The organism is Thermosulfuriphilus sp., from assembly GCF_054026695.1.
This window is the reverse complement of record NZ_JBPMLP010000001.1, coordinates 1-56,784: the sequence shown is the minus strand read 5'-3', so window position 1 is coordinate 56,784 and position 56,784 is coordinate 1. Positions and strand designations below refer to the sequence as shown.

The 56,784-nt window shown below is 52.3% G+C and carries 50 protein-coding genes and 3 tRNA genes (1 of these 53 only partly in view); 35 read left to right on the top strand and 18 right to left on the bottom strand.

The genetic code is table 11. From position 1 onward, the window contains the following. Together ACXJJX_RS00265 and ACXJJX_RS00260 are read right to left on the bottom strand one after the other, a co-directional pair. Nucleotides 1-1,223, bottom strand: partial view of a competence/damage-inducible protein A gene (locus ACXJJX_RS00265; RefSeq protein WP_456430749.1) — the 5' portion only. Its footprint begins 55 nt before the window's first position; 1,223 of the gene's 1,278 nt are visible here — the first part of the coding sequence; its start codon is at nt 1,221-1,223; its stop codon lies off the left edge, out of view. Between the two features lie 47 nt (nt 1,224-1,270). Continuing rightward, nucleotides 1,271-2,032 carry an ATP-binding protein gene (locus tag ACXJJX_RS00260; protein ID WP_456430748.1) on the bottom strand — a complete coding sequence of 254 codons (762 nt, stop codon included), beginning with the start codon at nt 2,030-2,032 and terminating at the stop codon, nt 1,271-1,273. Between the two features lie 192 nt (nt 2,033-2,224). Here ACXJJX_RS00260 and gatB point away from each other — a divergent pair, with 192 nt between their 5' ends. Genes gatB through ACXJJX_RS00230 form a run of 6 tightly spaced genes read left to right on the top strand, consistent with a single transcriptional unit; the run spans nt 2,225 to nt 7,892 of the window. Then, a complete protein-coding gene (gene gatB, locus ACXJJX_RS00255; RefSeq protein WP_456430791.1) occupies nt 2,225-3,703 on the top strand; it encodes an Asp-tRNA(Asn)/Glu-tRNA(Gln) amidotransferase subunit GatB in 1,479 nt (492 codons plus the stop codon). Further along, nucleotides 3,700-4,764, top strand: a complete 1,065-nt coding sequence (gene mtnA, locus ACXJJX_RS00250; RefSeq protein ID WP_456430747.1) for an S-methyl-5-thioribose-1-phosphate isomerase — start codon at nt 3,700-3,702, stop codon at nt 4,762-4,764. The genes gatB and mtnA overlap by 4 nt, the downstream gene beginning before the upstream one ends. Continuing rightward, nucleotides 4,765-5,769: a rod shape-determining protein gene (locus ACXJJX_RS00245; RefSeq protein ID WP_456430746.1), complete on the top strand. Its 1,005-nt coding sequence runs from the start codon at nt 4,765-4,767 to the stop codon at nt 5,767-5,769. It abuts the gene before it with no gap. A gap of 8 nt (nt 5,770-5,777) precedes the next feature. Further along, nucleotides 5,778-6,551, top strand: coding sequence for an inositol monophosphatase family protein (locus ACXJJX_RS00240; protein WP_456430745.1), 774 nt, complete (start codon nt 5,778-5,780; stop codon nt 6,549-6,551). Continuing rightward, the gene (locus ACXJJX_RS00235; RefSeq protein ID WP_456430744.1) at nt 6,548-7,039 is read left to right on the top strand and encodes an NUDIX domain-containing protein; all 492 of its coding nucleotides are present in this window, start codon (nt 6,548-6,550) and stop codon (nt 7,037-7,039) included. Before ACXJJX_RS00240 ends, ACXJJX_RS00235 begins: the two co-directional genes overlap by 4 nt. Further along, nucleotides 6,972-7,892 carry a GGDEF domain-containing response regulator gene (locus tag ACXJJX_RS00230; RefSeq protein WP_456430743.1) on the top strand — a complete coding sequence of 307 codons (921 nt, stop codon included), beginning with the start codon at nt 6,972-6,974 and terminating at the stop codon, nt 7,890-7,892. Before ACXJJX_RS00235 ends, ACXJJX_RS00230 begins: the two co-directional genes overlap by 68 nt. On the opposite strand, the gene ACXJJX_RS00225 is transcribed toward ACXJJX_RS00230, so the two are convergent. From ACXJJX_RS00225 to hisB, 4 genes are read right to left on the bottom strand one after another with little or no spacing between them, the layout of a single operon-like run. Next, on the bottom strand, nt 7,870-9,873 hold the full coding sequence (locus tag ACXJJX_RS00225) for a ribonuclease catalytic domain-containing protein (RefSeq protein WP_456430742.1): 2,004 nt from the start codon (nt 9,871-9,873) through the stop codon (nt 7,870-7,872). The two genes, ACXJJX_RS00230 and ACXJJX_RS00225, sit on opposite strands and share 23 nt — an antisense overlap. A gap of 9 nt (nt 9,874-9,882) precedes the next feature. Further along, nucleotides 9,883-10,617 carry a 1-(5-phosphoribosyl)-5-[(5-phosphoribosylamino)methylideneamino]imidazole-4-carboxamide isomerase gene (hisA, locus tag ACXJJX_RS00220; RefSeq protein WP_456430741.1) on the bottom strand — a complete coding sequence of 245 codons (735 nt, stop codon included), beginning with the start codon at nt 10,615-10,617 and terminating at the stop codon, nt 9,883-9,885. Between the two features lie 12 nt (nt 10,618-10,629). Continuing rightward, complete coding sequence (locus ACXJJX_RS00215) at nt 10,630-11,304, bottom strand: hypothetical protein (RefSeq protein ID WP_456430740.1); 675 nt, start codon at nt 11,302-11,304, stop codon at nt 10,630-10,632. After that, complete coding sequence (gene hisB, locus ACXJJX_RS00210) at nt 11,304-11,879, bottom strand: imidazoleglycerol-phosphate dehydratase HisB (RefSeq protein ID WP_456430739.1); 576 nt, start codon at nt 11,877-11,879, stop codon at nt 11,304-11,306. The genes ACXJJX_RS00215 and hisB overlap by 1 nt, the downstream gene beginning before the upstream one ends. A 97-nt stretch (nt 11,880-11,976) precedes the next feature. Between hisB and ACXJJX_RS00205 the strand changes: the two genes are divergently transcribed. Then, nucleotides 11,977-12,318 carry a hypothetical protein gene (locus ACXJJX_RS00205; protein ID WP_456430738.1) on the top strand — a complete coding sequence of 114 codons (342 nt, stop codon included), beginning with the start codon at nt 11,977-11,979 and terminating at the stop codon, nt 12,316-12,318. Between the two features lie 91 nt (nt 12,319-12,409). Continuing rightward, nucleotides 12,410-14,176, top strand: coding sequence for a TIGR03790 family protein (locus tag ACXJJX_RS00200; protein WP_456430737.1), 1,767 nt, complete (start codon nt 12,410-12,412; stop codon nt 14,174-14,176). Here ACXJJX_RS00200 and ACXJJX_RS00195 read toward each other — a convergent pair. Further along, nucleotides 14,173-14,778, bottom strand: a complete 606-nt coding sequence (locus ACXJJX_RS00195; RefSeq protein WP_456430736.1) for a TetR/AcrR family transcriptional regulator — start codon at nt 14,776-14,778, stop codon at nt 14,173-14,175. The genes ACXJJX_RS00200 and ACXJJX_RS00195 overlap by 4 nt on opposite strands. A 168-nt stretch (nt 14,779-14,946) precedes the next feature. Here ACXJJX_RS00195 and purD point away from each other — a divergent pair, with 168 nt between their 5' ends. The 5 genes from purD to ACXJJX_RS00170 all read left to right on the top strand — a co-directional run bounded on the left by purD (nt 14,947) and on the right by ACXJJX_RS00170 (nt 20,214). Next, nucleotides 14,947-16,677: a phosphoribosylamine--glycine ligase gene (gene purD / locus ACXJJX_RS00190; protein ID WP_456430735.1), complete on the top strand. Its 1,731-nt coding sequence runs from the start codon at nt 14,947-14,949 to the stop codon at nt 16,675-16,677. Beyond that, nucleotides 16,677-17,330, top strand: a complete 654-nt coding sequence (locus tag ACXJJX_RS00185) for an L-threonylcarbamoyladenylate synthase (protein WP_456430734.1) — start codon at nt 16,677-16,679, stop codon at nt 17,328-17,330. The genes purD and ACXJJX_RS00185 overlap by 1 nt, the downstream gene beginning before the upstream one ends. A gap of 112 nt (nt 17,331-17,442) precedes the next feature. Further along, nucleotides 17,443-19,539 carry an anaerobic ribonucleoside-triphosphate reductase gene (gene nrdD / locus ACXJJX_RS00180; RefSeq protein ID WP_456430733.1) on the top strand — a complete coding sequence of 699 codons (2,097 nt, stop codon included), beginning with the start codon at nt 17,443-17,445 and terminating at the stop codon, nt 19,537-19,539. Between the two features lie 89 nt (nt 19,540-19,628). After that, a complete protein-coding gene (locus ACXJJX_RS00175; RefSeq protein ID WP_456430732.1) occupies nt 19,629-19,928 on the top strand; it encodes a thioredoxin domain-containing protein in 300 nt (99 codons plus the stop codon). A 64-nt stretch (nt 19,929-19,992) separates the two neighbouring features. Further along, nucleotides 19,993-20,214 (top strand): NifU family protein, encoded by a 222-nt coding sequence (locus ACXJJX_RS00170; RefSeq protein ID WP_456430731.1) that lies wholly within the window; start codon nt 19,993-19,995, stop codon nt 20,212-20,214. A gap of 5 nt (nt 20,215-20,219) precedes the next feature. Here ACXJJX_RS00170 and ACXJJX_RS00165 read toward each other — a convergent pair whose 3' ends face one another. Beyond that, nucleotides 20,220-20,696, bottom strand: coding sequence for a 23S rRNA (pseudouridine(1915)-N(3))-methyltransferase RlmH (locus ACXJJX_RS00165; protein WP_456430730.1), 477 nt, complete (start codon nt 20,694-20,696; stop codon nt 20,220-20,222). An 81-nt stretch (nt 20,697-20,777) separates the two neighbouring features. On the opposite strand from ACXJJX_RS00165, the gene selA reads away from it, so the two are divergent. Next, on the top strand, nt 20,778-22,184 hold the full coding sequence (selA, locus tag ACXJJX_RS00160) for an L-seryl-tRNA(Sec) selenium transferase (RefSeq protein WP_456430729.1): 1,407 nt from the start codon (nt 20,778-20,780) through the stop codon (nt 22,182-22,184). Continuing rightward, on the top strand, nt 22,144-23,781 hold the full coding sequence (locus tag ACXJJX_RS00155; protein WP_456430728.1) for a tetratricopeptide repeat protein: 1,638 nt from the start codon (nt 22,144-22,146) through the stop codon (nt 23,779-23,781). The genes selA and ACXJJX_RS00155 overlap by 41 nt, the downstream gene beginning before the upstream one ends. Here ACXJJX_RS00155 and ACXJJX_RS00150 read toward each other — a convergent pair. Then, nucleotides 23,690-25,195: a two-component system sensor histidine kinase NtrB gene (locus tag ACXJJX_RS00150; RefSeq protein ID WP_456430727.1), complete on the bottom strand. Its 1,506-nt coding sequence runs from the start codon at nt 25,193-25,195 to the stop codon at nt 23,690-23,692. The two genes, ACXJJX_RS00155 and ACXJJX_RS00150, sit on opposite strands and share 92 nt — an antisense overlap. A 237-nt stretch (nt 25,196-25,432) precedes the next feature. Between ACXJJX_RS00150 and ACXJJX_RS00145 the strand changes: the two genes are divergently transcribed. From ACXJJX_RS00145 to aroB, 4 genes are all read left to right on the top strand, one after another. Further along, nucleotides 25,433-26,197: an MBL fold metallo-hydrolase gene (locus ACXJJX_RS00145; protein ID WP_456430726.1), complete on the top strand. Its 765-nt coding sequence runs from the start codon at nt 25,433-25,435 to the stop codon at nt 26,195-26,197. 300 nt (nt 26,198-26,497) lie between these two features. Next, complete coding sequence (trpB, locus tag ACXJJX_RS00140; RefSeq protein WP_456430725.1) at nt 26,498-27,694, top strand: tryptophan synthase subunit beta; 1,197 nt, start codon at nt 26,498-26,500, stop codon at nt 27,692-27,694. Next, nucleotides 27,691-28,497, top strand: a complete 807-nt coding sequence (trpA, locus tag ACXJJX_RS00135; protein ID WP_456430724.1) for a tryptophan synthase subunit alpha — start codon at nt 27,691-27,693, stop codon at nt 28,495-28,497. Before trpB ends, trpA begins: the two co-directional genes overlap by 4 nt. Continuing rightward, entirely contained in the window at nt 28,494-29,579 is a 1,086-nt protein-coding gene (gene aroB / locus ACXJJX_RS00130) for a 3-dehydroquinate synthase (RefSeq protein WP_456430723.1), read from the top strand. The genes trpA and aroB overlap by 4 nt, the downstream gene beginning before the upstream one ends. 3 nt (nt 29,580-29,582) lie before the next feature. Here aroB and ACXJJX_RS00125 read toward each other — a convergent pair whose 3' ends face one another. From ACXJJX_RS00125 to metK, 3 genes are all read right to left on the bottom strand, one after another. Beyond that, nucleotides 29,583-30,575, bottom strand: a complete 993-nt coding sequence (locus ACXJJX_RS00125; protein ID WP_456430722.1) for a CDP-alcohol phosphatidyltransferase family protein — start codon at nt 30,573-30,575, stop codon at nt 29,583-29,585. 99 nt (nt 30,576-30,674) lie between these two features. Further along, a complete protein-coding gene (ahcY, locus tag ACXJJX_RS00120; RefSeq protein WP_456430721.1) occupies nt 30,675-31,931 on the bottom strand; it encodes an adenosylhomocysteinase in 1,257 nt (418 codons plus the stop codon). 26 nt (nt 31,932-31,957) lie between these two features. Next, nucleotides 31,958-33,118 (bottom strand): methionine adenosyltransferase, encoded by a 1,161-nt coding sequence (gene metK, locus ACXJJX_RS00115; protein WP_456430720.1) that lies wholly within the window; start codon nt 33,116-33,118, stop codon nt 31,958-31,960. A gap of 258 nt (nt 33,119-33,376) precedes the next feature. Here metK and lon (ACXJJX_RS00110) point away from each other — a divergent pair, with 258 nt between their 5' ends. From lon (ACXJJX_RS00110) to ACXJJX_RS00100, 3 genes are read left to right on the top strand one after another with little or no spacing between them, the layout of a single operon-like run. Beyond that, nucleotides 33,377-35,788, top strand: a complete 2,412-nt coding sequence (gene lon / locus ACXJJX_RS00110) for an endopeptidase La (protein WP_456430719.1) — start codon at nt 33,377-33,379, stop codon at nt 35,786-35,788. Between the two features lie 43 nt (nt 35,789-35,831). After that, the gene (locus ACXJJX_RS00105; protein WP_456430718.1) at nt 35,832-37,109 is read left to right on the top strand and encodes a hemolysin family protein; all 1,278 of its coding nucleotides are present in this window, start codon (nt 35,832-35,834) and stop codon (nt 37,107-37,109) included. Further along, a complete protein-coding gene (locus ACXJJX_RS00100; protein ID WP_456430717.1) occupies nt 37,090-38,325 on the top strand; it encodes a hemolysin family protein in 1,236 nt (411 codons plus the stop codon). Before ACXJJX_RS00105 ends, ACXJJX_RS00100 begins: the two co-directional genes overlap by 20 nt. On the opposite strand, the gene trmFO is transcribed toward ACXJJX_RS00100, so the two are convergent. Both trmFO and ndk read right to left on the bottom strand, forming a co-directional pair. Next, the gene (trmFO, locus tag ACXJJX_RS00095; protein ID WP_456430789.1) at nt 38,322-39,641 is read right to left on the bottom strand and encodes a methylenetetrahydrofolate--tRNA-(uracil(54)-C(5))-methyltransferase (FADH(2)-oxidizing) TrmFO; all 1,320 of its coding nucleotides are present in this window, start codon (nt 39,639-39,641) and stop codon (nt 38,322-38,324) included. The genes ACXJJX_RS00100 and trmFO overlap by 4 nt on opposite strands. Next, entirely contained in the window at nt 39,634-40,056 is a 423-nt protein-coding gene (gene ndk / locus ACXJJX_RS00090; RefSeq protein ID WP_456430716.1) for a nucleoside-diphosphate kinase, read from the bottom strand. The genes trmFO and ndk overlap by 8 nt, the downstream gene beginning before the upstream one ends. Nucleotides 40,057-40,192: 136 nt before the next feature. On the opposite strand from ndk, the gene ACXJJX_RS00085 reads away from it, so the two are divergent. The 9 genes from ACXJJX_RS00085 to ACXJJX_RS00045 all read left to right on the top strand — a co-directional run bounded on the left by ACXJJX_RS00085 (nt 40,193) and on the right by ACXJJX_RS00045 (nt 47,557). Further along, nucleotides 40,193-40,624: an Hsp20/alpha crystallin family protein gene (locus ACXJJX_RS00085; RefSeq protein ID WP_456430715.1), complete on the top strand. Its 432-nt coding sequence runs from the start codon at nt 40,193-40,195 to the stop codon at nt 40,622-40,624. A gap of 100 nt (nt 40,625-40,724) precedes the next feature. Beyond that, nucleotides 40,725-40,811 (top strand) — tRNA-Leu (locus tag ACXJJX_RS00080). A gap of 29 nt (nt 40,812-40,840) precedes the next feature. Further along, nucleotides 40,841-42,160, top strand: coding sequence for a trigger factor (gene tig / locus ACXJJX_RS00075; RefSeq protein ID WP_456430714.1), 1,320 nt, complete (start codon nt 40,841-40,843; stop codon nt 42,158-42,160). Nucleotides 42,161-42,170: 10 nt separating this feature from the next. Further along, nucleotides 42,171-42,779, top strand: coding sequence for an ATP-dependent Clp endopeptidase proteolytic subunit ClpP (clpP, locus tag ACXJJX_RS00070; RefSeq protein ID WP_456430713.1), 609 nt, complete (start codon nt 42,171-42,173; stop codon nt 42,777-42,779). Then, nucleotides 42,766-44,016, top strand: coding sequence for an ATP-dependent Clp protease ATP-binding subunit ClpX (gene clpX / locus ACXJJX_RS00065; RefSeq protein ID WP_456430712.1), 1,251 nt, complete (start codon nt 42,766-42,768; stop codon nt 44,014-44,016). The genes clpP and clpX overlap by 14 nt, the downstream gene beginning before the upstream one ends. A 7-nt stretch (nt 44,017-44,023) precedes the next feature. Continuing rightward, nucleotides 44,024-46,444 carry an endopeptidase La gene (lon, locus tag ACXJJX_RS00060; protein WP_456430711.1) on the top strand — a complete coding sequence of 807 codons (2,421 nt, stop codon included), beginning with the start codon at nt 44,024-44,026 and terminating at the stop codon, nt 46,442-46,444. 46 nt (nt 46,445-46,490) lie between these two features. Then, nucleotides 46,491-46,565 (top strand) — tRNA-Val (locus tag ACXJJX_RS00055). A gap of 16 nt (nt 46,566-46,581) precedes the next feature. Further along, nucleotides 46,582-46,659, top strand: a tRNA-Asp gene (locus ACXJJX_RS00050). An 88-nt stretch (nt 46,660-46,747) separates the two neighbouring features. Then, complete coding sequence (locus tag ACXJJX_RS00045) at nt 46,748-47,557, top strand: YdcF family protein (protein WP_456430710.1); 810 nt, start codon at nt 46,748-46,750, stop codon at nt 47,555-47,557. Nucleotides 47,558-47,559: 2 nt separating this feature from the next. Here ACXJJX_RS00045 and nadA read toward each other — a convergent pair whose 3' ends face one another. Genes nadA through ACXJJX_RS00030 form a run of 3 tightly spaced genes read right to left on the bottom strand, consistent with a single transcriptional unit; the run spans nt 47,560 to nt 51,204 of the window. After that, nucleotides 47,560-48,471 carry a quinolinate synthase NadA gene (gene nadA, locus ACXJJX_RS00040; protein ID WP_456430787.1) on the bottom strand — a complete coding sequence of 304 codons (912 nt, stop codon included), beginning with the start codon at nt 48,469-48,471 and terminating at the stop codon, nt 47,560-47,562. Nucleotides 48,472-48,479: 8 nt separating this feature from the next. Further along, nucleotides 48,480-49,142 carry an outer membrane lipoprotein periplasmic chaperone LolA gene (lolA, locus tag ACXJJX_RS00035; RefSeq protein WP_456430709.1) on the bottom strand — a complete coding sequence of 221 codons (663 nt, stop codon included), beginning with the start codon at nt 49,140-49,142 and terminating at the stop codon, nt 48,480-48,482. Continuing rightward, nucleotides 49,087-51,204, bottom strand: a complete 2,118-nt coding sequence (locus tag ACXJJX_RS00030; protein ID WP_456430708.1) for a DNA translocase FtsK — start codon at nt 51,202-51,204, stop codon at nt 49,087-49,089. The genes lolA and ACXJJX_RS00030 overlap by 56 nt, the downstream gene beginning before the upstream one ends. Before the next feature lie 91 nt (nt 51,205-51,295). Between ACXJJX_RS00030 and ACXJJX_RS00025 the strand changes: the two genes are divergently transcribed. The 4 genes from ACXJJX_RS00025 (at nt 51,296) to thiD (ending at nt 55,560) form a co-directional block, all read left to right on the top strand. Next, a complete protein-coding gene (locus tag ACXJJX_RS00025) occupies nt 51,296-52,048 on the top strand; it encodes an ATP-binding protein (RefSeq protein WP_456430707.1) in 753 nt (250 codons plus the stop codon). Continuing rightward, nucleotides 52,032-52,841 (top strand): GTP cyclohydrolase FolE2, encoded by an 810-nt coding sequence (gene folE2, locus ACXJJX_RS00020; protein ID WP_456430706.1) that lies wholly within the window; start codon nt 52,032-52,034, stop codon nt 52,839-52,841. The genes ACXJJX_RS00025 and folE2 overlap by 17 nt, the downstream gene beginning before the upstream one ends. Nucleotides 52,842-52,913: 72 nt before the next feature. Continuing rightward, nucleotides 52,914-54,218, top strand: a complete 1,305-nt coding sequence (thiC, locus tag ACXJJX_RS00015; protein ID WP_456430785.1) for a phosphomethylpyrimidine synthase ThiC — start codon at nt 52,914-52,916, stop codon at nt 54,216-54,218. 1 nt (nt 54,219) lies between these two features. Further along, nucleotides 54,220-55,560, top strand: coding sequence for a bifunctional hydroxymethylpyrimidine kinase/phosphomethylpyrimidine kinase (thiD, locus tag ACXJJX_RS00010; protein ID WP_456430705.1), 1,341 nt, complete (start codon nt 54,220-54,222; stop codon nt 55,558-55,560). Here thiD and ACXJJX_RS00005 read toward each other — a convergent pair. Further along, nucleotides 55,547-56,784 (bottom strand): methyl-accepting chemotaxis protein (locus ACXJJX_RS00005; protein ID WP_456430704.1); only part of this gene is annotated, 1,238 nt, incomplete at its 5' end. The two genes, thiD and ACXJJX_RS00005, sit on opposite strands and share 14 nt — an antisense overlap.

Genomic DNA, 56,784 nt, shown 5'->3' with positions numbered 1-56,784 from the left:
CGCCTCAACCAGTCAAGGGCTGTCTCCGAGGTAATAAGCTGGATCATATGCCTAGTGCCGGAAAACTGGAAACGTTGGACTTTGACTCTCTCCCTTTGGGCCAAGGCGATAAAGACCGTTCCTACCGGCTTCTGAGGGCTTCCGCCACTTGGGCCGGCAATGCCGGTCACTGAAAGGGCATAATCTACTCCGGAGATGGCCAGCATCCCTCGGGCCATAGCCGCAGCCGTCTCTCGGGAAACCGCACCCCTGGAGTCGATGATCTCCTTGGGAACCTTAAGAATCTCCACCTTGGCCTCGTTGCTATAGGTTACCACTCCTCGATCAAACCAAGCCGAAGAACCTGGAACCCGGGTAAAACGAGAGGCAATAAGGCCTCCAGTACAGGATTCAGCCACCGCTACCCGGGCAGACCGATGCCGAAGAAGCCTTCCGACTACTGATTCCAAAGTCTCCTGTCCCTCACCAAAGACAAAAGGCCCCAGGGCCTCCCTAACTTTAATGGTAGCTTCCTCAAGTAGATCCCCGGCAGAGACCTCATCTCTGGCCAGACTGGTAAGGGTAATGTGGACTTCCGGAAAGACGGGATAGTAGCCGACCTTAAGACCTTGTAGCCCCCGAGCAATTTCTTCAAGCCTTAGATTGACTTCAGTCTCCTGGAGGCCAAAGACCTTGAGAACCCTCTGACGGATAGAAACCCTCTGGGGAATAAAACGTCTCAGTCGAGGAATGACCTCCCTTTCAAAAAGATCCTCTAACTGGCGGGGGACACCCGGGAGGAAAAAGACAGGCTTTTCTCCTTCTACAAGAAGGTAGCCAGCAGCCCAACCCTCTCGATCAAGAACCTCGGCCCCTTCCGGTAAAAGGGCCAGTTTTTTATGGCTGGGCAAGACCTGCCGACCAAGCTCCTCAAGCCTGGCCTCCACCCGAGACATAATCTCCGGGAAGAAATGAAGCCGTCTTGAAAGAGCCTCGGCCACGGCCTCATTGGTGATATCGTCGGTCGTCGGCCCCAACCCTCCAGAGACAATAACAAAACTGGCTCGAGAAAGGGCCTTCTTTAAGGCCTCCTTGATCTCCTGGGGGCTGTCTCCAATGGTCAGGATCCGAACTACCGGATAGCCAAGGTCAAAAAGACGCCGGGCCAGATAAAAACTGGTGGTATTGGTCACCCGCCCTGAGATGAGCTCGTCTCCAATGGCGATTATCTCCCCTTGGACCATGTTTCCTTTTTAGCCCAGATGGGTTCCGGCGTCAAAAGGATTGGAGGCTAAGTCTTGAGCAGGAAGTCAAAAAGGCGATAGGCCTCTTTGAGAATCTTGCTTTTTTGAGGAAGCTCAAACACAGGCCGTCTTTCTACCTCGAATTGGAACACCTCTTGGCTTTCGGGAAGGTAACCAGCAAACTCAAGCCCTGTCTCCTGGGCTGTCTTTTCTATCTGTTCAATCAGGCCCCGGGGCACCGACTCCGGGGCCCGGTTGACGATGAGGACCTTTCGACCCACCTCAAGCCCCAAAGGTCCGGTCAGTTTAGCGATCCGGCCGGCGGTCATTACCCCTCGAGACGAGGGGTCAGAGACTACCAAGAGATAGTCAACCCGGCGCATGTTAAGACGGGAGAGATGCTCCATACCGGCCTCATTATCCACTACCAAATAACGATAGTTCTTGGCCACTCCCTCCATAACCTGGGCCAAAAAGGCATTAGCCGCGCAATAACACCCCGGGCCCTCCGGTTGCCCCATTACCAGAAGATCAAAACCCGAGGCCTCGATAAGGGCCTCGTGGACCTTGAGCTCCATAAACTGATCCTTGGTCATCCCTGTGGGCACCGAAGTTTTCATCTCATCTTTTATCTCTCCCAGGGTGATCTGGACCTCAAGGCCCAGAAGTTCATTCAGGTTGGCATTGGCATCGGCATCTACGGCCAGAATCGGCCTAGAACCCTTTTCTAAAAGATATCTGATAGCCAAGGCAGCCACCGTAGTCTTACCAGTCCCTCCTTTTCCGGCCAGAGCAATTGTCTTTGCCACCAGCAGTTCCTCCTTAGGAAGAAATACTTTCCAACCCTCAAAAGACCAAAGTAGGATTGGCTTCGAAGAATAGCTCTAATTCTAAATAGAATTAAAATTTTTTCATCTCCTCAGCAGGACTTGTCCCATAAGGCTTTGCTCTGCTAGAGAGATTTATGGAGGATTGGTTGACTTGCCCGAGGGAGGAGAATAATATCGGGCTCTTGGCTTAAGCCAACATGTCTTTTCAAGGAGCATTTTATGGAATTTGAACCGGTAATCGGCCTTGAAGTCCACGCCCAGTTGACCACTGCCAGCAAGATCTTCTGCTCCTGTTCGACCACCTTTGGCGCCCCTGCCAACAGCCATGTCTGCCCGGTGTGTCTAGGAATGCCTGGGGTTTTACCGGTTTTAAACAAAAAGGTGGTCGAGTTTGCCATGAGGTTGGCCTTAGCCACTAACGCAAAAATTGCCCCTCTGTCTGTCTTTGCCCGAAAGAACTACTTCTATCCTGACCTCCCCAAGGGTTACCAGATCTCCCAATACGAACTTCCTTTGGCCGAAAAAGGCTATCTAGAGATCGAGGTCGACGGAGTCCGAAAGCAGATCGGGATCACCCGTATCCATATGGAAGAAGATGCCGGCAAGCTCATCCATGACGAGACTAGACCGAAAAGCTATGTCGATTTCAACCGCACCGGGGTACCCCTACTAGAGATTGTCTCCGAGCCGGATATCCGAAGCCCGGAAGAGGCCGTGGCCTATCTCAAGAAACTCCGCGAGCTTGTCCGGTATCTTGAGATCTGCGACGGCAATATGGAAGAAGGAAGCCTCCGATGTGATGCCAATATCTCCTTAAGACCAAAAGGGTCCCAAGAGTTCGGTGTCAAGACCGAACTCAAAAATATGAACTCCTTTCGCCATGTCCAGAAGGCCCTGGAGTACGAAATCCGACGTCAGACAGCCCTTCTTCTCGATGGACAACCCATCGTCCAGGAAACCAGACTATTTGATCCGGCCAAGGGGATCACCGTTTCCATGCGGGGTAAGGAAGAGGCCCATGATTATCGCTATTTTCCGGATCCGGATCTGGTTCCGGTGGTTATTGAGGACTCTTGGATCGAAGAGGTCCGGAAAACCCTTCCGGAGCTTCCAGACGCCAAAAGAGAGCGTTTTGTTACCCAATATAGCCTTCGACCTTATGATGCCGAAGTCCTTACCAGTACCAAGGAATTGGCTGATTACTTTGAGTCGGTTTGTAAACTTTTCCCCAAGCCAAAGACAGTTTCCAACTGGATGATGACTGAATTTTTAAGGGAGCTTAATCGTGACGAACGTCAGATAGATGATTGCTTGGTAACTCCGGAGATGCTGGCCGAGCTCCTTAAGCTCATTGACGATGGGACCATCAGCCAGAAAATAGCCAAAGAGGTCTTTCTGGAGATGTACCAGACCGGCCAGTCAGCAGGGAAGATCGTCAAAGAGAAGGGACTTGTCCAGGTTACTGATGAGGCCGCTATTGAGGCCTTCTGTCGAGAAGTAATTGAGGCCTGCCCCAAGGAGGTCGCCAAGTATAAGGCTGGTAAAAAGAATGTCATCGGATTCTTGATTGGCCAGGTCATGCGCAAAAGCAAGGGCAAGGCCAATCCCAAAATGGTCAATCAAATCCTGACCCGTCTGTTAGAAGGATGAACCATCAGGGACTCTCTCTAGATATCATCACCCCTATTTCCTGGAAGGGCGACTATCTCCTGATGCTTGATCAGCGTCTCCTGCCAGCCAAGGAACGCTGGCTCAAGCTTCGGGCCCTCCGGGACGTCCACCGGGCCATAAAGGATATGGTCATTCGGGGAGCACCCGCCATAGGGATCGCCGCCGCTTTCGGAATGGTCTTGGCTGCTAAGGCCGCCGCCAAAAGACCAAAGGCCTTTTTCGATCATCTAGAAGAGGCCGCCTCCTTTCTGGCCACGGCCCGGCCTACAGCGGTAAACCTCTTCTGGGCCATCTCCAGAATGATGACCCTGGCTGCCAGTCACAAAGAGGCCCCAGTGGAAGAGGTCATAAGACAGCTTGAGGCCGAAGCCTTAGCCATTTGGCGTGAAGATGTCGCCGCTAATCGAGCTATGGGGCGGGCCGGAGCCGAGCTTATCGCCGATGAGGCCACCATCCTTACCCACTGTAACGCCGGGGCCTTGGCCACTGGTGGATATGGAACAGCCATTGGTGTCATCCGGGCAGCGGCAGAGGCGGGGAAAAAGATTCGCGTCTTTGCCGATGAGACCAGACCCTATCTTCAGGGAGCCCGGCTTACAGCCTGGGAGCTTAAGAAGGTAGGCCTTCCAGTGAGCGTGATTACTGACTCTACTGCTGGATACCTGATGGCCTTGGGGAAGATCAACGCTGTCGTTGTTGGGGCCGACCGTGTTGCTGCCAATGGAGACGTGGCCAACAAGATTGGTACCTATACCCTGGCTGTCTTGGCCCAAAGACACAGGATTCCCTTCTATGTGGCTGCTCCTCGTTCAACCATCGACCTTGAGACCCCCAACGGCCAGGCAATCCCGATCGAAAGACGAGGCCCGGAGGAGGTTCACTACTGCGGCCGACGCCGGATGACCCCCGAGGGGGTGGAAGCCCTCAATCTAGCCTTTGACGTCACCCCGGCCGAGCTTATTACGGCTATCATCACCGAGGTTGGAGTCCTGTGGCCCCCTTATGGCCCGGCCATCAGGGCGGCAATTGAAGGGGAATAGATGTTTGGCTTTTTTCGCAAAGGTATCGCTCTCGACCTGGGGACGGTCAACACCGCCGTCTGGGATACCAAAGAGGGCCTTATTCTGAGGGAGCCAAGCCTGGTAGCCCGGCATCGTGACACGGGTGAGATCCTGGCTGTAGGCCGCAAGGCCCGAAAATTCTGGGGCAAGACTCCCCCGGATATTGAGGTTATCAAGCCCCTTAAAGAGGGAGCCGTGGCCGATTATGAGGCCTGTCGGGCGATGATCAAGGAATTTTTAGAAACGGCTCGAGAGGCCGGGGCCAGCCTGCGCAAGGTACTGGTGGTGGCCTCACGATGCCTACGTCCGGTAGAGAAGAAGGCCCTCTGTCAGGTAATAGAGGAGGCCGGGGCCGGCCGATCCTTCGTGGTCGAAGAACCGGTTGCCGCCGCTGTAGGAGCGGGCCTGGATATCTTTGCCCGACGCTCCCAGATGGTTCTCTGTCTAGGAGGGGGGACTAGCCAGTTAGCTGTCTTTAGCGCTGGGGAGACCGTCTTTGAAGACTGCGTTCGTGTGGCCGGCAACAGTCTTACAGAGAGCATTATCACCCACCTCTGGCGCAAATACCGGCTCATGGTTGGGGAACCTACGGCCGAAGAGCTCAAGATCCGTTTAGCCTCTGCCTGGCCCCAAAACGAACCCCTCCTGGAGACGATCTCTGGAAAGGACTCAAGCGGCATTCCCAAGACCGCTGAGATCACCGAGGAAGACATCCGAGAGGCCATCAGAGGGGCCCTGGAAGATATCGCTCTTACGGTAGAGAATGCCTTCTCGGAGATGCCGGCCGGCTTCGCTCGAGAGGCAAAGGAGACCGGACTGCTCCTTGCTGGCGGCGGAGCCCTTATTCGGGGAATCAAGGATTTCTTCCAGAATCGACTGGGACTTGCAGTTACAGTGGCCCCTGATCCTCTGGAAGCCCCGGCCCGGGGAGGGGCCCTTATTCTTGAGAAAACCAAGGTCTATCGGGACTTTATCTACAAATGAAGGCTGTCTTGAAGCTTCTCCAAAAAGTTGCCCTTGAGGCTGGAGAGACCATCAGGAATCTCTACGAAAGACCCCACCAGGTAACCCACAAGGGAGAGATAGATCTGGTAACCGAGGCCGATCTCCGCTCAGAGGAGATCATCGTCAAGGGCCTAAAAGGCCATCTTCCCCACATCCCTATCTTGGCCGAAGAAAAGGTCAAAGAGGAGCCTGGGGAGGAATATCTTCTGGTAGATCCCCTGGATGGGACGACCAATTTTGCCCACGGTTTCCCCTGGTTTGCTGTCTCTTTAGCCTTTATGCGGGCCGGAAGTCCGGAGATAGGCGTTATCTACCACCCAATGATGGATGAGCTTTTCTGGGCCCAACGGGGCCAGGGAGCCTATCTCAATGGCCGCCGGATCAAGGTCTCCCGGATTAAAGAGCTTTCAGGGGCCCTCCTGGCTACCGGGTTTCCCTATGATGTCCACCAGAGACCAGAGGTGGTTATCGGAGCTTTCTCGGCCTTCATCATCAAGGCCCAGGGGATCCGACGGGCCGGAGCCGCAGCCCTGGATCTGGCCTATGTGGCCTGCGGGCGCTTTGACGGCTTCTGGGAGATTAAACTCAAGCCTTGGGATACAGCCGCAGGGATCCTCCTGGTGGAAGAAGCCGGAGGCCGGGTCTCCGACTTTCGTGGCCACTCCTATAGCCCCTACTGCCGAACTATCGTGGCCTCAAATAGTCTTATCCACCACCAGATGATAGACATAACCCGAAACTTTATCCCTGATGAGCCATGAGTCGCCAGAAGATGATTTGCCCTAAGTGTGGAGAAACCATAATCACCTACCGAAACCCCCTACCCACGGTGGACATCATCATAGAGCTCGGGGGTGGAGTTGTCCTTATAGAGAGGAAAAATCCCCCTTTTGGCTGGGCCCTTCCAGGGGGATTCGTGGATTACGGAGAAAGCTTGGAGGAGGCTGCTCGACGGGAGGCCCTAGAGGAGACTGGCTTGGAGGTTGAACTCATCTGTCAATTCCACACCTATTCTGACCCCCGGCGGGATCCCAGACAACACACAATCTCTACGGTCTTCGTGGCTCGAGCCCAGGGCATCCCTCAAGGAGGGGATGATGCCAAGCAAGCTCGGGTATTTTCCTTGACTGAGCTTCCCCAACCTCTGGTCTTTGATCATCAAGAAATATTGGAGGACTACCTTGCCTGGAGAAAAGGACATCGCCCTGGAGGAAAAAACATCCAAGGCAAAACTCCTTCTTGTCGATGATGAGGCCTCAATTCTTGCCCTCTTGGGCGAGTTTATTAAGCATCTGGGGCATCCTTATGAGACGGCCTCAGATGGACTGGAGGCCCTTAAGAAGCTTGAGAAAAAGGATTTTGATGTGGTCATTACCGACCTGATAATGCCTCGCCTTGATGGCCTCTCCTTGATCAAAGAGATCAAAAAACGTTGGCCAGACGTAGATGTCATTGTTATTACCGGCTACGGTCGAGACTTCCGCTACAGCGATGTGATCAAGGCCGGAGCCAGCGATTTCATCAACAAGCCCTTTGATCTAGACGAACTAGAGGCCAAACTGGCCCGGGTCCTCCGCGAAAGGGCCCTTTTAGCCGAACTCCAGCGACTCACCCGAGAGGATCCCCTCACTAGGCTCTACAATCGCCGTTTCTTCGAGGATAAACTTCGTGAGGAATGCCACCGGGCCTGGCGTCTGGGACATCCCCTCTACTTGATGATGATCGACATCGATCGTTTCAAAGAATACAATGATACCTATGGCCACCAGGCTGGAGACGCAGTACTTAAAGGGCTGGCTGAGGTAATTAAAAAATCTATCCGCCAGAACGTGGACTGGGGCTTTCGCTACGGAGGCGACGAGTTCTCCATCATTGTCACTAACGCCAGACGAGAAGAAGTCCGCAAGGTAGCCGAACGAATAAGGCGCCGCTACGAGGCCAAAGGCTTTGAACCCACCAGCATCTCCATCGGTATTGTTCCCTTCAGGCATCAGGGCAAAGAACCTCAGCCTCGAGACATAGATGAGCTCATCTTCCGGGCCGATGAGGCCCTCTATGAAGCCAAAAAGGCCGGAGGGGCTAAGATCGTCCTGGCTGGTTAGCTAAAGTGGCCTTGATGATATCCTCCCGGGCGTTGACCCGAACAATGGCCACCTCCACCTCCTGTCCGACCTCAAGACCCTGCCCAGGCCCCAAGGGAACATCAACCAGCAACATGGGCTCTAGCAACAATACCTGGGCCCGGCGCTGGCTAGAATCGACTACCAGACCGGCAAAAGGACGCCTCCGGTGGGCCTCAAGGTAGCGCAGGAGCCAGTAACGATGGCGACGATGCTTGATGGTGTTGACCACAGCAGTGGCCGCCTCCAGCCTCTGGGCCATCCTGGAAAGATCTTCCTCTCCAAAGGGGACCTCTCCGGCCAGGGCTCCTTTAAGCTGGTGTTGGACGATGAGGTCAACCATCCTTCTGATAGGGGAGGTCACGGTGGTATAGACAGCTAAACCAAGGCCATGATGGGGTTCAGCTACTGTAGAAAGGCTACCCCGGCTGATTGCCCGGCGCTGGATAAAGTTCTTAAGCAGATCCATCTCCGCACCGTGGATGAGACGTTCCCTGGGGGGCGGCTGACTCCGGAAAAGGGCCGGTGTCCCTGTCTCCTTGAGAAATCTGGCAGCCACGGAGTTGGCCAAAATCATCATCTCAGCCACCAAAAACCGGCTACCAGTAATCTCCAACCTCTCAAGGACTATCTCGCCGTCTTTAAGGCGGATGACTACCTCTGGGATGGGAAGCGGCAGGGCGCCAGCCTCAATCCGGCGTTCTCTCAGGACTTTGGCCAGCTGGTAAAGCCTCTCCCAGATGCTATCCTCTAGAATCTGATCAACCTGATCATAGACTAGGTTTTCCCGGATCCTCACCCAGGAAGGAACTATCCGATAAGAGATCAGATCTCCGGTGAGAGCAAGGACCATGATGAAGGAAACGGCTAGTTTATCCTGGCCAGCCTTAAGGCTCAGGGCCTCTTCAGAAAGGACCGTCGGCAACATGGGAATTTTGAGGTCTGGTAGATATATGGTCTGGGCCCGGTCAAGGGCCTCCTCAAAGACCAGAGATCCCGGAGGTACATAAGCAGCCACATCAGCAATATGCACCCCAATTTCGAGTTGACCCCCTGGAAGCTCTCGGAGATGCAGAGCATCGTCATAGTCAGTGGTTTCCTCCCCGTCGATAGTAAAGAGTTCCAACTGGCGAAGATCTTCCCGGTTGCCTACTTGGGGAGCCTGGGCCAGCCTTTGGGCCTCGGAGGCTACCTGGGGAGGAAATTCCGGCCGGACCTCATGGCGCAGAAGTTCCAGATTTTCGTGGATCTCAAAGACCCCGGCCTTGACTAAAAGTTCAAAGGCAGCCCCAGGGCGACTGAGGTCCGCCCGTTTAAGGAGATCCTTAGCCAGGGCGGCCTCTTTAGCCTCGTCACCTCTGAGACAATAATCCTTGAGGGTCTCAATGACGAAATCCCGGATCTCGACTGGAATCTCTTCCTCTCTTCCCTGCCAGAGGGCCTGAAGATAAAGGCTTCCCTGCTGAAGAAGTCTTATCCGCCGGGCCTCGGCCTCCCGACGTTCAATGATCTGGGAGACGACCTCGGCCGGATTGATAATGATCCGACCGTCCCGAAAACGAAAATAAATCTTGTCCTCCAAGATCGCCCTGATAAGAGCGGCCACTTGGTCATCTTCTGGTCCCTGACCGAAGTAAATTTCGGCCAACTCCTCGACTGAGGCCTCGTCCATCTCCCCGGAGACCAGCTCCCAGAGCATCGGAAGATCTATATCCCGGCTTAATTCCTCCCGACGCTGGTGACGTCTTGCCAGATGAACAATCACATCTGAGCGGCTTAAATTTTTAATGACCTCGCGAGAGAGATGAAGTAAACGGCTGCGGGGCAACAGGACCTCACGGCCCAAGTGGTTTATCAGACGCAGACGCCGATCCTTAAGACCAATCACCAGGGCCGTAAAGAAACGATTCTGGTCAAGATATTCGACAATCCGACCAACAGGGTCGGTTGGCAGATTTGACATTCTACCAGACTACACGTGGGATTTTTGGGCCAGAGCAATGGCCTCGCGAAGATTAAGGCTTCCGGTGTAGATAGCCCGACCGGTGATGACCCCCTCAAGACCTAGGGGCTCAAGAGTAAGAAGGCGACGGATGTCATCAAGGTTGGACACCCCTCCGGCCGCATACACCGGGACAGAAACCGCCTCCAGCAAAGAGCGGGTCTTCTCTATATTGACCCCACTGCGGGTACCGTCCCGGCTGATATCCGTAAAGATAATGGCTCGGACTCCGGCCTCTTCAAAAAGACGGGCCAGATCGAGAAAATAGACCTCTACTGTGTCCACCCAACCCGAAACAGCAACCTGATCCCCCCGGACGTCGATACCCACAACGATTTTGTCCGGAAAGAGTCGACAAGCCTCCCGGACCAACTTTGGATCTCGACAGGCCACGGTCCCCAGGATAATCCTATCGATCCCTAAAGAAAGATATTTTTCAATGGTTTCAAGATCGCGAATACCGCCTCCTAACTCCACAGGTATACTCACCACTTTCAGGATCTCCATGATCTCTTTAAAGTTTACCGGACGGCCTTCAATGGCTCCATCAAGGTCAACCACATGGAGAAGTTCAGCCCCTTCATTCTGCCAGCGAAGGGCCACAGAAGCCGGATCCTCAGAAAAGACAGTCTCTTTATCCATCTGCCCCTGGAAGAGCCGAACACAGCGACCACCCTTAAGATCAATAGCCGGCACTACTAACATCCAACCACCTCTTTAGTTTGAAGTCTTAAGTCTTAAGTCTGACCCGGAAGGAAGATAGGGAAAGTCTTTAAGGATCCGGGCCAAGCCCCTCTTGGCCAGTTCATTGGCAGTAAGCCAACGAAAACGACCATAGAGCGATAAAGATAAAATATTCTCTGAAAGCGGCTTCTGGGTCTCGTCAAAGCTGGCCCTCCAAATAAGGGCCCCATCTTCAACCCGAATGAGATAAAGGGCAAAGGCCACAGAGGCCGGACGAACAACAGAGTAGCCGGTACCCTCTCGTTCCAGCCAGCGGAAGACCTTCCCATAGAGCACTGCCTCTGCCTCCAGACGTCGACCGATAGCCTGGATAAGGGCGATAGGGCTGGCCCCTGGCCTTTCAGCCAAAACAGAGGCCCAAAGGCCTCGGGCCTGCCCTGGGGAGACTAGGCGAAAACGCCTGTCATTTCCCAGATGCCGGAATAGAAACTGGGTAAGGGTTTCGACCTCCTCCTCTCCCACTGGAGAGGCCCGAAAGGTCTCCCCAGAGATGGCGCAGGTGATCATCTCCCCGGTTTGCCCCGGACAAACTGGTTCAAAGGGCAAGACCGCAATCCGCTCAAATCGAGGATAAATGACCAGATCCCTCTTAGCCGCACAGGCTGAAAGCAGAAAAAAAACCAGGGAAAACACCCCCAGACGCAACATCAGAGTACTCCTTTTGTTGAGGCTACCCCTTGATCCCCAGGGGCTGTTGCCTGACGGAGGGCCCGCCCCAGGGCCTTAAAGGCGGCCTCAGCCATATGGTGGGCGTTTTCCCCGTAAGGAATCTCCACATGAAGAGTAAAAGGGGCTGTGTAGGCCAAGGCTTTGAGAAATTCTTTGACCAGTTCGGTGTCAAAAAGGCCAATCCTTTCTACGGGAAACTCGGCCCGGAAGACAAGGTTTGGCCGCCGACAAAGATCCAGACAGACCCGGGCCAAGGCTTCCTCCATAGGAATTACCGCATAGCCGTAACGAGAAATCCCGCTCCGATCCCCAAGGATCTCTCCCAGGGCCTGCCCCAGAACAATGCCGATGTCTTCGACCAGATGATGATAATCAACCTCTATATCGCCTCGGGCTGAGACCTCCAGTAAAAAGCCCCCATGGGCGGCAAAAAGATGAAGCATGTGATTGAGAAAACCAATCGGCGTATCCAGATGAATGGAGCCAGGATCCAGGGAAAAACGTAACGAGACCTGGGTCTCGTTAGTCTGACGTTTGAGAAAAACCTCTTTCACCACACCTCCTCACTAAGCACTTAAGTAGCCAGAACTTCCTGCCGAATATAGCGAAGAGTCATTAGAAATACCGGGGGTCCAGGACAGATTCAAGAAGATGAAAACCCAAAAAGCTCCCCTAGACATAGCCAATGTTCAGGAAATGCTTGAAAAACTAAGTCAAGAACTCCGGATAAAATTCTTCCACCTTCGAGACATTCCCGAGGCTGTCACCTGGGCAGAACGAGGTTACATCGCCGTCCATGAAAATTTCCGCACCCGCAGACGGCGTTCCTACCATGTAATCTGCGGCCGCAAAGAACCTCTCCAGCGTTTTTGCCAGCTGGTCGGGCTGCCAGAATCGGCCATTACTGCTTCAGAATTTTACCGCTTTTGGCACCTGACTTGGTACCCTGACGGCCCGGCTCCCCCAAAACGCCCACGTTCAAAAGCCGCCTAAAAACAACAAAATAGCAAAAAAAATATCCCTTGACAATCAAGGGGCCGACAAAGTTTAAGAGAGTCTTTCGACAAGCAAAAGTGGACAAATCATGAAGTTGCTTTTTTTCATTATCCTTTTTTTGTCCCTTGGTTATCCTGCCTGGGGAGGTCATCCTTTGGGAGACCGAGTCCTGGTAGTAGCCAACAAGAACAGCCCTGACAGTCTGGAAGTAGCCCATTATTATCTTAAAAGGCGCCAGATTCCCAAAGATCATCTCCTGGTCATTGAGACCTCAGAAAAGGAAGAAATCAGCCGCCGAGAATTTGAAGAAAGCATAAAGATCCCTATTGCCCGCTTCATTGAGGCCCGGGCCTGGTGGGATAGAATCCTCTTTATCGTCCTCACCCCAGGAATCCCCCTTAAGATAAAAGGATCTGGAGGCCGAAAAGGGCATCATGCCTCGGTGGACTCAGAGCTTTGTCTCCTTTATCGGGATATGCTCTATGGCCCCCATCGTCTCTCAGGCCCTTTACCCAATCCCTATTTTGCTACCCCCATTCATCAGCCCTTTGGACACCAGGACTATGATATTTATTTGGTAACCAGATTGGCTGGTTATTCTAAGGAGGCCGCCTTAGCCCTCATAGACAGGGCTTTTAAGGCCCGGGCCTATGAACGGCCTAAGTTTCTTCTCAACGCTAAGACACCGGGCAGAAGGCCAGGGGACAACTGGCTTTATGCTGCTGCCCTTCTCCTTAAGAAAAAAAGGACCCGAGTGGTCTTTGAATGGCGCCAGTTTGTCACCGAAGCCTACAATCTCATGGGCTACTCCTCCTGGGGATCCAATGACCCCCGATACCCCCGAGACCGTAGGCTCAAGTTAAGTTTTCTCCCCGGGGGACTGGCCACCACCTTTGTCTCCACCAATGCCCGGACCTTCAGACGCCCCCCTGTAGACTGGAAGATCGGCCGTTTTGGTAAACCGCTCACCTACTTTGCCGGTTCCCCTCAGTCCCTCATTGGCGATCTTATTGAGGCCGGAGTCACCGGAGTGGCCGGAAATGTCTATGAACCATATCTTTCGGCCTGTGCTAGGCCGCATCTTCTCTTTTCGGCCTATCTTGCCGGCCGTAACTTGGCCGAAAGCTTCTACCGCTCCCTCCGCTATCTCTCCTGGCAGGAGGTGGTCATCGGTGATCCTCTGCTGTCCCCATATGGCCCCTCTCAGGCCAGAGATGACACCAATTGGTATCTCTCGGGAAGATACTTCCAAAAGAGGAAAGCCCTTTATAAAAGGACCCGGGAGGCTCCAAAAAGCCCGAAGAAGTTAGTCTATCTGGCCGAGATTGCCGCCCGCCAGGGATGGGAGAAAAAGGCCCTCAAACACTTAAAAGAGGCCCTAAAACTTGATCCTCAGGGACCATATCGATTGATGATCGCCCGGCTCTATCTTGAACAGGGTAAAAAGAGGGCCGCCTACCAGGCCCTCTCTGGACCAATTCCCGAAAAAGCCCCCTTCTTAGTGGCCAAGGCTGACCTTCTTCTGGCCCTTGGCAAAAAAGAAGAGGCCTACTCCTTAGCCCAAAGGGCAAATCAGCTTGATCCAGGGACCGGAATCACCTGGCTCCTTCTTGGCCAGACAGCCCTGGCCACCGGAAAAACGGCCCAGGCCATCAAAGCCCTGGAGAAGGCCTGCGCCAAACTGGGTTTCAATCCCCAGGCCCTTTTCGGACTGGCCCAGGCCCTAAAGAAGGCAGGAGACGAATCACGAGCTGAAAAAATCTTTAAGGAGCTTTTAAACTATCCTGAAGCAGTTTTTCTCTTTCCCTCGATCTCCAAAGAACTAAAGGAGTTGGAGCGGAACCGAAAAAATTAGTTGTTGGGGTCCCGAAAATCCTCGGCAAGGATGCCCTCAAGGAAGAAGGAGCTTATCTGGCGGGCGGCCGTGGCAATGCTGTACTTCTTTCGGGGAGACAGAATCCAAAAGCGGGACATCTCATCAAGGGCTCCAAAGAAGGCCCTTTTAAAGACCCCCGGCATAACATCGGAGCGGAAAACCCCTTGGGCCTGCCCAGCCCGAACAATGCCCGAGATGATATTGACATATTCGGCAAATTTTTTGTTGCGATACTCCTTCATGAATTTAGTGCTTTGGCGGAGTTCCACTTGGATGACCTCAGCCAGATCCCGGTTCTCTTCCACCAAGGAAAGATGTAGATAGGCAAAACGTTCGAGCTTCTTCCTAGGATCTTCTATCTCAGCCAACTCCCCCTTGACCTTCTGAATAATGGCTCCCATTTCCTTTTCAAAGATGGTGATCAGGATGTCGTACTTGTTGTTGAAATAGAGATAGATAGTCCCATCGGCCACCCCGGCCTCCTTGGCAATCTCGGAGATGCGAGAATTAAAAAAGCCCTTGCGGGCAAAGACCCTGATGGCCGCTTGGAGAATTTTCTGCCTTTTGTCTCCCTGTCTCATAATTTACCCCTGAATGAACACCCATTCATCTATCTAAGTTAAACATCCTTTGTCAAGCATTCCTTGACACCTAGGCCGGGGGCTGGATAGGATAGCAGACCAAAATCCTCGCTGAGCCTTGATTTTGGACTTTTTTAACAGCCTAGGTCGCTTAAGTAGGAGGGAGAGATGAAGATTTTAGTTGTTGGTTCTGGAGGCCGAGAGCACGCCCTTGTCTGGAAACTTTCCCAGAGTTCCCTGGTGAAAAAGGTCTATTGTGCCCCCGGCAATGCTGGTATTGCGCAGGAGGCTGAATGTGTCCCAATCAAGGCCACCGACATAAAGGCACTAGTCTCTTTGGCTAAAAAGAGAAGGATTGACCTTACTGTAGTCGGCCCCGAGCAACCCCTGGCCGAAGGCATTGTAGATGCCTTCAGAAGGGCCGGGCTTAGCATCTTTGGCCCCGAACAGGCCGCAGCCAAGATCGAGGCGAGTAAGGTTTTTGCTAAGGAGTTGATGAAAAAATATGGCATCCCTACAGCTGATTTTGTTGTCTTCGCGGATCCCGATGAGGCCATTAAATATCTCAGAAAGGTAGGAGCCCCAGTTGTTGTCAAGGCCGAGGGATTGGCCGCTGGCAAAGGGGTTATCGTTTGTGAAAGTCTTGAGGCCGCCGAAGAGGCCGTTGATCTCATTATGAGACAGAAGGTCTTCGGCGAGGCTGGACGCCGGGTGGTCATTGAGGAGTGCCTTGAGGGAGAAGAGGCATCCTTTATGGTCATCACTGACGGGGAAACCGTCTACCCTTTGCCCTCCAGTCAGGATCACAAACGCCTCCTTGATGGAGACCAGGGGCCAAATACTGGCGGGATGGGGGCCTATTCACCGGCTCCGGTAATCAATGCCGAGCTCGAAGAACGGATCATGAACGAAATCATGAGGCCCACCATCGCCGCTCTGGCTCAAGAGGGCCGCCCTTATGTGGGGGTTCTTTACGCCGGATTGATGATCACTTCTAATGGCCCCAAGGTCCTTGAGTTCAACTGTCGCTTCGGAGACCCGGAATGTCAACCTCTAATGATGCGCCTCAATGGAGATCTGGCCGAGGCCATGGTTGCCGCCCTTGAGGGAAGGCTCAAGGAGATAGAGCTCACCTGGGATGAAAGGCCTGCGGTCTGTGTAGTCATGGCCTCTCAAGGCTATCCCGGCAAATATGAAACCGGGAAGGTTATTCGAGGGTTGGCCGCGGCTGGCCGGATGAAGGACGTCAAGGTCTTCCATGCTGGCACTGCCCGCAAAGGACGTCGGTTTATCACCGCCGGCGGACGGGTCCTGGGAGTCACCGCTTTGGGTAAGGATATTGCTGAGGCCATCTCTCGGACCTATCAGGCCGTAGAGAAGATCTCCTGGGAGGGCTGCTATTTCCGTCATGATATCGGCGCTCGGGCATTGAGGCGCCTTCGCCCCCCTCAGGTAGGCATCGTCCTGGGGAGCAAAAGTGATCTACCAGTGATCGAAGGGGCCCAAAAGACTCTGGAAGAGCTGGGCCTTAGCTATGAGGTGGTCGTTGCCTCGGCTCACCGGACCCCGGAAAAAGTCCGGGAGTATGCCACCCGAGCGGCCGCCAGAGGCCTTAAGGTCATTATTGCCGTGGCCGGACTGGCGGCCCACCTGCCTGGAGTCTTGGCCGCCCAGACCGAACTTCCGGTAATAGGGGTCCCGGTGGCCGCAGCTCTGGGGGGGCTTGATGCCCTGCTTTCCATCGTCCAGATGCCCAAGGGAATCCCGGTGGCCACTATGGCTATTGGCAAAAGCGGGGCCATAAATGCCGCTGTCTTGGCCGCCAGGATCATCTCCTTAAACGACCCTGAGGTGGCCAAAAGGCTAGCTGATTACCGGGCCAAACTGGCTCAGGGCTAATGGGGACCATTTTCCTGAGGGTTGAAACTAAGTCTTTAAAGGAAATCCTGGAGAAGGCCGTCCAAGTGCTCAAAGAGGGAGGCCTTGTCGCCTTCCCCACCGAGACCTTTTACGGCCTCGCTGTAGATGCCCTTAATAAGAGGGCTCTTTTGCGGCTGAGCCGGCTTAAAAAACGCCCCTCAGAGAAACCCTTTCCCCTGATCATCCCTGATATCTCCTGGGCCTTTCGCCTCTGGGAAGAGCCTTCTTCTTTGCTCAGAAGGCTTATTGAGGCCTTTTGGCCAGGGCCTCTTACCATTGTGGCCAAGGCCAAAATCGGTCTGCCCCAGACAATCCTCGCCCCCAATGGTACTGTAGCCCTAAGGATCTCGAGCCATCCTGTAGCCCTGGGGCTGGCAAAAGCATTTGGCGGCCCCATCACGGCCACCAGCGCCAACCCCGCCGAGGCCCTTCCGCCAACCACAGCTGATGAGGTCAAAGCCTACTTCGGAGAAAGCCTTGACCTCATCCTTGATGCCGGCAAGACCGAAGGAGGAAATCCCTCAACGGTGATCCTTGTCCAGGGAGAAAAAATCCACCTCATCCGCCCGGGAGTTATCCCCTTAGAGAAAATCTTCTCCCTTATTCACCATTTAAAAAATAATCAAATTTGAGAATGATTTTTAGCTTGACCCAAAGATCAAGATACTATATATAGTAGCCAGTTGCTAATTATACCCTAAATGTTGGATTTTATTCGTTTTAAAGATCACTTAGGAGGATGGGATGACCGCCACCGTCTATGAGCTTAAGAGAAAAGAGGTTCCCGCTGACGCCACAGATGTAGCCCTCTTTGTCCGCACCTCGGATGAGGATATGGAGGGCTGGAATCGGGAGAAGATCGTCTCGGCCCTCTTGAGGGAGACCTTGGTCGATCGAGACACAGCTGAAGCCGTAGCTCGAGAAGTGGAGGAGACTATCAAGGGCTCTGGGATTAAGATGATTACGGCCCCCCTTATCCGGGAGTTGGTCAATGCCCGCCTTATCGAAAGGGGTCTTGAAGACGCCAGACGTCGGCACACCCGTCTGGGGGCTCCCATCTATGATGTGGAATGTCTTCTTGTCCAGCCAAATAAAGAAAATGCCAATGTGCCCCATGGCCCGGAGGCTACCAATCTGACCTTGGCCGAGTGGATCAAGAAGGAATATGCCCTTCTCCGCGTATTCCCTGCTGAGGTGGCCGATGCCCACATGCGGGGAGACATCCACCTTCATGATCTCGGTTTTATTGATCGTCCCTACTGTTCTGGTCAGTCTTTGGAATACATCAAGAAATTCGGCCTCAACCTACCTCACTCCTTGGCCATGGCCAAGCCGGCCAAACATCCTGAAGTCCTTCTGGCTCATATGGTCAAGTTTTCGGCGGCCCTTCAGTGCCATTTTGCCGGAGCCATTGGCTGGGATGCGGTAAATCTATTTTTTGCTCCCTATCTTGAGGGACGTTCTGATGCCGAGGTCAAGCAATTGGCCCAGATGCTCGTCTTTGAATACAGCCAGCAGGCCGTAGCTAGGGGAGGCCAGGCCATTTTTTCAGACATCAATCTCTACTGGGAAGTCCCCAAGCACTTCGAGAATGTACCGGCAATCGGTCCGGGTGGTAAATATACTGGCAAGACCTATGGGGAATATCTTCCCGAGGCCCAGCGCTTCCTTTGGGCCATCTTTGAAGTCTATCGCGAAGGAGACGGGGCTGGCCGCCCCTTCTTCTTCCCCAAGCCTCTGGTCCACATCACCGAGAAGTTCTTCCATACCCCGGGCTGGGAGAAGTTCCTCCGCCACATCTGTGAGGTAGCAGCTGAGAAGGGAAATACCTATTTTGTCTTTGATCGGGGTGAGACAGCCAAGATCTCGGAATGTTGCCGTCTGTCCTTCAAGCTTGAAGAACAGGATCTGGCCGATGCCAATACCCCCTGGAAGATGCGCTATTCGGCCCTCCAGAACGTAACCATCAACCTCCCCCGGATTGCCTATGAAGCCAAGGGAGACGACACCCGACTCTTCAGCCTTCTTACCGAACGCATGCTTTTGGCTGCCCAGGCCCATCGGGAAAAAAAGGCCTTTATCGAAAAGCTCTTAGCCTACGGGAACACCGGTCCCCTGGCCATGCTCAACATGGACCTTGATGGAGAGCCATATCTTCGTCTTCACCGGGCCACCTATCTCATCGGCATGGTCGGCCTCAACGAGATGGTTCAGTATCATCTAGGAGAAGAGCTCCACGAATCATCAGAGGCCTTCAAGTTCGGACTAAAGATTATTGCCCACATGAACCTAGTGGCCAAAAAACTCTCTCGGGAATACGGAATGCGCTTTGTCCTCGAACAGACCCCGGCTGAATCCACAGCCTATCGCTTCGCCAGGCTGGATCTCAAAGATTTTTCAGAGGCCGAAAAGGTCATCAAGGGCAATCCGACCCGGGGTGAGGTCTACTACACCAATTCTACCCTTTTTAACGTCGGTGCCCCTGTCTCCCCTATTGATCGCATCCGTTATGAAGGTCTCTTTCACCCCCTTATCGAGGCCGGGGCCATCAGCCACATCTGGCTTGGGGAGGCCCGACCGGATGCCGGCGCCCTCTGTGATCTGGTGGTCAAAATATTCCGTCACACCCAGAATGACCAGGTAGCCTTCAGCCCGGAGTTTACCCACTGCCTTGACTGCGGGCGAACCACCCGGGGTCTTTCTGACCGCTGCCCCTTTTGCCAAAGTAGCAATGTCGATGGGATTACCAGGATCACTGGATACTTCACTCGTATCTCCTCCTGGAACAAGGGCAAAAGGGGTGAACTCTCCGATCGTTTCCGCAATAAAGGATACTTTTAGCCTCTATCCACGGGGCTGTCTCAGGAGACGGCCCCGTGGATAGAGACAGCACACATTCCTTAACCTTAAAAAAATCAAGGAGGAAGGCCATGATCCTTTTTACAAAAGACGATTGCCGCCTCTGCCAGACCCTTAAAAAGCTCTTTGACTTCAAGTCCTTGGGGATTCGTGAGGAGAAGCTCACCGGTGACAATGCCGATGCTCTAGCAGAGTTGGCCTGGTATGGGCTAGTTGAGGCCGCCCAAAAAAAACTTCCCATTTTGGTGCTTGACGACGGGCGAGCCCTTACAGCCTTTGAGGACATCATCACCTATCTGGCAACCAGTAATCTCCAAGGCCAGGGGAAAACCGAACTTCAGGGGTGCCAGGATGGGCTCTGTCGGCTCTAAAGTCCTTGTCAGAAAGGCCCCTACCGATTAGCATGCCTCTAACAATCCCCAAGAGGAGGGTTTTATGAAGGAAGCTGTTCAGGCCGCCCTGGAAAAAGTCCGTCCTATGCTCCAGGCAGACGGCGGAGATGTAGAATTAGTCGAGATCACCGAAGAGGGAATCGTCAAGGTCAGGCTAGTTGGCACCTGTAAGGGGTGCCCTATGTCTCAGATGACCCTTAAGGCTGGAATCGAACGGTTTTTGAAAAAAGAAGTTCCTGAGGTCAAGGCCGTCGAATCCGTCTGATCCCGTCAGTGGTGATAGCCTTCACCAGAGATTATCGTTAAGGCCCTAAAGATCTGCTCCACCAAGATGAGGAGAGCCAGTTCGTGGGGTAGGGTCAAGCGTGAGAGGGCCAGGATTTTCTTGGCCCTCTTTTTTACGTCTTGGCAGAGCCCGTAGGGGCCACCAATCACTAGGTAGATCTCTCTGATTCCCTGATCAGTTAGCCGTCGAAGCATTTCGGCAAACTCTAAAGACGTCAGATCATCTCCTTTTTCATCAAGGACTATGACGTATCCTTTCTTCGGGAGACGGGCCAGAATTTGTCTGGTATCCGACCTTCGGGCCTCCTCTGGTTTTTTGAGGCCAGAGTCCTTGATAGTTATCATTTCTACCGCAGCCAAATACCGTTTAAGCCTTGGAAGATAGGTCTCAAGGCCCTTTTTGACAAAGGCCGCCTTAGGATGACCAACCTGGACGATATTAATCTTTAAGGGAAACCTCATGGAATATATGATAACCGAAAAATCAGACTGAAAGGGGCAAAAAAACTTGAGCAGAAAGGGCTTTGTAGATAAAAAAGCCCCATGGAGAATAAGATAGCCAAACAGCCTCTTCTGAGGGCCATCCCTCAGACCAATGAGCTAATTGAACTCCTGAAAAAGGACTTCCCTGGTCTGCCCCATCAGCTGATTGCTCACAGTGTAAGAACGGTCCTGGAGGCCGAAAGGAGACGTATTCTGGAAGAGGAGACCCCCCGCCCCCCCGACCGCCGGCTTCTTCTTCAACGGGCCCTTGAGGAACTCAAAAGACGGCTTAATCCCAGCCTAAGGCCGGTGATCAACGCCACCGGAGTGGTCATTCACACCAATCTCGGCCGCTCCCTACTGCCCAAGGCGGCCATCGAAGAGATGCTCTCCGTGGCCGACCGTTATTCCAACCTTGAATTTAATCTGGAAAAAGGCCAGCGCGGTTCCCGCTACGCCCATGTAGAAGAAATTCTGTGTGAACTTACTGGGGCCGAGGCGGCCTTGGTAGTCAATAACAACGCAGCTGCCGTCTTGATCACCCTGGAGACCTTGGCCAGAGATCAGGAGGTCATTGTCTCCAGGGGAGAGCTGGTCGAGATCGGAGGTTCATTCCGTATCCCCGATGTTATGGCCCGTTCAGGGGCCATCCTCCGAGAGGTAGGCACCACCAACCGTACCCATCTCAGAGACTATGAGGCGGCCATTGGCCCGGAGACCGCCTTGTTGATGAAAGTCCACCGGAGCAACTTTCAAATAGTAGGCTTTACCAAAGAGGTCTCAAGTGCTGACTTGGCCCAACTGGCTCACAGCTATGATCTCCCAGCTGTTGAGGACCTAGGCAGTGGCTGTTTTATAGATTTTTCCCGCTATGGTCTTCTTCGGGAACCTACCGTCCAGGAGATCCTGAAGGCCGGTGTCGACGTGGTTACCTTCTCGGGAGACAAGCTCATGGGAGGCCCCCAAGCCGGCATCATCCTGGGCCGGGCCGATCTTATTAACAAGATCAAGAAGAATCCCATAAATCGGGCTGTCCGGATAGATAAACTCACCCTGGCCGCCCTTGAGGCCACTCTGCGCCTTTATCGCCATGAAGCAACGGCCATCAAAACCATTCCGACTCTAAGACTCCTGACCATGACCGAAGAAGAGATCAGTCGGCGGGCCAGACGGCTCCTTCGACGTATACGCCAAGCGCAGATAAAAGGAGCAGAGTTTGGGCTCCTTAAGGTTTTCTCTCAGGTGGGCGGAGGGGCCTTACCCTTGGCCAACATCCCCTCTAGAGCTATCTTTGTTCGGTCCCAAAGCCATCCGGTGGTAATCATTGAGGAGAGACTCCGACGGCTCGATTATCCCATTGTTGCCAGAATTGAAGAGGAAGTCCTTCTCCTTGATGTCCGCACTATAAAAGATGAGGAGTTTCCCTTTGTCGTCCGAGGTCTCAAGCAGGCCCTTGAAGGTCTCTGATCTTCGTCAACTTCGGGAACCCCTTACTGAATCGCTCCAGGGGCTTTTACCAGCCCGTAAGGTGGAATATGTTCCCCCTGGAGGGCAGGAAGAGGTCTTTTTCTTTGATCTTTTAAGCAAAAGGGCTGCCATTCCTTTGAGTCTAGATGGTCTCTCCCTAGGAACGGTCCATCTGGAACAAATAGATCCGGGCGTCTTGGGTCCAGAGCTCCAAAGATGGGCTCCACTTCTGGCCTCCTTTATCTTCAATAGAGTCCGAGAGCTTAGAATAACTCTCTTTGACCTAACTGGACGACCCAATATTTCCTTTCTCAGGGCTAAGCTCCAGAAGATAGACGAGGAACTCGAACTTCTTATTTATCCTTTTGGGCTCTCTGGGGAAGACCCCGGTTTTGCTGTTACGAATCGTCTTGAGGCCCTTTTAGGGAAAGATCTAGAAGACAGGGTCCAAAAGCTCTCTCTATCTCTCTGGAAACAGGGTAAAAGGGGGCCAATTATCCACGCCCGAGCCCCGGGCAGAATCTTGATTAATGAGGCCCTAGAACTTCTCGACCTGGCCCAGGCCTTTGGCTTCAGCCTACTTTCCTCGCCTTCGGCTAGAGAATTCTTAAGTCGTTTTGGCCTCAATGGCCTAAGGCCAAAGCAGATCACACTCCCGCGCCACCAAAGCCTTATTCTCTTTAGGGGCCAGGGAATCCCTGGCTTGAAGATTCTCTTTGATCAAGGGGGAACAAAGATCGCCCTGAGTCCCCTTTCGGCCCAAGAGTTGGCCCGAAGGTTTAAGTCCGGACCCGTGGGGATAGTAGAGATCAGCGCCTTGGCCTCAAAGAGAACCCCCCTCGCCCAGGCCCTTTTCGCCTTCGAACATGCCCGACTTCTGGGTCAGGAGGCCAAGGTCATACTTGATGACCTCTCCTTCCAGGTCGGAGGGGATATTTATCTTTCCTTTAATGACCGGGGGGCAGCTGTTTGGGCCTACCAGATGGCCCTTAGACTCAATCCCCAAAATGTTGACGCTGCCAATTCGCTGGCGACTGTCCTGGCAGAGATAGATCGGCCTCGGAGAGCCGTCCGCATCTTTAAGGATGCCTTAGCCTTGAGCCCACAAGACCCGATACTTCACCACAATCTAGGCCTTCTCTACGTCCGCCTTGGGCGCCCGGACTTGGCCATCAAACACCTCGAGAGGGCCTTTGATGTTGCTAAAGATCCTCAGGTGGCCCTGGCCTTGGCCAGGCTACTCATAAAAGAAAGACGTTTTGAGGAAGCGGTGAAACTCCTCAAAGGAATCAAAGACAAAGCCCAGGATCTAAAAGGTTTTTGGGGGATTTTAGGGGAGAGTCTCTTTGAGAGTGGACGTCTTGAGGAAGCCCTTGGGGCCCTTAAAGAAGCCGTTCGGCGTCGGCCTGATGATGCCCGATCTTTAAGCTATCTGGGATTGGCCTTTATGGAAATCGAGGGAGACGTGGAGATAGGGCTTTCCTTATGCAAGCAGGCCCTGGAACTTAAGCCTGATAGTCCCGTTGTCCAACGGAACTATCAGGCGGCGCTTGAACTTGGTCGTCTGGATGGGTCTTCTCAAGAATCTGTTGGATGAGGGAAAGGACCCGTTCTATTTTAAAGGGTTTGGCCAGAAAGTAATCAACTCCACTTTCTCTAAGCTCTTCAGAGGAGGTCTGCCAGCCAGTGACTAGAATTATGATGACCTCGGGATCTATATTTTTAAGGCTAGTCGCCAGACGTCGGCCACTTATCCCCGGCATACTCTGATCCGTAATGACAATATCATAAAGACCGGGGCTAAACTGCTCCAGGGCACTTTGACCGTCGGTAGCCAATTCTACCTGGTGACCAGCGGTCTCTAGAATCTCGGCTAAAAGGTCCCTTACAAAAGGATCATCCTCGACCACGAGGATCTTGGCCGTCATGGCTACCTCCTTGGACTCCGGCTCCTCTTCGGCCTCTAAAGAGGGATCCTTGGCCTTGGGTAGAGTGATGATAAACTTTGTTCCCTTGCCAGGATTGCTCTCTACCTCGATCTCTCCTCTGAAATGCCGTACCAGACTATAACAGATGGAAAGCCCCAATCCGGAGCTCTTCTCCCCTTTGGTAGAAAAAAAAGGATCAAATATGTAAGGTCTTATCTCTGGCGGGATACCACAGCCAGTGTCCTTAACGATGAGCCTTACCTGAGAGTCGAGATCCTCGGTCCGGATGTCGATAATTCCTCCCTGAGGCATGGCATCAAGAGCGTTTATGATCAGGTTGGTTAGGATTTCCCGAATCTGAGAGGCGTTCCCTAAGACAAAAGAACGCGATCTGAGATCTGTCCGGACTTCGTAGTGAATCCCCTCACTTTGGGCCGCAGTTTTCCAGCGGGGCCTGGTCATCTTGATAGCGTCAAGGACGACCTCATTGATGGCTACTGGATAGATCTCTCCAGCCTGACCTAACCGGGCAAACTGCTTGATTCTCTGAACGATTTCCGCCCCATCCCGGGCGGCCTTTTCTATAACCTCAAGGCGTCTTTGGGCCTTGGGGGAACATTCCTTTTTGGCCAAGCTAAGGTTGCCCTCAATCACGGTGAGGACGTTGTTAAGATCATGGGCCACACCGGCCGCCAGTTCTCCAAGAGCCTTGAGTCTCTCTAGCTGGACCAGGCGCTCCTCGGCCATTTTTTTAGCGGTAATGTCAATAAAAATCTCTAGGGCCCCAACTGGATGGCCCTCTGGAGACTTAAGCACCGAGGCATTCTTGAGGACATAGATCTTCTGTCCCGAGCTGCCCTTGAGGATACATTCTTGGCCCCAAATAGGTGGCGGTGACGGACGATCAAAAAGTCGACAGGCCTCACAAGCCGGGTTTTTTAGAAATTCAAAACATCGCTTTCCCAAGGCATCCTGAGCCCGATATCCGGTAATCTTTTCGGCCCACTGATTCCAGTAGATGATTATCCGGTCGGGACTAATAAGAACGGCTCCCCCGGGAACGCTCTCTAGAAGGACCTTCATCAAGGTTGAATATTCCTGACCGAGTGTAAAATCAACATCGCACGCACAAACCGGACCTGGCCTTAAAATGAAATTTTCCTGTGCCACCAGCTGACTCCCCTAAAAAGGCCCGAAAACCTTCCCCAAATCCTCTCTTAAGATCATTTCACTAGCCAAAAAAGCTCTCTCAAGTTATTTCTGCTCCAGACAAAAACATCTTTAGTTATTAATCGAACATCAAGGGAGGTTTATTAAAAAATGAGGATCACCATTCTGGGATCGGGAACAGGGGTTCCCACCCCTGAGCGGGCTCATCCATCTATTTTGGTAGAAATTGGCTCTTGTAAACTTCTTCTAGACTCTGGATCGGGTACTCTGCGCCGTCTCCTTAAAGCAGGTACCGAATATTATCAGATAGATATTCTCTTCTACAGTCATTTCCACCCAGATCATATTGCTGATCTAGTCCCCTTACTTTTTGCTCTCCGCTACTGGGGGCTTCCTCAAAGACCATCACCCATTCATCTTGTTGCCGGAGAAGGCTTCTCCCGTCTTTATCTGGTCTTGAGAGAGGCCTTTGGGCATTGGATAGAGCCCCCGGAAGGAGGGCTCAAACTCTATGAACTCCCCAGCGACACCCTGACCTCTTTGAAGATTATCCCTCAGGTACTCCTTAAAACCGGACCCGTCAAACACAATCCGGAATCCCTGGCCATCCGTTTGGAACATAAGGAAAAGGCCCTGGTTTATTCTGGAGATACAGATTTTAGTCCAGAGCTCGTCAGCCTCGCCCGGGGGGCTGATCTTCTAATCTGCGAATGTTCGACCCCAGAAGGGATGAAGATTTCCGGACATCTTGTCCCCTCGCTGGCCGGCCGGATGGCCCAAGAGGCCAAGGTCAAAAAACTGCTTCTTACCCATTTTTATCCTCCTTGCGAGGAGAGCAACCTTGTCGCCGCTTGCCAAAAGGAATTCTCTGGCGAGATTCTCCTAGCCCAAGACTTGGCTACTTATGAAATTTAATTATAAATTTAATTAAATAGCAGAATCAGTATTTAATAAATTATAGGTCTTACTACCCAGAAAAAACAAAATGATGATCAGAACAAAAAATTCTTAAACTCTATCAATCTATCCTCCATATCTCTACCCAGATAAGCTAATAGAACAGACGTCAAAAGTTCGGGAGTATATTATATTATAAGATTTTAGTGTAATAATATCTTAAAGAGATCATTCTAATTTTACGGTTCTTCCTCTAATTTTGCAAAGTTAGCCATGATATGTTAACCTCATCCTCCGTAAATTTTTGGGGGAAAATAGATGGCTTTTCCGGATCGCCGCGGACATTTTGGTCCCTTTGGAGGTCGGTTTGTTCCTGAGACCCTTATGCCGGCCCTGTTAGAACTTGAAAAGGCCTACCATAGATTTAAAAAGGAGCCCTCTTTTCAGAAGCAACTGGCCGAATTGTTTAAAGAGTACGTCGGTCGGCCCACCCCTCTTTATGAGGCCAAAAGGCTCTCAGAAAGCCTTGGAGGCCACTTACGGATTTTTTTAAAAAGAGAGGACCTCACCCATACTGGAGCCCATAAGATAAACAACACCTTAGGACAGGTACTCTTGGCCAAACGAATGGGCAAAAAACGCATCATCGCCGAGACCGGGGCTGGTCAACATGGAGTGGCCACTGCCACCGCAGCGGCCCTTCTGGGCCTTGAATGTCTCGTCTATATGGGGGCTAAAGACACCGTACGCCAAGCCATGAATGTCTTCCGAATGGAACTTTTAGGGGCTAAGGTGATCCCTGTCCACTCGGGAAGCCAGACCTTAAAAGACGCCATTAACGAGGCCATCCGGGACTGGGTGACCAATGTGGAGACTACCTACTATGTCATTGGATCTGTGGTCGGCCCCCACCCTTATCCAAGCATGGTCAGAGACTTCCAGTCTGTCATTGGTAAAGAAACCCGTCGCCAGATCCTTCAAAAGATGGGAAGGCTTCCCGACCTTCTGATTGCCTGTGTTGGCGGAGGAAGCAATGCCATGGGACTCTTTTACCCCTTTCTCAAAGAGAAACAGGTAAAAATGATCGGAGTGGAGGCCGCCGGCCGTGGTCTTAATTCTGACCGTCATTCAGCCACCCTTTGTGCTGGTAGCCCCGGGGTCCTCCATGGAGCGATGAGCTATCTCCTCCAAGACGAAGATGGCCAGATAAAAGAGGCTCACTCCATTGCTCCCGGGCTTGACTATCCGGGTGTAGGACCTGAGCATAGCTTTCTTAAAGAAAGCGGCCGGATAGAATATACCGCCGTAGGAGATGAGGAAGCCTTGGCAGCCTTTAGACTCCTTTCTGAAAAAGAAGGGATCATTCCAGCCTTAGAGAGTGCTCACGCCATTGCCCAGCTTATAAAAATGGCTCCAGATTTGCCTCAAGGATCAACTGTCATCGTCAACCTTTCTGGCCGAGGAGATAAAGACGTAGCGGCTGTGGCAGAGTATCTCGGAAGGAATCAAGAATGAAAGGAGTTGTCCGCATTAAAAGGGCCTTCGAGGAAGTCCGCAAGCGGAAAGAGGCAGCCTTGATACCCTTTATTGAGGCCGGGGATCCAGATCTTTCTGCCACCGAGGAACTTCTCCACGCCCTGGATGAGGCCGGAGTGGATCTGATAGAACTTGGCTACCCCTTTTCCGATCCTCTGGCCGATGGCCCCACCATCCAAGCAGCCGCCCAGCGGGCCTTAAGAGGCGGCCTTCGGATGGAGCAAGTGCTGGAGATGTTGGCTAGGGTAATTCCCAAAATCCGTCCTCCGATCCTCATCATGGGCTATTTAAATCCTTTTCTCCACTTTGGGCTCGAAGAGTTTGCCCGTCGGGCAGAAGTCATTGGCCTCTGTGGGACCATTATCCCCGACCTACCCCTGGAAGAGGCCGGCCACTGGCGCAAGATCGCCAAGGCCCATGGACTGGCCAACGTCCTCCTGGCCGCTCCCACCACCGGAGAAAAGCGCCTCGAACGGCTGGCCAAGAACACCTCCGGATTTCTCTACTACGTCTCAGTGACTGGAATCACTGGAGCCAGAAAAAGCCTGCCGCCAGACCTAGCCCTCAAACTGGATCTGGCTCGGGAATTGTCCCCAGTACCGGTGGCCGTAGGTTTTGGCATCGCCACTGCTGATCAGGTGGCTGCTTTAGCCCCCCATGCCGACGGCATTGTTGTCGGAAGTGCTATTGTCCGCCTGATCGCTAAGACTCCCAGAAAGACAATGGTCGAGGAGGTCTTTGGCTTCGTCAAAGCCCTCAAGGAGGCTACCTACAGATCATGAAGCTGATTAAGGTTCGCACCAAGCCAGCCTACGAGATTGAAATCCGAGGAGGGCTGCTCACGGACTTAGCGACCTCCCTTAAGGAAGAAAACTTTGGTGACCATTATTACTTGATCACGGATTCAAACGTCCACAACCTGATGGCCGAAGACCTAGTAGAGATGCTCAAGGAGAAGGGAATCCATGTAAGCCTTATCTCTTTTCCGGCCGGTGAAGCCTCAAAGAATATGGCCACTGTCGTCAATCTGGCCCGGGAGATGGTTCGCCTAGGGGCTGACCGCCGTTCAGCTATCATTGCCTTTGGCGGAGGGGTCACGGGAGATATCGCCGGTTTTCTGGCCTCCATCTATATGAGAGGAATACCCTACATCCAAATCCCCACTACCCTTCTCTCCCAGGTTGACAGCTCCGTTGGAGGCAAAACTGGAGTTGACCTTCCCGAGGGCAAAAACCTCTTAGGGACCTTCTATCAGCCTCGACGAGTCTATATTGACTATGCCGTCTTGGGGCTCCTTCCAAGAAAAGAGTTTCGCCAAGGACTGGCCGAAGTAGTCAAATACGGTCTTATAAAAAGCCAACGGCTCTTTAGTTATCTTGAACGACGGGCCCAAGAGATCATCCAACTTGAACCGGGGCCTTTAGAACACATCATTGCCGAAAGCTGCCGTATCAAGGCCTGGGTCGTCTCCAGGGACGAAAAGGAAGCCGGTCTTAGGCGGATTCTTAACCTCGGCCACACTCTGGGGCATGCCTTTGAGGCCGCCTCTTCCTGGAGGCTTCCTCACGGAGAAGCCGTGGCCATCGGCATAGTCGCCGCCGCCAGGATCTCAGAAAAAAGGGGCTTTATTTCTGAAGAAGTAACCGAAAAGATCCAAAAACTCCTCATCTCTTTAGGACTCCCTATACGTCTTCCCTTCGAGCTCTCCAAAGAAGCCGTAATCTCCTACCTTAAAAGCGATAAAAAGGCCGTCTCCCGTTGGCCGGTCTTTGTTCTTCTGAAAGGGATCGGCCAGACAATCTTTGACCCTGAAGTCCCCTCCGGGCTGGTAGAGGAGATTGCCGAAGAACTGGGGTGTCGATAATTCTTAGGAATAAAGAAGCCTTCGATGGTAGCGTAAGTCAAAGAGGGCGTAAGCTCCAAGGGCCAGGGTCAAAGCCGCTACTGCCCAAAAGAGGGGAACAAAGAAGGAGCCTCCCCAGAAAAGTGGCCAGATAAGACCGCGTTTTATGAAAGAAAAATCCCTTGAACCAGTCTCACAGACCAGAAGATCCACCCCCTGGCTCAAGAACTCAAAAGAAAGTGCCACCGGAATCAGCCAAGATGCCTCTGAGGATAGATGGGACAGGAGAAAGATCAAACCGAGGGGAGGAGCTACGGCCAGAAAAATCCTCAGCCCATTGGCTAAAGTAAAAGAAAGGCGCCTCCAGGCAAGCCTGATATACTGGAGCCCCGTGTACCAAGTAAAGGCAACAATGACCAAGCCGTAGATCCAGGCAGCCTCTGAGGGACCAAATAGGATTCGAACAAAAAGGGCCAAGGCAAAGAAGACCGCGGCTGCAAACCATCTTAAACCCAAACGGCTTTTAAAAAGGCCCATGACCAAAGTAGCCAAAAAAGGCAGGGCCAGGAGGGGAATAATTACCCGTTCTTCGGGCAAGAGATGAATCATTACCAAGAACCCGGCCCCGACCATCTGGACAGAGGTTTTGATCTTGGCCAAAGGAGTAACCGGAAGGCCTCCCTCGCCCGAAAGATAACGTCTTAACTCGGTTACCAGTAACTCCCGGAAGATGATAGCCGCCGCTAGTCCTAGAGGCAAATAATCCCGATAGGCCAAGGGGATATAGACCGCTGCAATAAAGACCTTGTCCGCAATGGGATCAAAGAGAATCCCAAAACGGGTAGCCCCATGACGTCGGGCCAGCCAACCATCGAGGTAGTCGGTAAAGCCCAGGAGCGAAGCCACCCCCAAGGCCGTAAACTGGGCCACATGGCCGCCATAATAAAGCAAAACACAGGGAATCGGCAAAAGAAGGATACGCAGAAGGGTTAGATGATTGGCCCGGACCTTAAACATGAAAGAAGCTTAGCCGAAAGAATTCGGAAAATAAACCTCACTGCCTGGTAAAAATTTTAAAAAATTTGGAATCTGGAGGCTCTGCCCCCAGATTCCAGACTAGGTTCCCATCTCCCAGGAGGATAGATACTTTTCCTGCTCCTCTGTGAGCTGATCTATCTTAATCCCCATGGAGTCAAGTTTCATCCGGGCGATCTCCTGATCAATCTCCTCGGGGACGGGATAAACTGTCTTTTTGAGCTTTTTGGGCCGTTTGGCCAGATATTCGCAACAAAGAGCCTGATTGGCAAAGCTCATATCCATAACGGCCGAGGGATGCCCTTCGGCAGCGGCCAGATTCACCAGACGACCCTCAGCCAAGACATAGACCTTGCGTCTGTTCTTTAAAGTATATTCAACGACGTTGTCCCTGATCTCCCTTATCTTGGTGGAGATCTCTTTCAATCCCTCGAGATCAAGTTCCACATTGAAATGGCCGGAGTTGGCTACAATGGCCCCATCTTTCATCTTCAGAAAATGTTCCTTGCGGATAACATTGATGTCTCCGGTCACGGTACAGAAAAAGTCACCGATTCGAGCAGCCTCAGCAATAGGCATAACGTCATAGCCATCCATGACCGCTTCAAGGGCCTTCAGGGGATCGACTTCGGTAATGATTACCCTGGCCCCCATACCTCGGGCCCTCATGGCCAGCCCCCGGCCACACCAGCCATAACCAGAGACCACAAAGATCGAACCCGCCAGGAGTCGGTTGGTGGCCCGGATAATACCATCGATGGTAGATTGTCCAGTTCCATAGCGGTTGTCAAAGAAGTGTTTGGTCTTAGCGTCATTTACAGCAATAATGGGGTATTTGAGCACTCCCTGCTCAGCCATGGCCCGCAACCGGATCACTCCGGTAGTGGTCTCCTCTGTGCCTCCCAAGATCTTGGCGGCCAGAGGTTGATATTCGGAATGAATAGTTGAGACCAGATCAGCCCCATCGTCCATGGTAATCTGGGGTTTGGTCTCGATTACGGCTCGGATATGGGCATAGTAGGTATCGTGGTCTTCCCCCCGGATGGCAAAGACAGGGATTTTGAGATGTTTGACCAAGCTGGCAGCGACATCGTCTTGGGTTGAGAGAGGATTTGAGGCGCACAGGGCCACCTCGGCTCCACCAGCCTTAAGAACGGCCATAAGATAGGCCGTCTCGGTGGTTACATGAAGACAAGCCCCTATCTTTACCCCTGAAAGGGGCTTTTCTTTGGCAAAACGTCGTTTGATTTGGGTGAGAACAGGCATATCCTTGGCCGCCCATTCAATCCGCAGTTTTCCCTTTTCGGCCAAAGCAAGATCTCTGATATCGTATTCCATCGCTGACTCCTTAGACTAAATCTTAATTAAAGACCGGCTTGTTCCTTGATCTTGTCTACCAAGTCTAATTTTTCCCAGGTAAACTCTGGCTCCAGACGGCCAAAGTGGCCATAACAGGCCGTCTTTTTAAAGATCGGCCGACGAAGGTTAAGATAGTCGATCATCCTGGCTGGCCGAAAATCAAAGTTGGTCTTGATGATCTCCAGGATCTTCTCCACCGGAATCTGCTCAGTACCATAGGTCTGGACGTTTATAGAGAGGGGATAAGGGACTCCAATAGCATAGGCTACTTGAACCTCGAGTTCCCTAGCTACCCCAGCAGCTACCAAGTTCTTGGCCACATAGCGGGCATAATAAGAAGGTGTACGATCGACCTTGGTGGGATCCTTGCCAGAGAAGGCCCCTCCACCATGGTGCCCCCGGCCCCCATAAGTATCAACGATGATTTTCCGACCGGTCATACCACAGTCGGCCAAAGGCCCACCAACTACAAAACGGCCGGTGGTGTTGACGTAATATTTGGTCTCGCCATTTATATGTTCGGGAAGGATGACCTTTTTGACTACCTCTTCGATAACGGCTTCTTTGAGCTCTTTATAGTTAACGTGGGGATCATGCTGAGCTGCTATCACCACCGAATGGACCGAAACCGGACGCCGATCAACATATTTGATTGTCACCTGGGTCTTCCCATCTGGCCGCAAGAAAGGAATAATGCCCTTTTTACGCACCTCGGCCAGCCTCATGGCCAGACGGTGGGCATACCAGATAGGAAGGGGCATAAAGTCCGGCGTCTCGTCGCAGGCATAACCAAACATAAGCCCTTGGTCCCCAGCACCGATCTCCCCGTTTTCCCGGTCTACTCCCATGGCAATATCCGGACTTTGCCGATCTATAGAGATGAGCACTGCACAGGTCTGCCAGTCAAAACCCAGATCGGAATGATTATAGCCGATCTCCTTAACCACTCCCCGGGCAATCACCGGATAGTCCACCCGGGCCTCGGTAGTAATCTCTCCAGCAATGAGGATCATCCCCGTGTTGACCAAGGTTTCACAGGCTACCCGAGCATAGGGATCTCGGGAGATAATAGCATCGAGGATAGCATCTGAGATCTGGTCGGCCACCTTATCCGGATGGCCCTCAGTAACCGATTCAGAAGTAAAAAGAAAATCTGTTGTGCTCATGGAGACTCCTCCTAAAACTTGATTTGTATCTCTTTCTTTCCGTGCTAAATTGAGATTGACTTTGGACTGGCGGCATGTAATCAAGGCCTCTGGTTGTTGTCAATAGAGAGTTTATAACAGGATCTTTTTTCCGGACCAAAGAGGGATTTTTGTCTGGAGGTCGAAAGGAAGACCGATATAGAATCAAGACCTACCCGGATTGATCTTTCCCCAGATCCCTTTCCCTTGGTAAAGATACTTCCTAGAGGAGGATTATAGATGATCGAACTCGAAGACAGCATTACCAGCCTGAGTGGTCTGTCTGAGGAAGAATCTATCGAGATCCCCGAAGAACTACCCCTCATGGCCGTCCGGGATGTGGTCATCTTCCCCTCCATGATCATCCCCCTTTTTGTAGGCCGTGAGGCCTCCATCTCGGCGGTAAATGAGGCCATAAATCAGCACAATCGTCTCATCGCCCTTACCTCCCAGAAAGACGGCACCGAAGAAGAGCCCAAGCCCGAGGATCTCTATCCAGTAGGGGTGGTAGCCATAATCATGAGGACTTTAAAACTTCCCGATGGCCGATTGAAGATCCTCATCCAGGCAGTAGCCCGGGCCAAGATAGACGAATTTGTCCAGGAATCCCCCCATTTCAAGGTCAGGCTCGAACCCATAAGGGAAGAAGAGCCCAGCGAGGTCTCAGTAGAAATTGAAGCCCTGATGCGTAATGTCCGGGAAAACGCCGAGAAGATCTTCTCCCTCAAGGGGATGCTCACCCCGGAGATCTCAAGTCTTCTTGAAGGGGTAGAAGAACCTGGACGTTTGGCCGACATCGTTGTCTCTAATCTGAGGCTGAGAATCCCTGAGGCCCAGAGGATCTTGGAGACCTTTGAGCCCATTGAACGTCTCAGACTGGTCAATGAGGTGGTTACCAGGGAACTTGAGGTCTCGGCTATGCAGGCCAAGATCCAGTCTGAGGCCAAAGAAGAAATGACCAAGACCCAGAGGGAGTACTTCTTAAGAGAACAGCTTCGAGCCATCAAGAAGGAACTTGGCGAGATAGACGAACATGCCCAGGAGATCGAAGAGTTTCGGGAAAAAATCTCCAAGGCCAAAATGCCCAAGGAGGTAGAGACCGAAGCCCTCAAACAACTGCGGCGTCTGGAGTTGATGCACCCTGATTCGGCCGAGGCCTCGGTCGTACGGACCTATCTTGAATGGCTGGTAGAGCTCCCTTGGCGGCGCTCAACTCGCGACAAGCTCGATCTCAGAGAGGCCAAACGCATCCTTGACGAGGATCACTATGATCTGGAAAAGGTCAAAGAGAGGATCCTAGAGTTTCTGGCCGTCCGCAAGCTCAACAAGACCACCAAGGGCCCCATTCTCTGCTTTGTCGGCCCTCCTGGAGTAGGTAAAACCAGCCTAGGCCGCTCTATTGCCCGGGCTATGGGCCGGAAGTTTATCCGTATCTCCCTAGGAGGAGTAAGGGATGAGGCCGAGATCCGTGGCCATCGTCGGACCTACATCGGAGCCATGCCGGGCCGGATCATCCAGGGTCTTAAGACCGCCGGGACAAACAACCCGGTCTTTATGATCGACGAGATAGACAAACTCTATGCCGACTTCCAGGGGGATCCTTCAGCAGCCCTCCTGGAGGTCCTCGATCCAGAACAGAACAACGCCTTTGTGGATCACTATCTAGGTGTCCCTTTTGATCTGTCTCGGGTGATGTTCATCGCTACGGCCAATATGGCTGACACCATCCCGGCAGCCCTCAGGGATCGAATGGAAATTATTTATATCTCTGGCTATACCGCTGAAGAAAAACTTGAAATTGCCAAAAAGTATCTTCTCCCCCGCCAGATTAAAGAACATGGACTCAAGGCCGAAGAGATCACTATCTCCGATGAGACTATCCTTAAGGTCATCCAGGAATACACCGAGGAGGCCGGGCTCAGGGAGCTTGAACGGCAACTGGCAGCTATCTGTCGTAAAGTGGCCAGACGGATAGCCGAAGGCGAAAGTGGTCCTTTCCGCATCAACCGGGCCAATCTTCATAAGTACCTAGGAGTGCCCAAATATATCCCGGAGCTTGAACAGGAAGAGGATGAAATCGGGGTGGCTACTGGCCTTGCCTGGACCCAGTACGGTGGAGAGGTTCTTTATGTGGAGGCCAGCGTCATGGTCGGCAAGGGAAATCTGATCCTCACCGGACAGCTCGGTGAGGTCATGAAGGAAAGCGCCCAGGCAGCCCTCTCTTATACCCGCTCCCGAGCCCCCAAACTGGGAATTGATCCCGAATTTTATGATAAGTATGATATTCACATCCACGTCCCTGCCGGAGCCATTCCTAAAGACGGCCCCAGCGCCGGGGTAACTATGGCTACGGCTATGATCTCCGCCCTTACGGAGACCCCGGTCTCAAAGGATATTGCCATGACCGGGGAGATTACCTTAAGGGGCCGGGTGCTACCGGTAGGGGGAATCAAGGAAAAGGCCTTAGCCGCCCTGAGAAAGGGAATCTGTCGGGTAATAATCCCGGAGAAAAATATCAAGGACCTCGAAGAGATCCCCAAACACATGCGCCGTAAGCTAGATTTTATTCCCGTAAGACATATGGATCAGATCTTAGAGCTGACCCTTTTATCGGCTAAGAAGAAAAAGAGGGCCAGGGGCCGCAAACGATAAAAACGATAAATAATTAATTTAAATAATTTAAAGAGCAACTTCCATGGGCCCGGAACTGATCCAAGGTCTGGCTCTTATCGCCTTTATGGTCTGTCTATCCGGTTTTTTCACCGGTTCAGAAACCGCTCTTTTTTCTCTGTCCCGCCTTGAAATTGCTCAGCTTAAGAATCACCCCCGCAAGGGCTGCCGCACCATCCCTGAACTTCTCTCCCGCCCTAAAGAACTTCTGGTCTCTCTACTAGTAGGCAACGAGGTGGCCGATATCCTCTCTTCATCTCTAGCAGCCACCATCCTCATCAGTCAGTATGGACCTCAAGGGAAATGGTTGGCTATGGCGGCCATGACAGTTATTCTTTTTATTTTTGGAGACCTTTTACCCAAGGCCGCTGGTTTCAGGGTTCCCCAGAGATTCGGTTGCCTGACTGCCAGACCTCTCAAACTCTTCATCGTTGTCTCTACTCCCTTGAGGTTCTTGTTGATCTGGATCTCTGAGGGCATCCTCAGGCTTCTTGGGGTCCGGATAGAGGAGAGGGAGAATAGCCGGCTACGGGATGAAGACATCCTCCAGCTGATAGAAGAAGGGGCCGAAAAGGGCATCTTCCAGGAACTAGAGCGCCACTTTATCTTCGGCCTCATGGAGCTTGAGGAAACAACTGTTGCCTCCATCATGACCCCCAGAACCGATATCTTCGCCTTGCCCTTACAACCTGTAACCAAAGAGCTAATCAGGAAGATTAAAAGAAAAGGCTTCTCCCGGATTCCCGTCTACCAAGGTGATCTTGATAATCTCAAGGGAATCCTACACGTAAAAGAACTCCTTGGTTGGCAAAAAAAGAGCATCACCAGCCTTGAGACCTTGCTTAGGCCCGCCTATTTCGTCCCCGAGACCATGAAGGCCCGACAGCTGCTGGCTGAATTCCAGCAACGGCGGATTAAAATGGCCATGGTCGTTGATGAATATGGGGTAATCAGTGGTCTGGTCACTTTGGAAGACGTCCTTGAGGAACTCTTTGGGGAAATATACGACGAATTTGATCGCCGTGAGGACCTCATCGAAGAAAAGGCCCCGGGGGTCTATATTCTTTCCCCCCGGCTTAAGGTAGCAGACTTCAACCGCCGCGTCGGGGCCCAGCTACCGGAAGAAGATGTAGAGACCATGGGAGGCTTTGTCCTCCATATCTTTGGGGAACTTCCCCGGGAGGGATTGGCCCAAGAGGCCCATGGTTTCCGTTTCGTAGCCGAAAGGGTCAAAGGCCCTAAGATCCTCTCTATCCGGGCCGAGACCCTTAGAGGAAATGGCAATGTGGGAAATACTGCCTAAGTTTATTGTCTCGGTCCTGCTTCTGGCCACCGAAGCTTTTTTTTCCGGGTCCGAGATGAGCCTGGTAGCCGCTGACCCAGCCTATCTTAAGCGGATCTCGCGCACCAACCATAGCGCCCGCATGGCCCTTTACCTTATTGAAAACTCCGAACGCCTTCTGACCACCACCCTTTTAGGACTCAACCTCTCGGTCATCGGCAACAGCGTTATCACTACGGCTATATTATTGGAGCTCTTTCCTCAAAAAGGTGGCCTGATTGCCGCCCTTGTCCTTCCGCCTCTTTTTTTGATCTTCGGCCAGATAATCCCCAAGACCTACTTCCGCCAGAAGAGCCATCTTTGGGCCCCCCGACTGGCACCCTTTGTCCTCCTGGTCTCTTATCTTTTCTATCCAGTCGTGGCTTTAGTCTCCCGCCTAATCCGCCTTGTTCTCACCCTCTTTGGCGTCGCCCCCCAGCGCCAAGCCCCATCAGTCACCAAAGAAGAGATTGCCCTCCTCATCAAGGCCGATTCCGAACTTGATGCCACAGAACGCCGTCTGATAGAAAAAATTTTTTCTTTCGGAAAAAAGACTGCCAGCCGGGTGATGATACCTCTGGTGCAGGTAACCGCTCTCCCGGAGAGCGCCTCGGTAGAGACAGCTATCGAACTTTTTAAAAAGACTGGGTTTTCAAAGATTCCCATCTACCGAGAGAGGATCATCCAGATAAGCGGAATCCTTTACTGCTTTGACCTTCTTGAGGAAGAAAACCTAAGCCGCCCCGTAGGATCTCTTGCAAAAGCAGCCTATTATGTCCCGGAGTTCAAACCGGTAAGTGAACTTTTAGCCGAGATGCAACGAACCGGCCGGACCATGGCCGTGGTAGTTGACGAGTACGGCGGGGCCTTAGGGATTGTCACTATCGAGGATCTGGTGGAAGAGGTCCTTGGCGAATTCTGGGATGAGTTCGACCCCCGCCGGATTCCCTACGTAAGGCTCTCAGAAAACAGATACCTTGTCCGAGGCTGGATGGAAATCGAGGATCTTAACGAGGAACTCGGGCTCAATCTACCCCCGGGAGAGTATGAAACCTTAGGGGGATTTTTGATGAAGCTGGCTGGTCGGATCCCGCGAGTAGGCGAGGTCTTCCGTTACGGAAACATTCACTTCCTCATCCGCAAGGCCAGCCCGACCACAATAGATGAGGTTGAGGTCTGGATAAGATCCAAAACTTAAAGATTAAGCAGGCCTGATGCCTTAAGCCAATCATTCAGGTCTTTAAGAGCCCTCTGGGCATAAAGCCTTCCCCGCTCTCTTTTGGGAACCCGCCGAGGGAGCTTCGGGAAAAGCCCCCAGTTTATGTTCATGGGCTGGAAATGTTTGGGATCGGCGGAAGTGATATGATTGATTAAAGCCCCATGAGCGGTGGTAGGCGGGGGGATGATCAGGGCCTTGGCCTTTAGCAGGTTGGCGGCGTTGATTCCGGCTAATAGCCCCATGGCCGTTGACTCCACATAGCCCTCAACACCACTTAGTTGCCCGGCCAGAAAAAGGTTTGGTCTTTTTTTGATTTGAAGGGTTGGCAAGAGGATCTTCGGGGCACAGATAAAGGTATTGCGGTGAATTGAACCATAGCGGGCAAAGTCGGCCTTCTCAAGGCCAGGAATGAGGCGAAATACCCTTTTCTGCTCCGGCCAAGTAAGCTTTGTCTGAAAGCCCACCAAATTATAAAGGGTCCCTTCCCGGTTTTCTGCCCGAAGCTGAACCACCGCAAAAGGCTCCCGCCCCGTACGGGGATCCCGGAGCCCCACAGGTTTCATCGGACCATACCTGAGGGTATCGGGTCCCCTTTCGGCCATAACCTCAATGGGCAGGCAGCCCTCAAAATAGCGAGGCTTTTCAAACTCCCTTAAGGGGACCTTTTTAGCTGTCAGTAGCTCTCGGACAAATCGGTAATATTCTTCCTTGTTCAGGGGACAATTAAGGTAGTCTCCGCCTTTTCCCTGATAACGTGAGGCCCGAAAAATAACAGACATATTCAAGCTCTCGGCATAGACAATGGGAGCTATGGCATCATAAAAATAGAGATAATCCTGTCCGGTAATCTCCTTTAAAGATTTAGCTAAAGCCTCAGAGGTAAGAGGGCCTGTAGCTAAGATGACAATCTCACCCTCAGGAATCTCCCGGACCTCTTCTCTGATGATCTCCACCAGAGGATGCTCACTTAGCCTCCGGGTAACAAAGGCAGCAAACCTTTCTCGGTCAACGGCCAGGGCTTTGCCTGCAGGGACCTGAGTAGCTAAGGCAGCCTCCATGATCAGGGAGCCAAGGAGCCGCATTTCCTCCTTGAGAAGCCCGACGGCAGAGGTGATCTCAGCTGATCTCAAAGAGTTTGAGCAGACAAGTTCAGCCAGAAGACTTGTCTTGTGGGCCGGTGTAAATTTAACCGGCCTCATCTCGTAGATACACACCGGCACACCTCGCCTGGCGAGTTGCCAAGCGGCCTCACTGCCGGCAAGCCCCCCGCCGATAACTAAAACACGCCTAGTAATTGACAATGTCTAATTGGCTAAAAAAATAGGCAATCTCCCGGGTCGCAGACTCCGGGCTATCCGAACCATGAACCACGTTTTTTTCAATGTCGGTGGCAAAGTCCCGCCGGATGGTTCCCTCAGCCGCCTTTCGATAATCAGTGGCTCCCATTATCTGCCGGCACTTGGCAATGGCCCCTTCACCCTCGAGGACCATGGCCACAATGGGCCCCGAAGACATAAAATCCGTAAGACTCTCATAGAAGGGTTTGTCCTTGTGGACAATATAGAACCCCTTAGCCTCTTCCTTGGTCATCTTGAGCATCTTTAGGGCCACTACCTTGAGGCCTGCCTGTTCGAAGCGCCGGATGACCTCACCGATCAGGCGCTTGCTCACACCGTCTGGCTTAACCAAAGAAAGCGTCCGTTCGCTCATCACTAAGGCCTCCTTTAACTTTTTGATTCCAAAGCGGCCCTAAACCATACCAATTGACGCCTATCCGGACAATGCCTACAGTTTGTTCGGAATCAGAATAACAAAAAATTTCCAAAAAACAGGAGGAGGTGGGAGAATGCTTGATCTCGTACCTTGGAGGCCAATGAGAGAACTAAGGCGGGAGATTGACCGTCTTTTTGAAGATTTCTTTGGTGAAAGGGCCTTGGCCACCGAGACAGACTGGATCCCCTCGGTCGACATCTCTGAGACCAAAGATGCCGTAATTATTAAGGCTGAACTCCCCGGCCTTGACCCTGAAGACATTGACATTTCCCTGAGAGGGGACATCCTGACCATCAAAGGGGAGAAGAAACAAGAGGTAGAGGAAAAGGACGAAAACTTCCACCGAATTGAACGACGCTATGGTTTCTTCTCTCGCTCCATCCGGATCCCAGCCGAGGTGGACCCTGAACGAATCGAGGCCTCCTACCGACGGGGGGTCTTAAAGGTTGTCCTTCCCAAGAAAGAAGAGGCTAGGGTCAAACAGATCCCCGTCAAAACCGAATGACAACCTACTCGATGAAGGGGGGGAAGGTCTACTTCCCCCCTTGACTGTTTTCCCCCCTTTCTTGACGGTATTTTTTAACTCGATTAGATTCCTTTTTTCAGCGAGAGTGGCGGAATTGGGAGACGCTCTGGACTTAGGATCCAGTGGGGTTTTCCCCGTGGGGGTTCGAGTCCCCCCTCTCGCACCAAAAACGTCTTTAAAGAAAGAGGAGTCCAAATGAGGGTATCAGTAGAAGATCTGTCCAGCGTTCAGAAGCGTCTAGAGGTAGAGCTTCCCCCGGAGATGGTAGACAAGGAGCTCAACCAGGCCTATGCCCGTCTGCGTAAAGAGGTAAAACTAAAGGGGTTCCGCAAAGGCCATGCCCCTAAAGAGCTTTTGAAGCGTCTCTTCCGAGATCGGGTAGAAGAAGAAGTCACCGAGAAGCTTATTAGCGAAACCCTACCCAAGGCCATAAGCCAGTCGAAACTTGTCCCGGTTGTCCGACCTCAGGTTTCATCTTACGAGGCTTTGAGGGAGAATGAGTCTTTCTCCTATTCTGTGGTTGTAGATATCCGCCCGGAGTTTGAACTTCCGGAGTACGAGGGTCTGGAGCTTGAGGCCATGGATACTGAGGTCAGCGAGCAAGAAGTAGAAAACCAGCTTAAGGCCCTCCAATATACCTTTGCAAACTTCAAGGAGGCCCCCGAAGATCACTCCTTGGGAAAGGGGGACGTAGTCATTGTCTCTGTTGAGGTTCTGGAAAGCGGAGAGAGGATCCCAGGACTAAGTACTGAGAGTCTTTACATCGATGTTGGCACCGGAGAATTCAACGCTACTGTAGAAGATGCCTTAGTTGGCCACAAAAAGGGCGAAACAGTAGAAGTAGAGATAACCCACCCTGAAGACGCCCTTAACGAGGCCCTGGCTGGCAAGACCGTTCTTTATCGAGCCCAGATCAAGGAGATTTACATCCGGGAGCTTCCTCCCCTTGATGACACTTTTGTTGAAAGACTTCAGGCTGGTTTCAAAGATCTTGAGGACCTTAAAGAACGCATAAGGCAACGCCTTAAGAAGGAAAAAGAACGCCGGGCCGAAGAGTACCTCAAAGAGCAGATCCTAGAGCAGCTCCGGTCTCGGGTAGATTTTGAGGTTCCGGAGCGTTTTATTGAGTATAAGATAGAACAAATGGTTGAACAGATGGCCCAGAACCTTCAGGAACAGGGGCAGAGTTTTGAAGAGGCTGGGATCTCGGTAGAGAGGTTAAGGCGCCGTCTGCATCCTTTGGCCGAACAGCAGGCAAAGGAAGAACTGATTTTGGAAAAAATTGCCGAAAAGGAAAATATAGGGGTAGATGGACCGGAGCTTGAAGCCCGGGTAGAACAGCTAGTTCGGGCCTTGGGGGCCAGAGGGGAAGAATTACGGGGAGTGTTAGCCACCTCCATGGTCCCCAAACTCATTGCAGAGAAGACGTTGCGCTTTCTTCTCGACAAAGCTAAGATTAAGCAAAAAGATGACACTGAAATTGAAAGAAACGAAACAGAAAAACAGGAAGGATGAAATCAATTCTATGCTCGTACCCATTGTTATTGAGCAGACCGGCCGTGGCGAACGGGCCTTTGATATCTATTCTCGTCTCTTAAAAGAGAGGATAATCTTCATTGGCTCCCCTATAGATGACAATATTGCCAACCTGGTCATTGCCCAGCTTCTTTTTCTGGAAGCCGAAGATCCAGATCGGGACATCACCATCTACATCAATTCTCCTGGAGGTTACGTTACCGCTGGGTTGGCCATCTATGACACCATTCAGTATATCCGCCCTGATGTAGCTACTCTTTGCATGGGACAGGCAGCCAGCATGGGAGCCGTACTTTTAGCTGCCGGGGCCAAGGGGAAGCGTTATGCCCTGCCTCACTCAAGGATCATGCTTCATCAGCCCATGGGAGGCTTTCAGGGCCAAGCGGTAGATGTTGATATTCAGGCCAAAGAGATCCTCCGCCTAAGGGATATTCTTAATAATATCTTGGCTAAACACACAGGGCAGACCTTAGAGAGGATCCAGGCTGACACCGAAAGGGATTTTTATATGTCGGCCGAAGAGGCTAAGGCTTACGGACTAGTTGACGAAGTTATTTACCAGAGGGCAATCAAGGAGGAGAAAGATGGCCAGGCGTAATAGCAAAGGGGGCGACCTCCACTGTTCATTCTGTGGGAAGAGTCAGGATGAGGTCCGCAAACTCATCGCCGGGCCGGCGGTCTACATCTGTGACGAATGCATTGAGCTCTGCAACGACATCATTGCCGAGGAATACGCCCGGGAAGAAGCGGCCCGCAGGCTTTCGGCCATTCCTAAGCCGGCGGAGATCAAGGCCTTCTTGGACGAGTACGTTGTTGGCCAGGAGCGAGCCAAAAAAATCTTGGCCGTAGCTGTCCACAACCACTACAAGAGGATCGATTCCCGGGTCAGCCTGGATGGAGTTGAATTGCAAAAGAGCAATATTCTCCTTATTGGGCCCACAGGCAGTGGTAAAACCCTTCTGGCCCAGACCTTGGCCAAATTTCTTAATGTACCCTTCACCATTGCCGACGCCACCACCCTTACGGAGGCCGGCTATGTAGGAGAAGATGTTGAAAACATCATTCTCAATCTTCTTCAGGCCGCTGATTACGATGTCGAACTGGCCCAGAGGGGGATCGTCTATATTGATGAGATAGACAAGATTGCCCGTAAGGGAGATTCCCCTTCCATCACCCTAGATGTCTCTGGCGAAGGGGTCCAGCAAGCCCTCCTGAAGATTATCGAAGGCACCATAGCCAATGTGCCTCCCAAGGGCGGACGCAAACACCCTCAACAGGAATTTATCAAGGTGGACACCACTAACATACTCTTTATCTGCGGGGGTGCCTTTGTTGGCCTTGAGAATATCATCCGCCAGAGGCTAGGGAAAAAGGCTATCGGTTTTGGAGCCGACATTGAGGTGGCCAAAGATATGACCATTGGCGAAGTCCTGGCCCATACCCAACCTGAAGATCTCATTAAGTTTGGTCTTATTCCAGAATTTGTCGGTCGGCTCCCAGTGGTAGCCACTTTGGATGAGTTGACGGAAGATCAACTGGTGCGCATTTTAAAAGAGCCTCGCAATGCCCTAGTCAAACAATACATGAAGCTCTTTGAGATGGACGGTATCAAGCTTCGATTCACCGATGGAGCCCTTAAGGCTATCGCTCGGGAGGCCATTAAACGGAAGACTGGGGCCCGAGGTCTGAGAGCTATCCTTGAAGAATCCATGCTTGATATAATGTATGATCTACCTTCCAAGGATGATGTCCGGGAATGTGTGGTCAGTGAAGAGGTCATCCTACGGAAGGAAAAACCAATAATCCTGTTCGAGCCAAAGGCCAAAGAGGCCTAGGAGGAGTATGAATAGCATCGAAATTAACGAACGTCTGCCTTTACCCCTGCTCCCTTTAAGAGATATCGTCCTTTTCCCCCACATGGTTGTCCCCCTCTTTGTCGGCCGGGAAAAGTCTATCATGGCCATTGAACACGCCATGGCTATGAGAAAGGAGATATTCCTGGCCGCCCAGAGGGACGCCAAAATAGACGATCCCAAGGAGAAGGACATCTATCGGATCGGGACTATCGGTGTGGTTCTTCAGATCCTGCGGCTTCCCGATGGGACTGTCAAGGCCCTCATAGAAGGGCGCCAACGGGCCAAAATCCTCCGTTTTCTGCCCAACCAGAACTTTTTCATTGTGGAGGTAGAGCCTAAAGACGACGTCTATGAGGCCACTTCAGAGGCAGAGGCTCTCATCCGACTCTGCCATCAAACCTTTGAAGAGTACGTCAAACTCAACAAAAAGATTCCACCTGAGATTGCTAACTCCATTGCGGCTATAAAGGATCCTTCTCGTCTAGCAGATACCATTGCCGCCCATCTTCCCCTTAAGCTGGAGAAGAAACAAAAGTTACTGGAGATCATCGACGTCAACCGTCGTCTGGAGCAGATCTACGGCCTTATGCGTGGTGAGCTGGAGATTATCCAGCTTGAACAGCGGATCAAGGAACGGGTCAAGCGCCAGATGGAGAAGACCCAGCGGGATTACTATCTGAATGAACAGATGCGGGCTATCCAGAAAGAAATGGGGGAGAAGGACGACGGCCGTAGCGAGCTGGCTGAGCTGGGTCGGAGGATCAAAAAGAAGCGGCTCCCGCGAGAAGTAGCGGCCAAGGTCCGTCAGGAATACAAAAAGCTCAAGTTGATGAGTCCGATGAGTGCCGAGGCAGCGGTAGTCCGCAACTATATCGACTGGATCCTTTCCCTTCCTTGGTATGAACGCACCCAAGATAAACTTGACATCGCCGAGGCTGAAGCCATCCTTGATGCTGACCATTTTGGCCTTGAAAAGCCCAAGCAGCGGATTCTTGAACACCTGGCTGTTCAAAGCTTGGTGAAGAAGATCAAAGGGCCCATTCTCTGCCTAGTTGGTCCCCCAGGGGTGGGAAAAACCAGTCTGGCCCGTTCAGTGGCCCGGGCCATGGGGCGAAACTTTGTTCGGATATCTCTCGGTGGTGTTAGGGACGAAGCTGAGATCCGCGGCCATCGTCGGACCTATATCGGAGCCCTTCCTGGGAAGATCATCCAGGGAATGCGGCGGGCTAAGACCATAAATCCGGTCTTCTGCCTTGATGAGGTGGATAAGATCGGGGCTGATTTTCGCGGAGATCCGGCCGCGGCCCTCCTAGAGGTCCTGGATCCTGAACAAAACTTTGCCTTCAATGATCATTATCTGGAAGTTGATTATGATCTTTCCCAGGTACTTTTTATCACTACGGCCAACGCCCTCCATACCATTCCTCCACCACTTCTTGACCGGATGGAGATAATTGAAATCCCGGGCTACACCGAAGAGGAGAAGCTTGAAATCGCCAAACATTTCCTCTTGCCGCGCCAGCTTGAGGCCCATGGTTTAAAGCCCGAACATCTTCAGCTCTCGGACAAGGCCATCTTGGAGATCATCCGCCGCTACACCCGGGAGGCAGGGGTCAGGAATCTGGAACGAGAGTTGGCTACTATCTGCCGCAAGGTAGCCAAAGAGGTAGCCAAAGACAGGGAAAACTTTAAATCCCAGAGGATAATTCCCTCTCAGCTCTCTAAGTACCTCGGAGTCCCCAAGTATCGTTATGGTCAGGCCGAAGAGAAGGATGAAATTGGAGTGGCCACTGGCTTGGCCTGGACAGAGACCGGCGGGGCTCTGCTTCAGATTGAGGCGGTTCTTATGCCCGGGCGGGGCAAGCTGCTAATTACCGGAAAACTCGGCGACGTAATGCAGGAGTCAGTCCAGGCGGCTATGAGTTATGTCCGTTCCCGAGCCTTGCAATTAGGTCTTCCAGCAGATTTTTACCAGAAGGTTGACATTCACGTCCATGTCCCAGAAGGGGCCATTCCTAAAGACGGCCCCAGTGCCGGAATCACTATTGCCACGGCCTTGGTCTCGGCTCTCCTCAAGGTGCCTGTAAAACGCACGGTGGCCATGACTGGAGAGATTACCTTAAGGGGCCGAGTACTCCCAATTGGCGGTCTTAAAGAAAAGCTTCTTGCGGCCAGAAGGGGAAATGTAGAGACGGTCGTTATCCCCAAGGAAAACGAAAAAGATCTCAAAGAACTTCCCAACAAGGTCCTCAAAGGACTTGAGATCATCCTAGTGGATCATATGGATGAGGTGTTGAAGCTGGCCCTGGTGCTTGAAAAACCTGAAGAACTCTTCAAGGAGGTTCCCCCAGAGGCTATTAATCTCTTTGGGGCCTCTGGTGTAGAGGAGGGAATCCGGGCCCATTAGGCACCTTGACAGCCAGAGGCAGTCTTGTTAATGATTGTCTGCCTCTGGGCGGATAGCTCAGTGGGAGAGCATCGGCCTTACAAGCCGGGGGTCACAGGTTCAAGTCCTGTTCCGCCCACCAGTTTGAGAATATGAGCGGGGCCGTAGTTCAGCCCGGTTAGAACGCCGGCCTGTCACGCCGGAGGTCGCGAGTTCGAATCTCGTCGGCCCCGCCACGTTTTTGCGGCCCACCTTGAGGTGGGCCTTTTCTTTTAGAGTAGCACCGGGTATAAAAGGCCAACCAGATTTTAGATTCCAAGCATTATGCCTTCTATCTACCTTAAAAAAACCTTAGAACTTGTCTCTGTACCTTCGGGTTTGGTTTTCGTCTTTTTGATGGTGGGTTTTATTCTCCTGCCGTTGAGGAAACATCGTGGTTGGGGACAATTTGCCGTCTTTTTGGCCTTGGCCACTTACTACTTTTTTGGCATTGGACCAGTAGTCAATCTCCTCTTAAGACCGCTTGAGACCCGTTATCAGTCACCAGAGATAAAAGAGCTCTCACAGGCTGACACCGTCGTCGTCTTGACCAGCTACATTGCCCCTGACAAACGCTCTTTTCTTGACCGACTTGATTGCGAAAGCCTCGCTCGTCTTATCTACGCCCTGAAGCTTCACCAAAGGCTGGATCACCTTGAGCTCATTTTTGTGGGGGCCGGCCATATTGTAGACAATGATTCTCCGGGCGCCCAGGTAATGGCCTGGGTAGCCGAAGAATTAGGCGTCCCCCGAGACAAGATTCGCTATATTGAAGGCCCTCAAGACACGGCCGAAACTGCCAAAACCATGGCTTCTATTCTATCGGAGCGGCGTTTCATCCTCCTGACCAGTGCCGTCCACATGCCTCGATCGGTCTATCTCTTTAAACGTGAAGGCCTCAATCCTATCCCCTACCCTTGCCATTATCTGGCCGGCGGCGGGAAACTCTCACCCTTTTCCTTCTTCCCTCACCCAGCCAATTTGGCCCGGGCTGATCTCGCCGTCCATGAATACCTGGGCCTAGCCTGGTACTACACCCAGGATCATTTCTTTACTAAGGTCCCCTACCTGCGAGATTTCCTGGGCGCCGAGTAAATCTATTTCAGGGCCAGCATGCGGGAGACGGCCTGCCAGGCCTTCTGGCGAATATCTTCCGGAACCTTGATGATGTGTCTGTTCTCCTTGAGGGCCAGATAAAGATCCTCAAGACTGATCCGCTTCATGTTGGGGCAGATCATTCCCTCCCAGGCCGGATAGAATCGTTTACCGGGGGCCACTTTGGAGAGAGGATAAAGAAGCCCCACCTCGGTGCCCACAATAAACTCTTCGGCCTCTGATTCTTGGGCAAAACGCAACATACCCGAGGTTGAACGAACGGCATCGGCTATATCGATGACCTCTGGACGACACTCTGGATGGGCCATAAAAAGGGCCTTGGGATGTTTGGCCTTGGCCTCAAGGACCTTCTCCTTGGTCAAGGCCTCATGGACAGGACAGTAGCCGTGCCAATAGGAGATGCGCTTCTCGGGGAAGAAACGCTGGGTGTACATGGCCAGATTTTTATCAGGGGTCATATAGACCTCTTCGGCCTCAAGGCTCCCCACTACCTTAACAGCATTGGCTGAAGTACAGCAGATATCTGTCTCGGCCTTGCATTCCGCCGTAGAATTGACATAGGTGACCACCGGCACCCCTGGTCTTTTGGCCTTTTCTGCCCGAAGCTGGTCAGCGGTAAGCATGTCGGCCATACGACAGCCAGCATCGAGCCTGGGCAAGAGGACGGTCTTGTCCGGGGAGACAATAGAGGCTGTCTCCGCCATAAAATGAACCCCACAGAAGACAATGACTTCAGCCTCGGTCTGGGAAGCCTTAAGTGAAAGCTCTAAGGAGTCTCCTGTAAGATCGGCTAAATCTTGGATCTCTGGAGGCTGATAATTGTGGGCGAGGATAATGGCTCGACGCTCTTCAGCTAGACGACGGATCTCTTCTTTAAGCCTCTCTTTGTCCATCTCCATGTTTACCTCTCTTTTATTATTTCTACCCCTTTTGGTGGACTGAAAACAAAAAGCCGGTCTGGAAGTTGAAGGTTTAGCTGGATCTGGTTGAAGATAAGTCGGGTATAGTTGCCAAAATAATCCCAATACCAAAGTTCCCGGAGAAGATAGGTCTTGAGATCAACCAATATCCGGAGACGCTCCACTTGAGGATGAGGCTTTCTGGGGACCAACTCAAGGGTAGCCACCTGGGGGCTAGAAGACTGAAGGCTAATTCTGAAGTCTCGAAGAATGTTTCCTTGGCCGGAGATGAATCCCAGAGTGATATCTGAGGCCAGGGCCTTGCCAGAGGGAAAGACCATCACCTGATGAGAGGCAGGCCGAAAGACATAGACGTTCCGGCCATCGGCAACAATGAGAACCTCCTCCGGAATCTTGTATTCCCAGCGCATCCGGCCCGGTTTTTTAAAAAAAACAATTCCTCTTGAGACTTTGATCCTCTGGGTGCTCTTCCAAAAGGCCTCCTGGACAAACTCTGCCTTAAGAGTCTTGGTAGCCTCATAGCGGGTCTGGATCCTTTGGGCAATCTCTTGGGCTGTTGAGGCCCCGAAGGCCACTGGGCTCCAGAGGCTAATGATCACGACGACCAAAAACCGGCCTAGGTTTAACACCATCTGCTGGACCAACGATGCCCTCCTTCTCCATCCGTTCGATAAGACGGGCCGCCCGATTGTAACCTATTCGGAGGCGACGCTGAAGCATAGAAATTGAGGCCTGTCCGGTCTTAAGGACGATATCGACCGCTTCTTCGTACTTTTCATCTTCAAAAAGACCTTCGTCATCTTCAGAACCCTCGGGGACATTTACCGAGGTCAGGATGGCCTCTTCGTATTCTGGAGGCCCTTGAGACTTGAGAAATTCAACTACCCTCTTGACCTCTTTTTCGGAGACATAGGCCCCATGGATACGCTCAAGACGGGAGGTCCCCGGAGGCAAAAAAAGCATATCTCCAGCGCCAAGAAGCCTTTCGGCCCCTCCCGTATCAAGAATAGTCCGGGAGTCCGTCTTGGAGGAGACCTGAAAGGAGATCCGGGCCGGAAAATTGGCCTTGATGATTCCGGTGAGGATGTCTACGGAAGGCCTCTGGGTAGCTACCAAAAGATGGATACCGGCAGCTCGAGCCATCTGAGCCAACCGGGTAAGGGCCTCTTCAACTTCCTTTGAAGAGACTAGCATCAGGTCTGCAAGCTCATCAATAATGATAACCACATAAGGTAGCTTCTCTTCGGCTTCAACGTTGTAGGAATCAAGGTTTCTGGCCCCAGCCTCTTCAAGGAGCAAGTAGCGGCGCTCCATTTCCTGAACAGCCCAGCGCAACGCCCGGGTGGCGTTTTTGGGCTCAATGACCACCGGATGAAGAAGATAGGGAATACCGTCGTAGATAGAAAGTTCTATTCTTTTAGGATCAATCATTAAAAAGCGCAACATCTGCGGAGTAGATTTATAAATTAGGCTAATAATCATGGCGTTGAGGCAGACACTTTTCCCCGTCCCCGTAGCCCCGGCAATAAGGAGATGGGGCATCTTGGCCAGATCGGCAACCACCGGATGCCCAGAGATATCTTTACCAAGAGCAATCGTCAGCCGGGAGGAAGATTTGCGGAAGGCCTCGCTGGCAATTATCTCCTTGAGGTGAACAATCTCCCGCTGGGGATTGGCCACCTCAATCCCAACTACAGACTTTCCGGGGATAGGCCCCACCACCCGGACACTTTCGGCCTTAAGGGCCAAAGCTAGATCATCAGCCAAGCCAGTGACTCGATTTATCTTCACTCCCGGAGCAGGCTCAAACTCATAGACGGTGATTACCGGCCCGGGACAGACTTCCTTTACCCGACCAGAGACTCCAAAATCAGCCAGTTTCTCCTCCAAGATCCGGGCTCGGGCCAGAAGGGACTCCCGGGCCTCGCGCCCCACTGGAGTCCCGGGGGCATCAAGAAGTTCAAGAGAAGGAGGGGTAAAGGGACCGCTGAAAACCTCAGGACTTGGTGAAAAATCCTCCACTATCAACCGAGAGGTCTCCGGCTCCCTGATGGTTGGCTCCGGGGAAGGAGATCCTGCAATTCGGGAATCGTCTTCCCTGACAGGGGCCGTCTTGGTTCGGGAAACTCCTTGAGGAGGCCTTTTAAAGAGGCCAAAGAGGCGGGTAAGGCCTCCAGATGCCGCCCCGATCAGGCTCGAAGGGCTAAGCCCACTCATAAGAAGCCAGCCCACAAAAAGCCCCAAAACAGAAAAAAAGACAAAGCCCGCCTGACCTAAAAGAGGCCCCAGAATCTTTTGGGCCAGCACTCCAAGCAGCCCCCCACCAGGGGGATAACGGGAGAGGATGAGCCTTTCGGGGCCGGGATTGACTAGTTCAAGAAGAAAAGAGGCCGAAATGAGAAAAAGCAGGCCTCCCAAGACAAAAAGCCGGTCCACCTCGGCCCAGCGGAAATACCCCAGGCTACCCCAAAGAAGCCCCAAGGGGACGAGAAAGGCCGCCAAGCCTAACAGATCAAAAAGGGCCCCAGCAAGATAGGCTCCCATAAGCCCCATAGCATTTTGGGCCGGGGCAGAAGTATAGCTCGATAAAGAAGGATCATCGTGGTGATAGGTAACCAGGGCTGTTAGGACGAAGAAAGCCGCAGCCAACCCAAGGAGGGCCAAGAGTTCCTGCTTAATAGTTTCGCGGCGCTGAGCTTTGGCCATGGATTAAACGTATAACACCAAGGCGAACAGAGGCTGTCAATAGGCTCAAAGCTCCTAGCCACCTAAAATTATTTAGGGTAAATTTTCTTTTATGAAAATTGCTATTGCTGGTAAGGGAGGCGTAGGCAAATCAACCATATCGGCCTTTATTATAGAGGCACTACTTAAATCCGGCCGAAGGGTCCTGGCCATCGATGCCGACCCCAGCCCTCACTTAGCCCGCATCCTTGGCTTTCCCGAGGCCGAAAAGGTGATTCCCATTGCGGAGATGAGCGAGCTCCTTGAAGAACGCACAGGTAAAGAAGGGGCCTTTTATCTTCTTAACCCCCGGGTGGATGATCTCCCAGAGCGTTTTATGCTCCGCAAAGGGCCTTTGAACCTTATGGTTGTAGGGGCTATCCGCAAGGGCGGCGGTGGATGTGCCTGCCCAGAGAATACAGTTTTGAGAAACTTGATCAACTTCCTTGTCCTCCGGGCTGAAGAAGACCTTGTCCTTGATATGGAAGCCGGGGTGGAGCATCTTGGCCGAGGTACTTTGGCTGGGGTGGATCATCTGCTGGTGGTCGTCCAGCCGTATCAAGGAAGCATCGAGACCGCCCAGAAGATAACCAAGCTTGCCCGCGACCTGGGTATTGCCCCCCCCCTTTATTTGGCCAATGCCATCCACGAGAAGGCCGATGTGGACTATATCCAGCAAGGCCTTAGGCAGGAGGTCCTTGGCGTCTTCCCTTATGACCCCGCAGTGGCCAGGGCCGAAAGAGACGGACTGGCTGTGGTTGAGGCCAGCCCCAGACTACTTGAAATCGCTCAGGAGGTCATAAATAAACTTGCTAACCGAGCTTAAAGACGTCCAGAGTCTGCCGGACTTCCGACGAATCGAGATTGATAAGGTCGGCATCAAGGATATCCGCTACCCGATTAGCGTTCTTGACCGCGGCCAGGGAACCCAGCAGACCGTGGCCTCCATCAACATGTATGTTGACTTGCCCCATCACTTTAAAGGGACCCATATGAGCCGCTTTGTAGAGATTCTCAATGAGTACCGGAGGGAGATAAACATCAAAAACATCGACCGCATCCTCCGGGAGATGAGACAGAGACTCTCAGCCAAGGTAGCCCATATCGAAATCGCTTTTCCCTACTTTATCGAAAAAGAGGCCCCGGTCACCAGGACACCAGGGTTAATGGAATACTTTTGTTGTATCTACGGTTCAAGTGGTGAGAACTGGCGTGATCTTATCCTCGAGGTCCATGTACCGGTAACTACTGTCTGCCCCTGTTCGCTGGAGATCTCCTGCCGTGGAGCCCATAATCAGAGAGGTATTGTTCGGGTAAGGATCCGCTTTAAGCGTTTCTTCTGGATTGAAGATCTAGTTGAAATCGTTGAAGAATGTGCCTCTTGCGAGGTCTATTCCGTACTCAAGAGGCCTGATGAAAAGTTTGTCACCGAAAAGGCCTTTGAACGCCCCATGTTTGTCGAAGACGTCGTCCGGGCAGTCTGTGAACGCCTTATGGAACACCCAGAGATTACCTGGTTCTCGGTTGAGGCTGAAAACTTTGAATCTATTCACAACCACTCAGCCTATGCCTTCATTGAAAGAAAAAAGGGATCCTTTCCTAGAAAAACTAGTCCTTAACTAAGGCGGTCTTATCAGGGAGAGGGCAGGAGACGTTGACAAGCTAGGTCCTTGCCCATTAAGTTTGCCGTTATGACTCTAAAAGAACGTGCTCAAAACGGAGAGATTTTACCCATCATTGAGGCCTGTGCCAAAGAAGAAGGCCTTGAGCCTGAAGCCCTCCGGGATCTTATTGCCAAGGGGCAGGCTGTCATCCCGGCCAACAATCGTTTTGAACTCAAGAGCCCCCGGGCCATTGGAGCCGGCCTTAGAACCAAGATTAACGCCAACATCGGTACATCAAAAGATCATCCAGAAATCGAACCAGAGCTTAAAAAGCTAGAGGTGGCTTTGGCCGCTGGGGCCGATGCTATTATGGACCTTTCCACTGGCGGGCCTATCAATGAGATCCGGCAGGAGATCAGGCGGCGCTGCCCAGTCCCTCTAGGAACGGTTCCCATCTACCAAGCTGCAGTTGAGGCGGTGGAAGAAAAGAAAAAACCTATAGTGGAGATGACTGTCGATGAGATCTTTTCGGCCATCGAACGCCATGCCCAGGATGGAGTCGATTTTATGACTGTCCATTGTGGGGTCACCCGGCCCGTATTAGAGAGGCTCTCCCACAAGGAGCGCATCCTGGGAGTGGTCTCCCGAGGGGGGTCCTTCCTGGTTGAATGGATGGTCTATAACGGAAAGGAAAATCCTCTTTATGAACACTTTGATGATCTTTTGGCCATTGCCAAGGAGTATGAAGTCACCCTTTCCCTGGGAGACGGGATCCGTCCGGGATGTTTGGCAGACGCCACCGATGGACCCCAGATCCAGGAGCTGATCATTTTAGGGGAACTCACCTTGAGGGCCTGGGAGGCCGGAGTTCAGGTCATGATTGAAGGTCCAGGACATGTTCCCCTTGATCAGGTTGAAGCCAATGTCCTTTTGGAAAAGCGTCTCTGTCATGGAGCCCCCTTCTACGTTTTAGGGCCTCTGGTCCTTGATATTGCCCCTGGCTATGATCATATCGGTTGTGCCATTGGTGGAGCGATAGCCGCCGCTGCTGGGGCGGACTTCTTGTGCTATGTCACCCCGGCTGAGCACTTACGTTTGCCCACCGTAGAAGACGTCCGCGAGGGAGTTATTGCCGCCAAGATTGCTGCCCACGCCGCAGATATCGTCAAGGGTGTACCCGGGGCCTTTGAAAAAGATATCGCCATGGCCCGAGCTCGAGCCCGACTTGATTGGGAGGCCCAAATAGAACTCTCTCTTGATCCTGAACGGGCCCGGCGTTTTCGGAAAGAAGGCGGGGTCTCCCCTGGCAGGGCCTGCACCATGTGCGGTGAGTACTGTGCCATCAAGGTTTACCATCGGGCCCGCAAAAAATCCTTTTTCCCTAGAGGTTAGGATGCTCCGGGTCCTCACCATTGCCGGGTCAGATTCCGGAGGCGGGGCTGGTCTTCAAGCAGACCTCAAGGTCTTTGCCGCCCTTGATGCCTATGGTATGAGCGTGGTCACCGCCGTCACTGCCCAGAATACCCAAGGGGTTTTGGGGTATGAGCCGGTCTCTACCATCCTTGTCCGCCAACAACTTGAGGCCGTTCTCAAAGATATCGGTGCCGAGGCTGCTAAGACTGGTATGCTGGCCAACAGCGAAATTATCCAAACACTGGCCGAGGTCTTAAGGAAACGCCCAATTCCTATCCTGGTTGTTGACCCTGTCTTAGTAGCCAAGGGGGGAGCCAGGCTCCTGGCCAAGGAGGCCGAAAAGATCCTTAAAAAGGAAATCCTTCCCCTGGCCACGGTGATCACCCCCAATATCCCCGAGGCCGAGGCCTTAGTAGGAAGTAAGATCAGGAGCCCGGCCGAGATGGCCGAAGCCGCCAGGAAGATCAAAAAAAAGGGCCCCCAGGCCGTAATCATCAAGGGTGGTCATCTTGAGGAGGATCCTGTTGACATCCTCTTTGATGGAGCAGAGATTTTTGAACTCCCCGGTAGGCGTTTACCCGGACCCATTGGCCACGGAACTGGGTGTACCTTCTCGGCCGCCCTTACCGTATATCTGGCTCGCGGGAATTCGCTCTTTGAGGCTGCCCGCAAGGCCAAAGAGTTCGTCACCATGGCCCTTAAGGCCTCCCCCCAGATAGGCCATGGAGTGGCCCCGACAGATCCTCTTATCTGGCCCCGCAGAAAGGGGGAACGCTTTGAGGTCATCAAAAGGCTCAGTTTGGCCGGAGAGCTCTTGACAAAGATACCAGCCCGGCCTTTGGTACCAGAGGTCCAGATAAATATAGGCTATGCCTTACCGTTTGCTCGCACTCCAGATGAAGTAGCTGCCTTCCCTGGAAGAATCGTGGGCTTTAAAGAGACAGTGCGCATTGTGGCCCCCCCTGAATTCGGGGCCTCTCGCCACGTGGCCAACATAATTCTGACGGTCATGAAATATGATCCAGAGTACCGAGCAGCCATGAACATCCGCTACCAAGAGGACTTTATCTCTCGGGCCAGAAAGATGGGACTTAAGGTGGCTGAGTTCTCCAGGGCCAAGGAACCACCAGAGATAAAAGAAAAGGAAGGATCAAGTCTTTCTTGGGGGGTAGCCTGGGCTATAGAAAAACTAGAGGCAATCCCAGACCTTGTCTACGATAAAGGCGACGTCGGCAAAGAACCTATGATCAGGCTTCTTGGACAAGATCCGTTAGATCTTGTCTCGTTGGCACTGCGGCTGGCTAATCTCAACCAAGCTTAAGGTTTTCTCTCGTTTCTGAGACCAAGGACTCAAGCTCTCCCACGGCCGTCTTAAGATCTCCAGAGATCTGCTGAAGCCTGGCCACTACTTCTTTATTTTTTAAGGCCGAATGATAGATATCATCTATATTTTCCTGGGCAAAGCGTCCTACCTCCTCACTTACCTCTCCAACTTTTTTGACTGCTTGATTGATAAGGCTTATCTCTTCGGCCACCTTTTGAAAGAATGTTTCTATCTCAGCGGCTAATTCTCGACCAGCCTCGGCCTCTTTAACACTGCGGCCCATGAGGGCCACACCAGTACCAACCTCTCGCTGAAGACTAGAGAGGATGTTTTCGATCTCTTCGGTAGCCTTGTGAGTTCGTTGAGAAAGTTCTTTAACTTCATTGGCCACCACGGCAAAACCCTTGCCGGCCTCTCCGGCCCTGGCGGCTTCAATGGTGGCATTTAGAGCCAGAAGATTAGTTTGTTCAGCAATCTCACGAATAGTCTGGATGATAGAACCAATCTGACCGGAGAGCTGATTAAGATGCTCCATGTTTTTATGGATATTCACTACGGCCTCGCTCAAACCAGCAACTCCTTCCTCTACCCGACGGACTACCTCCTGCCCGGAATCAATTACCTCGACCGTTCTTTCAACAGCCATTTTGGCTTCCCTAGCTTCTACAGCCATTAGTTCGATCTTTTGGGAGGCCTCTTTGGCCTTCTGGGCCTTTTCTTCTTGAATTTTGGCGATTTGGGCAATATCTTGAGCCTCATCAACCACTGTCTCTGTGCTTTGAGCCACTACTGTCGCCTTCTCGGCCACAGCCAACAGATGACGGCCCAAGTTTTCAATCAACTCATTAAGATATCTGGCCATCCGGGCCATTTCATCCCGACCACGTATCGTAAAACGATGCCCGAGGTTGCCCCGGGAGATCTCCTTGACACCCTGATAGAAACTGGCTAGAGGCCTTTCAATGGCCCCGTGGAAGAGAACCCAGGAGACCACCAGCAGGAGAATAAAAAGCCCACCGACCATCTCTAAACCACGCCTTTTAAGGGTGGCGCTGGCCTCAAGGACTCGGCCACTATAGGAGACCAAGAAATAGGAATTAATCTCCTCATTTTTCCAACCTGGATGACAACGAAGGCAATAAGGAGTTGTCTTTACCGGAAGGATCTGCACTAGCTCTTTCTGGGTACTGAATACCTTAGCCTCCCCAGAAAACTCCTTGA

Excerpts from the sequence above, each read along its gene's own strand:
- ACXJJX_RS00045 (WP_456430710.1), top strand. The coding sequence starts at position 46,748 with ATGCCTTCTATCTACCTTAAAAAAACCTTAGAACTTGTCTCTGTACCT.
- ndk (WP_456430716.1), bottom strand. The coding sequence starts at position 40,056 with ATGAGCGAACGGACGCTTTCTTTGGTTAAGCCAGACGGTGTGAGCAAG.
- thiD (WP_456430705.1), top strand. The coding sequence starts at position 54,220 with ATGCTCCGGGTCCTCACCATTGCCGGGTCAGATTCCGGAGGCGGGGCT.
- ahcY (WP_456430721.1), bottom strand. The coding sequence starts at position 31,931 with ATGGAATACGATATCAGAGATCTTGCTTTGGCCGAAAAGGGAAAACTG.
- nrdD (WP_456430733.1), top strand. The coding sequence starts at position 17,443 with ATGACCGCCACCGTCTATGAGCTTAAGAGAAAAGAGGTTCCCGCTGAC.
- thiC (WP_456430785.1), top strand. The coding sequence starts at position 52,914 with ATGACTCTAAAAGAACGTGCTCAAAACGGAGAGATTTTACCCATCATT.
- ACXJJX_RS00030 (WP_456430708.1), bottom strand. The coding sequence starts at position 51,204 with ATGGCCAAAGCTCAGCGCCGCGAAACTATTAAGCAGGAACTCTTGGCC.
- ACXJJX_RS00085 (WP_456430715.1), top strand. The coding sequence starts at position 40,193 with ATGCTTGATCTCGTACCTTGGAGGCCAATGAGAGAACTAAGGCGGGAG.
- purD (WP_456430735.1), top strand. The coding sequence starts at position 14,947 with ATGAAGATTTTAGTTGTTGGTTCTGGAGGCCGAGAGCACGCCCTTGTC.
- ACXJJX_RS00025 (WP_456430707.1), top strand. The coding sequence starts at position 51,296 with ATGAAAATTGCTATTGCTGGTAAGGGAGGCGTAGGCAAATCAACCATA.
- ACXJJX_RS00245 (WP_456430746.1), top strand. The coding sequence starts at position 4,765 with ATGTTTGGCTTTTTTCGCAAAGGTATCGCTCTCGACCTGGGGACGGTC.
- ACXJJX_RS00100 (WP_456430717.1), top strand. The coding sequence starts at position 37,090 with ATGTGGGAAATACTGCCTAAGTTTATTGTCTCGGTCCTGCTTCTGGCC.
- metK (WP_456430720.1), bottom strand. The coding sequence starts at position 33,118 with ATGAGCACAACAGATTTTCTTTTTACTTCTGAATCGGTTACTGAGGGC.
- ACXJJX_RS00195 (WP_456430736.1), bottom strand. The coding sequence starts at position 14,778 with ATGAGACAGGGAGACAAAAGGCAGAAAATTCTCCAAGCGGCCATCAGG.
- ACXJJX_RS00150 (WP_456430727.1), bottom strand. The coding sequence starts at position 25,195 with ATGAAGGTCCTTCTAGAGAGCGTTCCCGGGGGAGCCGTTCTTATTAGT.
- ACXJJX_RS00185 (WP_456430734.1), top strand. The coding sequence starts at position 16,677 with ATGGGGACCATTTTCCTGAGGGTTGAAACTAAGTCTTTAAAGGAAATC.
- trpA (WP_456430724.1), top strand. The coding sequence starts at position 27,691 with ATGAAAGGAGTTGTCCGCATTAAAAGGGCCTTCGAGGAAGTCCGCAAG.
- ACXJJX_RS00225 (WP_456430742.1), bottom strand. The coding sequence starts at position 9,873 with ATGTCAAATCTGCCAACCGACCCTGTTGGTCGGATTGTCGAATATCTT.
- ACXJJX_RS00145 (WP_456430726.1), top strand. The coding sequence starts at position 25,433 with ATGAGGATCACCATTCTGGGATCGGGAACAGGGGTTCCCACCCCTGAG.
- trpB (WP_456430725.1), top strand. The coding sequence starts at position 26,498 with ATGGCTTTTCCGGATCGCCGCGGACATTTTGGTCCCTTTGGAGGTCGG.
- ACXJJX_RS00175 (WP_456430732.1), top strand. The coding sequence starts at position 19,629 with ATGATCCTTTTTACAAAAGACGATTGCCGCCTCTGCCAGACCCTTAAA.
- mtnA (WP_456430747.1), top strand. The coding sequence starts at position 3,700 with ATGAACCATCAGGGACTCTCTCTAGATATCATCACCCCTATTTCCTGG.
- ACXJJX_RS00165 (WP_456430730.1), bottom strand. The coding sequence starts at position 20,696 with ATGAGGTTTCCCTTAAAGATTAATATCGTCCAGGTTGGTCATCCTAAG.
- aroB (WP_456430723.1), top strand. The coding sequence starts at position 28,494 with ATGAAGCTGATTAAGGTTCGCACCAAGCCAGCCTACGAGATTGAAATC.
- ACXJJX_RS00215 (WP_456430740.1), bottom strand. The coding sequence starts at position 11,304 with ATGTTGCGTCTGGGGGTGTTTTCCCTGGTTTTTTTTCTGCTTTCAGCC.
- hisA (WP_456430741.1), bottom strand. The coding sequence starts at position 10,617 with ATGTTAGTAGTGCCGGCTATTGATCTTAAGGGTGGTCGCTGTGTTCGG.
- lon (WP_456430719.1), top strand. The coding sequence starts at position 33,377 with ATGATCGAACTCGAAGACAGCATTACCAGCCTGAGTGGTCTGTCTGAG.
- selA (WP_456430729.1), top strand. The coding sequence starts at position 20,778 with ATGGAGAATAAGATAGCCAAACAGCCTCTTCTGAGGGCCATCCCTCAG.
- ACXJJX_RS00235 (WP_456430744.1), top strand. The coding sequence starts at position 6,548 with ATGAGTCGCCAGAAGATGATTTGCCCTAAGTGTGGAGAAACCATAATC.
- clpP (WP_456430713.1), top strand. The coding sequence starts at position 42,171 with ATGCTCGTACCCATTGTTATTGAGCAGACCGGCCGTGGCGAACGGGCC.
- lon (WP_456430711.1), top strand. The coding sequence starts at position 44,024 with ATGAATAGCATCGAAATTAACGAACGTCTGCCTTTACCCCTGCTCCCT.
- nadA (WP_456430787.1), bottom strand. The coding sequence starts at position 48,471 with ATGGACAAAGAGAGGCTTAAAGAAGAGATCCGTCGTCTAGCTGAAGAG.
- ACXJJX_RS00125 (WP_456430722.1), bottom strand. The coding sequence starts at position 30,575 with ATGTTTAAGGTCCGGGCCAATCATCTAACCCTTCTGCGTATCCTTCTT.
- ACXJJX_RS00200 (WP_456430737.1), top strand. The coding sequence starts at position 12,410 with ATGAAGTTGCTTTTTTTCATTATCCTTTTTTTGTCCCTTGGTTATCCT.
- ACXJJX_RS00170 (WP_456430731.1), top strand. The coding sequence starts at position 19,993 with ATGAAGGAAGCTGTTCAGGCCGCCCTGGAAAAAGTCCGTCCTATGCTC.
- clpX (WP_456430712.1), top strand. The coding sequence starts at position 42,766 with ATGGCCAGGCGTAATAGCAAAGGGGGCGACCTCCACTGTTCATTCTGT.
- ACXJJX_RS00105 (WP_456430718.1), top strand. The coding sequence starts at position 35,832 with ATGGGCCCGGAACTGATCCAAGGTCTGGCTCTTATCGCCTTTATGGTC.
- ACXJJX_RS00205 (WP_456430738.1), top strand. The coding sequence starts at position 11,977 with ATGAAAACCCAAAAAGCTCCCCTAGACATAGCCAATGTTCAGGAAATG.
- tig (WP_456430714.1), top strand. The coding sequence starts at position 40,841 with ATGAGGGTATCAGTAGAAGATCTGTCCAGCGTTCAGAAGCGTCTAGAG.